The 55,690-nt window shown below is 70.7% G+C and carries 54 protein-coding genes (2 of these 54 running past the window's edge); 30 read left to right on the forward strand and 24 right to left on the reverse strand.

Annotated elements, in window-relative coordinates; translation table 11 throughout:
- Nucleotides 1-722, reverse strand: partial view of a sirohydrochlorin chelatase gene (locus tag ACWFRU_RS02875; RefSeq protein ID WP_453684015.1) — the 5' portion only. Its footprint begins 196 nt before the window's first position; 722 of the gene's 918 nt are visible here — the first part of the coding sequence; the start codon lies at nt 720-722; its stop codon lies beyond the left edge, outside the window.
- 200 nt (nt 723-922) lie between these two features.
- On the opposite strand from ACWFRU_RS02875, the gene ACWFRU_RS02880 reads away from it, so the two are divergent.
- Together ACWFRU_RS02880 and ACWFRU_RS02885 are read left to right on the forward strand one after the other, a co-directional pair.
- Complete coding sequence (locus tag ACWFRU_RS02880) at nt 923-1,615, forward strand: SanA/YdcF family protein (protein WP_453684016.1); 693 nt, start codon at nt 923-925, stop codon at nt 1,613-1,615.
- A 267-nt stretch (nt 1,616-1,882) separates the two neighbouring features.
- Nucleotides 1,883-4,024: a molybdopterin oxidoreductase family protein gene (locus ACWFRU_RS02885; protein ID WP_453684018.1), complete on the forward strand. Its 2,142-nt coding sequence runs from the start codon at nt 1,883-1,885 to the stop codon at nt 4,022-4,024.
- A gap of 46 nt (nt 4,025-4,070) precedes the next feature.
- Here ACWFRU_RS02885 and ACWFRU_RS02890 read toward each other — a convergent pair whose 3' ends face one another.
- The 3 genes from ACWFRU_RS02890 to cutA all read right to left on the reverse strand — a co-directional run bounded on the left by ACWFRU_RS02890 (nt 4,071) and on the right by cutA (nt 5,396).
- The gene (locus tag ACWFRU_RS02890) at nt 4,071-4,367 is read right to left on the reverse strand and encodes a DUF6355 family natural product biosynthesis protein (protein WP_453684020.1); all 297 of its coding nucleotides are present in this window, start codon (nt 4,365-4,367) and stop codon (nt 4,071-4,073) included.
- Between the two features lie 187 nt (nt 4,368-4,554).
- The gene (locus ACWFRU_RS02895) at nt 4,555-5,001 is read right to left on the reverse strand and encodes a gamma-glutamylcyclotransferase family protein (RefSeq protein ID WP_453684022.1); all 447 of its coding nucleotides are present in this window, start codon (nt 4,999-5,001) and stop codon (nt 4,555-4,557) included.
- Nucleotides 4,998-5,396 (reverse strand): divalent-cation tolerance protein CutA, encoded by a 399-nt coding sequence (gene cutA, locus ACWFRU_RS02900; protein ID WP_453684024.1) that lies wholly within the window; start codon nt 5,394-5,396, stop codon nt 4,998-5,000. Before cutA ends, ACWFRU_RS02895 begins: the two co-directional genes overlap by 4 nt.
- A gap of 155 nt (nt 5,397-5,551) precedes the next feature.
- On the opposite strand from cutA, the gene ACWFRU_RS02905 reads away from it, so the two are divergent.
- On the forward strand, nt 5,552-6,241 hold the full coding sequence (locus ACWFRU_RS02905) for a hypothetical protein (RefSeq protein ID WP_453684026.1): 690 nt from the start codon (nt 5,552-5,554) through the stop codon (nt 6,239-6,241).
- The gene (locus ACWFRU_RS02910) at nt 6,238-7,617 is read left to right on the forward strand and encodes an ATP-binding protein (RefSeq protein WP_453684028.1); all 1,380 of its coding nucleotides are present in this window, start codon (nt 6,238-6,240) and stop codon (nt 7,615-7,617) included. The genes ACWFRU_RS02905 and ACWFRU_RS02910 overlap by 4 nt, the downstream gene beginning before the upstream one ends.
- Nucleotides 7,618-7,638: 21 nt before the next feature.
- Here the strand turns inward: ACWFRU_RS02910 and ACWFRU_RS02915 are convergent, their stop codons facing one another.
- Nucleotides 7,639-8,301: an NADPH-dependent FMN reductase gene (locus ACWFRU_RS02915; RefSeq protein ID WP_453684030.1), complete on the reverse strand. Its 663-nt coding sequence runs from the start codon at nt 8,299-8,301 to the stop codon at nt 7,639-7,641.
- A gap of 406 nt (nt 8,302-8,707) precedes the next feature.
- Here ACWFRU_RS02915 and ACWFRU_RS02920 point away from each other — a divergent pair, with 406 nt between their 5' ends.
- A complete protein-coding gene (locus ACWFRU_RS02920; protein WP_453684031.1) occupies nt 8,708-9,259 on the forward strand; it encodes a hypothetical protein in 552 nt (183 codons plus the stop codon).
- A 123-nt stretch (nt 9,260-9,382) separates the two neighbouring features.
- Entirely contained in the window at nt 9,383-10,045 is a 663-nt protein-coding gene (locus ACWFRU_RS02925) for a class F sortase (RefSeq protein WP_453684033.1), read from the forward strand.
- A gap of 45 nt (nt 10,046-10,090) precedes the next feature.
- On the opposite strand, the gene ACWFRU_RS02930 is transcribed toward ACWFRU_RS02925, so the two are convergent.
- The 3 genes from ACWFRU_RS02930 to ACWFRU_RS02940 form a co-directional block, all read right to left on the reverse strand.
- The gene (locus tag ACWFRU_RS02930; RefSeq protein ID WP_453684035.1) at nt 10,091-10,873 is read right to left on the reverse strand and encodes a sulfite exporter TauE/SafE family protein; all 783 of its coding nucleotides are present in this window, start codon (nt 10,871-10,873) and stop codon (nt 10,091-10,093) included.
- Between the two features lie 95 nt (nt 10,874-10,968).
- Nucleotides 10,969-11,160, reverse strand: a complete 192-nt coding sequence (locus tag ACWFRU_RS02935; protein WP_453684036.1) for a hypothetical protein — start codon at nt 11,158-11,160, stop codon at nt 10,969-10,971.
- Between the two features lie 37 nt (nt 11,161-11,197).
- Entirely contained in the window at nt 11,198-12,556 is a 1,359-nt protein-coding gene (locus ACWFRU_RS02940) for a ferredoxin reductase family protein (protein WP_453684513.1), read from the reverse strand.
- A 386-nt stretch (nt 12,557-12,942) separates the two neighbouring features.
- On the opposite strand from ACWFRU_RS02940, the gene ACWFRU_RS02945 reads away from it, so the two are divergent.
- From ACWFRU_RS02945 to ACWFRU_RS02985, 9 genes are all read left to right on the forward strand, one after another.
- On the forward strand, nt 12,943-14,202 hold the full coding sequence (locus ACWFRU_RS02945; protein ID WP_453684038.1) for an NAD(P)/FAD-dependent oxidoreductase: 1,260 nt from the start codon (nt 12,943-12,945) through the stop codon (nt 14,200-14,202).
- 1 nt (nt 14,203) lies between these two features.
- Nucleotides 14,204-16,822, forward strand: coding sequence for a nitrite reductase large subunit NirB (nirB, locus tag ACWFRU_RS02950; RefSeq protein WP_453684040.1), 2,619 nt, complete (start codon nt 14,204-14,206; stop codon nt 16,820-16,822).
- A complete protein-coding gene (nirD, locus tag ACWFRU_RS02955) occupies nt 16,822-17,145 on the forward strand; it encodes a nitrite reductase small subunit NirD (protein ID WP_453684042.1) in 324 nt (107 codons plus the stop codon). Before nirB ends, nirD begins: the two co-directional genes overlap by 1 nt.
- A 45-nt stretch (nt 17,146-17,190) precedes the next feature.
- Nucleotides 17,191-17,775, forward strand: coding sequence for a TetR/AcrR family transcriptional regulator (locus ACWFRU_RS02960; protein ID WP_453684043.1), 585 nt, complete (start codon nt 17,191-17,193; stop codon nt 17,773-17,775).
- Between the two features lie 92 nt (nt 17,776-17,867).
- Nucleotides 17,868-18,644 (forward strand): SDR family NAD(P)-dependent oxidoreductase, encoded by a 777-nt coding sequence (locus tag ACWFRU_RS02965; RefSeq protein ID WP_453684045.1) that lies wholly within the window; start codon nt 17,868-17,870, stop codon nt 18,642-18,644.
- An 89-nt stretch (nt 18,645-18,733) separates the two neighbouring features.
- Nucleotides 18,734-19,675, forward strand: coding sequence for an oxidoreductase (locus tag ACWFRU_RS02970; protein WP_453684047.1), 942 nt, complete (start codon nt 18,734-18,736; stop codon nt 19,673-19,675).
- Between the two features lie 192 nt (nt 19,676-19,867).
- Entirely contained in the window at nt 19,868-20,041 is a 174-nt protein-coding gene (locus ACWFRU_RS02975) for a hypothetical protein (RefSeq protein WP_453684049.1), read from the forward strand.
- Between the two features lie 129 nt (nt 20,042-20,170).
- The gene (locus tag ACWFRU_RS02980) at nt 20,171-24,688 is read left to right on the forward strand and encodes an RHS repeat-associated core domain-containing protein (protein ID WP_453684050.1); all 4,518 of its coding nucleotides are present in this window, start codon (nt 20,171-20,173) and stop codon (nt 24,686-24,688) included.
- 10 nt (nt 24,689-24,698) lie between these two features.
- Complete coding sequence (locus ACWFRU_RS02985; protein WP_453684052.1) at nt 24,699-25,253, forward strand: hypothetical protein; 555 nt, start codon at nt 24,699-24,701, stop codon at nt 25,251-25,253.
- Nucleotides 25,254-25,409: 156 nt separating this feature from the next.
- On the opposite strand, the gene ppdK is transcribed toward ACWFRU_RS02985, so the two are convergent.
- Both ppdK and dusB read right to left on the reverse strand, forming a co-directional pair.
- Nucleotides 25,410-28,175, reverse strand: a complete 2,766-nt coding sequence (gene ppdK, locus ACWFRU_RS02990; protein ID WP_453684053.1) for a pyruvate, phosphate dikinase — start codon at nt 28,173-28,175, stop codon at nt 25,410-25,412.
- Between the two features lie 553 nt (nt 28,176-28,728).
- The gene (gene dusB / locus ACWFRU_RS02995; RefSeq protein ID WP_453684054.1) at nt 28,729-29,859 is read right to left on the reverse strand and encodes a tRNA dihydrouridine synthase DusB; all 1,131 of its coding nucleotides are present in this window, start codon (nt 29,857-29,859) and stop codon (nt 28,729-28,731) included.
- Nucleotides 29,860-30,188: 329 nt separating this feature from the next.
- On the opposite strand from dusB, the gene ACWFRU_RS03000 reads away from it, so the two are divergent.
- Nucleotides 30,189-31,664 carry an MFS transporter gene (locus ACWFRU_RS03000; protein ID WP_453684056.1) on the forward strand — a complete coding sequence of 492 codons (1,476 nt, stop codon included), beginning with the start codon at nt 30,189-30,191 and terminating at the stop codon, nt 31,662-31,664.
- Nucleotides 31,661-32,089 carry a protein-tyrosine phosphatase family protein gene (locus ACWFRU_RS03005; RefSeq protein WP_453684058.1) on the forward strand — a complete coding sequence of 143 codons (429 nt, stop codon included), beginning with the start codon at nt 31,661-31,663 and terminating at the stop codon, nt 32,087-32,089. Before ACWFRU_RS03000 ends, ACWFRU_RS03005 begins: the two co-directional genes overlap by 4 nt.
- 24 nt (nt 32,090-32,113) lie before the next feature.
- On the opposite strand, the gene ACWFRU_RS03010 is transcribed toward ACWFRU_RS03005, so the two are convergent.
- Together ACWFRU_RS03010 and ACWFRU_RS03015 are read right to left on the reverse strand one after the other, a co-directional pair.
- The gene (locus tag ACWFRU_RS03010; RefSeq protein ID WP_453684060.1) at nt 32,114-32,320 is read right to left on the reverse strand and encodes a hypothetical protein; all 207 of its coding nucleotides are present in this window, start codon (nt 32,318-32,320) and stop codon (nt 32,114-32,116) included.
- A 108-nt stretch (nt 32,321-32,428) separates the two neighbouring features.
- Complete coding sequence (locus tag ACWFRU_RS03015) at nt 32,429-33,808, reverse strand: glycine--tRNA ligase (RefSeq protein WP_363208595.1); 1,380 nt, start codon at nt 33,806-33,808, stop codon at nt 32,429-32,431.
- 197 nt (nt 33,809-34,005) lie between these two features.
- Between ACWFRU_RS03015 and ACWFRU_RS03020 the strand changes: the two genes are divergently transcribed.
- From ACWFRU_RS03020 to ACWFRU_RS03035, 4 genes are read left to right on the forward strand one after another with little or no spacing between them, the layout of a single operon-like run.
- Nucleotides 34,006-34,998, forward strand: a complete 993-nt coding sequence (locus tag ACWFRU_RS03020; protein ID WP_453684062.1) for a metal ABC transporter substrate-binding protein — start codon at nt 34,006-34,008, stop codon at nt 34,996-34,998.
- Nucleotides 34,999-35,033: 35 nt separating this feature from the next.
- Nucleotides 35,034-35,843 carry a metal ABC transporter ATP-binding protein gene (locus ACWFRU_RS03025; RefSeq protein WP_453684064.1) on the forward strand — a complete coding sequence of 270 codons (810 nt, stop codon included), beginning with the start codon at nt 35,034-35,036 and terminating at the stop codon, nt 35,841-35,843.
- Nucleotides 35,844-35,845: 2 nt separating this feature from the next.
- A complete protein-coding gene (locus ACWFRU_RS03030; protein WP_453684515.1) occupies nt 35,846-36,739 on the forward strand; it encodes a metal ABC transporter permease in 894 nt (297 codons plus the stop codon).
- A gap of 37 nt (nt 36,740-36,776) precedes the next feature.
- The gene (locus tag ACWFRU_RS03035; RefSeq protein ID WP_249590014.1) at nt 36,777-37,241 is read left to right on the forward strand and encodes a Fur family transcriptional regulator; all 465 of its coding nucleotides are present in this window, start codon (nt 36,777-36,779) and stop codon (nt 37,239-37,241) included.
- 70 nt (nt 37,242-37,311) lie between these two features.
- On the opposite strand, the gene ACWFRU_RS03040 is transcribed toward ACWFRU_RS03035, so the two are convergent.
- Both ACWFRU_RS03040 and recO read right to left on the reverse strand, forming a co-directional pair.
- Entirely contained in the window at nt 37,312-38,133 is an 822-nt protein-coding gene (locus tag ACWFRU_RS03040) for an isoprenyl transferase (RefSeq protein ID WP_365817162.1), read from the reverse strand.
- Between the two features lie 31 nt (nt 38,134-38,164).
- The gene (gene recO, locus ACWFRU_RS03045) at nt 38,165-38,917 is read right to left on the reverse strand and encodes a DNA repair protein RecO (protein WP_453684066.1); all 753 of its coding nucleotides are present in this window, start codon (nt 38,915-38,917) and stop codon (nt 38,165-38,167) included.
- A 159-nt stretch (nt 38,918-39,076) separates the two neighbouring features.
- On the opposite strand from recO, the gene ACWFRU_RS03050 reads away from it, so the two are divergent.
- A complete protein-coding gene (locus tag ACWFRU_RS03050) occupies nt 39,077-39,754 on the forward strand; it encodes an AIM24 family protein (protein ID WP_453684068.1) in 678 nt (225 codons plus the stop codon).
- A gap of 89 nt (nt 39,755-39,843) precedes the next feature.
- Here ACWFRU_RS03050 and ACWFRU_RS03055 read toward each other — a convergent pair whose 3' ends face one another.
- The 3 genes from ACWFRU_RS03055 to ACWFRU_RS03065 are packed head-to-tail and all read right to left on the reverse strand — an operon-like array spanning nt 39,844 to nt 40,923.
- Entirely contained in the window at nt 39,844-40,467 is a 624-nt protein-coding gene (locus ACWFRU_RS03055) for a DUF1266 domain-containing protein (protein WP_453684070.1), read from the reverse strand.
- A 16-nt stretch (nt 40,468-40,483) separates the two neighbouring features.
- Entirely contained in the window at nt 40,484-40,705 is a 222-nt protein-coding gene (locus ACWFRU_RS03060) for a hypothetical protein (RefSeq protein ID WP_365817154.1), read from the reverse strand.
- On the reverse strand, nt 40,702-40,923 hold the full coding sequence (locus ACWFRU_RS03065; protein ID WP_365817152.1) for a hypothetical protein: 222 nt from the start codon (nt 40,921-40,923) through the stop codon (nt 40,702-40,704). Before ACWFRU_RS03065 ends, ACWFRU_RS03060 begins: the two co-directional genes overlap by 4 nt.
- A 118-nt stretch (nt 40,924-41,041) precedes the next feature.
- Here ACWFRU_RS03065 and ACWFRU_RS03070 point away from each other — a divergent pair, with 118 nt between their 5' ends.
- Nucleotides 41,042-41,875, forward strand: coding sequence for a helix-turn-helix domain-containing protein (locus ACWFRU_RS03070; protein ID WP_453684073.1), 834 nt, complete (start codon nt 41,042-41,044; stop codon nt 41,873-41,875).
- A complete protein-coding gene (locus ACWFRU_RS03075) occupies nt 41,857-42,063 on the forward strand; it encodes a DUF397 domain-containing protein (protein ID WP_453684075.1) in 207 nt (68 codons plus the stop codon). Before ACWFRU_RS03070 ends, ACWFRU_RS03075 begins: the two co-directional genes overlap by 19 nt.
- Before the next feature lie 64 nt (nt 42,064-42,127).
- On the opposite strand, the gene ACWFRU_RS03080 is transcribed toward ACWFRU_RS03075, so the two are convergent.
- Nucleotides 42,128-43,603: a membrane-associated oxidoreductase gene (locus ACWFRU_RS03080; RefSeq protein WP_453684076.1), complete on the reverse strand. Its 1,476-nt coding sequence runs from the start codon at nt 43,601-43,603 to the stop codon at nt 42,128-42,130.
- Between the two features lie 32 nt (nt 43,604-43,635).
- Complete coding sequence (locus tag ACWFRU_RS03085; RefSeq protein WP_453684077.1) at nt 43,636-44,160, reverse strand: GNAT family N-acetyltransferase; 525 nt, start codon at nt 44,158-44,160, stop codon at nt 43,636-43,638.
- On the opposite strand from ACWFRU_RS03085, the gene ACWFRU_RS03090 reads away from it, so the two are divergent.
- A complete protein-coding gene (locus ACWFRU_RS03090) occupies nt 44,128-44,613 on the forward strand; it encodes a hypothetical protein (RefSeq protein ID WP_453684079.1) in 486 nt (161 codons plus the stop codon). The genes ACWFRU_RS03085 and ACWFRU_RS03090 overlap by 33 nt on opposite strands.
- Here ACWFRU_RS03090 and ACWFRU_RS03095 read toward each other — a convergent pair.
- From ACWFRU_RS03095 to ACWFRU_RS03105, 3 genes are all read right to left on the reverse strand, one after another.
- Nucleotides 44,589-45,068 (reverse strand): hypothetical protein, encoded by a 480-nt coding sequence (locus ACWFRU_RS03095; RefSeq protein WP_453684081.1) that lies wholly within the window; start codon nt 45,066-45,068, stop codon nt 44,589-44,591. The genes ACWFRU_RS03090 and ACWFRU_RS03095 overlap by 25 nt on opposite strands.
- A 133-nt stretch (nt 45,069-45,201) precedes the next feature.
- Nucleotides 45,202-47,118, reverse strand: a complete 1,917-nt coding sequence (locus ACWFRU_RS03100) for a beta-galactosidase (RefSeq protein ID WP_453684083.1) — start codon at nt 47,116-47,118, stop codon at nt 45,202-45,204.
- The gene (locus ACWFRU_RS03105) at nt 47,115-47,843 is read right to left on the reverse strand and encodes a FadR/GntR family transcriptional regulator (protein ID WP_453684516.1); all 729 of its coding nucleotides are present in this window, start codon (nt 47,841-47,843) and stop codon (nt 47,115-47,117) included. The genes ACWFRU_RS03100 and ACWFRU_RS03105 overlap by 4 nt, the downstream gene beginning before the upstream one ends.
- A 271-nt stretch (nt 47,844-48,114) precedes the next feature.
- Between ACWFRU_RS03105 and ACWFRU_RS03110 the strand changes: the two genes are divergently transcribed.
- The 5 genes from ACWFRU_RS03110 to ACWFRU_RS03130 are packed head-to-tail and all read left to right on the forward strand — an operon-like array spanning nt 48,115 to nt 54,629.
- Nucleotides 48,115-49,683 (forward strand): ABC transporter substrate-binding protein, encoded by a 1,569-nt coding sequence (locus tag ACWFRU_RS03110; protein ID WP_453684518.1) that lies wholly within the window; start codon nt 48,115-48,117, stop codon nt 49,681-49,683.
- Nucleotides 49,680-50,639 carry an ABC transporter permease gene (locus tag ACWFRU_RS03115; RefSeq protein WP_453684084.1) on the forward strand — a complete coding sequence of 320 codons (960 nt, stop codon included), beginning with the start codon at nt 49,680-49,682 and terminating at the stop codon, nt 50,637-50,639. Before ACWFRU_RS03110 ends, ACWFRU_RS03115 begins: the two co-directional genes overlap by 4 nt.
- Nucleotides 50,639-52,630 carry a dipeptide/oligopeptide/nickel ABC transporter permease/ATP-binding protein gene (locus tag ACWFRU_RS03120; RefSeq protein WP_453684086.1) on the forward strand — a complete coding sequence of 664 codons (1,992 nt, stop codon included), beginning with the start codon at nt 50,639-50,641 and terminating at the stop codon, nt 52,628-52,630. The genes ACWFRU_RS03115 and ACWFRU_RS03120 overlap by 1 nt, the downstream gene beginning before the upstream one ends.
- A complete protein-coding gene (locus ACWFRU_RS03125; RefSeq protein ID WP_453684088.1) occupies nt 52,627-53,694 on the forward strand; it encodes an oligopeptide/dipeptide ABC transporter ATP-binding protein in 1,068 nt (355 codons plus the stop codon). The genes ACWFRU_RS03120 and ACWFRU_RS03125 overlap by 4 nt, the downstream gene beginning before the upstream one ends.
- The gene (locus ACWFRU_RS03130; RefSeq protein ID WP_453684090.1) at nt 53,691-54,629 is read left to right on the forward strand and encodes a dihydrodipicolinate synthase family protein; all 939 of its coding nucleotides are present in this window, start codon (nt 53,691-53,693) and stop codon (nt 54,627-54,629) included. Before ACWFRU_RS03125 ends, ACWFRU_RS03130 begins: the two co-directional genes overlap by 4 nt.
- A 182-nt stretch (nt 54,630-54,811) precedes the next feature.
- Here ACWFRU_RS03130 and ACWFRU_RS03135 read toward each other — a convergent pair whose 3' ends face one another.
- Nucleotides 54,812-55,483: a response regulator gene (locus ACWFRU_RS03135; protein WP_453684092.1), complete on the reverse strand. Its 672-nt coding sequence runs from the start codon at nt 55,481-55,483 to the stop codon at nt 54,812-54,814.
- Nucleotides 55,480-55,690, reverse strand: partial view of a sensor histidine kinase gene (locus tag ACWFRU_RS03140; RefSeq protein ID WP_453684520.1) — the final stretch only. Its footprint extends 1,001 nt past the window's final position; 211 of the gene's 1,212 nt are visible here — the last part of the coding sequence; the start codon falls outside the window, past its right edge; the stop codon is at nt 55,480-55,482. Before ACWFRU_RS03140 ends, ACWFRU_RS03135 begins: the two co-directional genes overlap by 4 nt.

Genomic DNA, 55,690 nt, shown 5'->3' on the forward strand with positions numbered 1-55,690 from the left:
GCGGTGCGGTGACGGCCGCGGGCGGCGAGGGTACGCACCGCGGCGGGCACGCTGAGCGGGGCGGCCGCGGTCGGCGTGGCGTACGCGGGAACCACCGGTACGCCGAGCCGCTGGGCGAGGAGGTCCGCCGTGCGCCGGGTGTCCGTGGCGGAGTCGGGGTCGCGGGAGCCGGCCGCCGCGAGGACCACGCCGCCGGTGCGCCGGCCCGCCCGGCCGGGCTCGGCCGGCCAGCCCGCCTCGACGAGCCGCTCGTGCAGCGCGTCGACCAGCAGTGAGTGCGGGCCGAGCGGGGCGGCGAGGTGCGTGTCGAGGTGCGGCGCCAGGGCCGCGGCCTCGGGGATGTCGTGCTTGACGTGGTAACCGCGGCTGAGCAGCAGCGGCACGAGGACGGCGGAGCCGTCGGCCTCAGCGAGGGTGTCGCCGAGCAGCGGCTCGTTCAGCTCGATGTGGCCGAGACGCACGGTGAGGCCGGGCCGCAGCGCACGGACCCGCGCCAGGAGCGCCGTGACGGTGGCGAGGGCGCGGGGGTCACGGCTGCCGTGGGCGACCACGACGAGGTCGGGCGCCGGTGCGGGGCGGCGCGGGGCGGGGCGGCGCCTGCCGTCGAGCGAGACGAGGGCGAGCTGGCTGCCGAGCTGGCTGGTGATCCGGTTCATGATGTGCGCCGTACTTTCGAGAGGGGTGCTGCCGGACTCGTCGCGAAGAGGGTTCGACGGCGTCATGCACCGAGGATGGCCGCGGCGCATTTCGGTCGCGTTGCGTGCCGGTGACGGGTCCTTTCGGCCTGGCTCACCGAGGGCGCCGCCGCGTTGTCAGTGCGGTCGCCTACCGTTGGGGGCAGTGATCGGGTCGGGGGGATCCGGCCAGGGGGGCACGGGGGAACGGGATGAAGCGTCCTGAGTGGGTGAGGCGTCCGGGGTGGATGAGGCTGCCGCGGGTGCGGATGCCGTGGATGCGGCTGCCGCGGACGCGGCGGGGCCAGCGGCGGGCCGTGCAGACTCTCATGGCCCTCTGCGTGGTGGCGCTGCTGCCCGCGACCTGGCTGTTCGTGACGGCGGAGGGGCGGTTGCGCACGACCGCCGACGTGCCGCGCACGCGGGTCGCGGTCGTCTTCGGCGCCGGGCTGTGGAAGGGCGAGCCCTCGCCGTATCTCGCGCACCGCCTCGACGCGGCGGCCGAGTTGTACGCGGCGGGGCGGATAGAGGTCGTCCTCGTCACCGGGGACAACAGCCGCGAGGAGTACGACGAGCCGGACGCCATGCGCGCGTATCTGACCGAGCGCGGGGTGCCGGGGCGGCGGATCGTCAGCGATTACGCGGGCTTCGACACCTGGGACTCGTGCGTGCGCGCCAAGAAGGTGTTCGGCGTGGACCGGGCGGTGCTGATCAGCCAAGGCTTCCACATACGCAGGGCCGTCGCGCTCTGCCGCGCGGCGGGCGTCTCGTCGTACGGGGTCGGGGTCGACGCCAAGCATGACGCGACCTGGTACTACGGGGGCGCGCGGGAGCTGTTCGCGGCCGGCAAGGCGGCGGTGGACTCGGCGTTTCGACCGGATCCGCGGTTCCTGGGCCCGCGGGAGCCCGGCGTGGACCGAGCCCTGGCCGCGCCTCGCTAGGCGCCGGCCTTGGGCGGGGAGCGGGGTGCGTCTGCCTTGTTTCGCTCGTTCGCCGGGTGCGGGTCGTGGTCCGTCCTCGCGCAGTTCCCCGCGCCCCTGAAGGGGCACGACCGTCCTCGCGCCGTTCCCCGCGCCCCTTGACCCGCGCCCCTGTAGGGGCATACGGACTGGCTCACAGTGGGGTGGGGGGCCTGCTGAGGTCGGCTTACCGCGTGTGTAACGCGATTGCGTCGGGGCGCGTAACAAGCCCGGCGGACGCTGGACCGTATGCACACCAAGGCGACACCCACCCACTGTCCGTACTGCGCGCTGCAATGCGGGATGGGCCTGACCACCGGCCCCGGCGGTACGGAGGTCGTGGAGCGTCCCGAGTTCCCCGTGAACGGGGGCGCGCTGTGCGGCAAGGGCCGCACGGCGCCCGCTGTGCTCTCCTCCCGGGTGCGCCTGACCGAGCCACTCATCCGATCCCACGCCACGGGCCGGCTCGAACCGGCCACCTGGGAGGAGGCCGTCGCCCGCGTCGCCGAGGGCCTTTCCCGCACCCGTACGGAACATGGCGCGGACGCGTGCGGGGTGTTCGGCGGCGGGGGTCTGACCAACGAGAAGGCGTACGCCCTGGGGAAATTCGCGCGGGTGGCGCTCGGCACGTCGCAGATCGACTACAACGGCCGGTTCTGCATGTCGTCGGCGGCAGCGGCGGGGCAGCGGGCCTTCGGGCTCGACCGCGGTCTGCCGTTCCCCCTGGAGGACATCCCGCGCACCGGCTGCGTGATCCTCGTCGGCTCGAACCTCGCCGAGACGATGCCGCCCGCGCTGCGGTATCTGACGGAGCTGAAGGAGAACGGCGGCAAGCTGATCGTCGTCGACCCGCGCAGGACCCGCACCGCCGAGCAGGCCGACCTGCATCTGGCGCCGCGCCCCGGCACCGACCTCGCCCTCGCCCTCGGCCTGCTGCATCTGGTGGTGGCCGAGGGCCGGACGGACGAGGCGTTCATCGCGGAGCGGACGACCGGCTGGGAGGACGCGCGGGCGGCGGCGATGGCGCACTGGCCGGAGTACGTGGAGCGGATCAGCGGCGTCCCCGTGCCCCAACTGCGGGACGCGGCTGCGATGTTCTGCGACGCCGAGACCGCGATGGTGCTCACCGCGCGCGGCCCCGAGCAGCAGTCCAAGGGGACGGACACGGTGGGCGCGTGGATCAACCTCTGCCTGGCGACCGGCAACGCGGGCCGCCCCCTCTCCGGATACGGCTGCCTGACCGGGCAGGGCAACGGCCAGGGCGGTCGGGAGCACGGCCAGAAGGCCGACCAGTTGCCCGGCTACCGCAAGCTGACCGACCCGGCGGCGCGGGCGCATGTGGCGGGGGTGTGGGGCGTCGACCCGGACTCGCTCCCGGGCCCCGGCCGGTCCGCGTACGAGCTGCTCGACGCGCTCGGCGGGGACATCAGGGCGCTGCTCCTGATGGGTTCCAACCCGGTCGTCTCGGCGCCGCGTGCCGCGCATGTGGAGGAGCGGCTGCGGTCGCTCGACTTCCTGGCAGTGGCCGACGTGGTGCTGTCGGAGACGGCCCAACTCGCCGATGTCGTCCTGCCGGTGACGCAGTGGGCCGAGGAGACGGGCACGGTGACGAACCTGGAGGGGCGGGTACTGCTGCGCCGCAAGGCGGTGAGCGCTCCCGACGGCGTGCGGAGCGACCTGGACGTGCTGCACGGTCTCGCCGCGCACCTCGGCCACGAGAAGGGTTTCCCGACGGACCCGGAGGAGGTCTTCGAGGAGCTGCGCCGGGCGAGCGCGGGCGGCGTTGCGGACTACTCGGGGATCTCGTACGCACGCCTGAAGGCGGGCAACGGGGAGGGGGTCTTCTGGCCCTGCCCCGCGAGCGAAGGCCCCGGGAATGAGGCGAGCGACGACGGGGACGAGGCTGGGGCGGAGGCCGAACACCCCGGCACCCCGCGCCTGTTCCTCGACGGGTTCGCCACCGAGGACGGGCGGGCGCGTTTCGTGCCGGTGGCCCATCGCGGCGCCGCCGAGGAGCCGGACACGGAGTATCCCGTGCTCCTGACCACCGGGCGGGTCCTCGCGCAATACCAGTCCGGGGCCCAGACGCGCCGTGTCGACGAGCTCAACTCCGCCGCCCCCGGGCCCTTCGTGGAGCTGCATCCGCGGCTGGCCGCGCGCCTTGAGGTCGAGGAGGGCGAGCAGGTCACCGTCGTCTCGCGGCGGGGGCGGGCCGTCGCCCCGGCGCGGATCACCACCGCGATCCGCGCCGACACGGTGTTCATGCCGTTCCACTGGCCGGGCGAGGGCCGGGCCAACTCCCTGACCAATCCGGCGCTCGACCCGGTCTCGCGGATGCCGGAGTTCAAGGTGTGCGCGGTGCGGCTCGAACGGGCCGGCGGCCGGGCATGACCGCGGGCCGGGGGAAACCACCCGGCCCGCGGTCAGACAGTGGGGGTCAGCAGGTGCGTCCCACGTAGTGCGCGCCCTGGATCTTGCTCGCCGAACCCAGCCAGAGCTTGCCCGGACCCACACAGCGTTCGTAGTCGGGGGCCATGGCCACCTCCACCTTGATGACGACGTTCGAGCCGTCGCCCGTGCAGTGGTTGTAGAACGCGTCGCTGCCCGTCTCGTAGAAGCCGCAGGGGTTCATGACGGCGGCCGGGGCGTGAGCGGACGCGGCGGCCGCCACGGGGAGGCCGAGGGTGAGGGCTACGGCGCCGACGAGGGCCGGCAGCGAACGGCGAAGGCTCATGGGGCAACTCCTGCTGAGGACGTGGTGCTCACGCACCGACTCGCGCACCGACTGGTGCACACGGAGAGTCCCACAACGGCGACGCTCGGTGATCATGCGGTTCGCATGGGTCGCTCGCACGGGTGATTGAGTCCACCAGATCGAGTTGCGGGCGTTTGAGCTGCGCAAAGCGCGTCAAAGCCGCGCGTCACAGCGCCGGTCGGCCGCCCAGGAACGACACCCAGTCCCCTCCCCCGATCACCGCCCCCGAGTCCCGCAGCCGCGCCGCCACCCGCGGTGCCGCCACGTACACCCAGGCGCTCGCCGGGCCCCCGCCCAGGAGGATCACCTCGCGCTCCACGCGCTCGTACAGGTTGCGGGGGTCACCTGGCGCGTACCCCTCCAGCACATCGAGATCGGCGAGGAGCCGGTCGTACACGGAAGGGGCCGCCGTGATCAACTCGCCGTACACGGGGCCGCCTTCGGGGCTCTCCACCAGGTACGGATAGCCGGGCCCCTCGTAGAGAACCGCCCCCGGGAGCCGGGCGGGCCGCTCCGTCTCGACGCTGCCGCGCAGATGGACGTCGTGGTACCGCTCCCCCGGCCGCAGCGTCCCGTAGACGAAGAACGGCAGCCGGCCCCCCGCCCGCGTCATCCGGCGGTCTCCTGCTCCACCCACTCCAGATAGGCCGCGCTCCCCCGCACGACCGGCGTCGCGATGATCTCGGGGGTGTCGTAGTCGTGGGCCTCGGTCAGCCAGGCCTCCAGGGCCTCGTACCGCGCGGCGGCCGTCTTGAACAGGATCTGCCACTCGCGGGCGGTCTCGACGGCGCCCTCCCACCGGTAGACGGAGGTGACGGGCCCGACGATCTGCGCGCAGGCGGCGACCCGGGCGGCCACCGCGCCGCTCGCGAGGTCCTCCGCCTTGCGCGCGGTGTCGGTCGTGGTCAGCACGGTGAGCACGGCTGCCTGGCCGGACCCGGCCCCGGACGCGGATTCGGAGCCAGATTCGGAGACAGAGCCAGAGCCGGTTTCGTACGTCGACGTCATGCGCCGATTCTCTCCGAAGCGGCCTCCGGCCATGACCGACGGGGGCCACCGGCCAGGCCGAAGGTCCCGAAACCCGCGCTTCCGCCCCACATACCCCTGTCTGTTACAAAACGTCCGGATATTCGTGACGCGCGCTTCCTACCGTCGAGGGAGCCATGAACCTTTCCCGCCCCCACCGCCGCCGCCTCCTGCGCCGTGCCGCCGCCCTCTCCGCCACGGCGGCCGTCGTGCTGGCCGGATGCGGCAGCGTGGACGGGCTCGACGCCGGTGAGCCCGCGCCCTCCGTGTCCGTGCAGCCGCGCCCCCAGCCCCTCTGGCCCGCCTGGTCCAGCACGTCGCCCGAGGCGCCCGGCGCCGACACCGCCACCCACCAACCGCCGCCCGAAGCCCTGGAGGGGCTGCCGAAGCTGGGCAAGGGCGGGCTCCGTACGGAGGACTTCCGCGAGGTCCTGCGGGCCGACCCGCGGATGAAACCGCTCGCCGACCGCGGCGAGATCGACCACCCCGGGCAGGCCGGACTGCGGCCGCCGCTCCTGACGGACCTGACCGGCGACGGGCGCCCCGAGCTGCTCGTGGCCGCCGACACGGAGAGCGGCCGCAGCGTCCTGTCCGTCTACGCGGAGCGCAACGGGCGCGTCTACCCGGTCCTGTTCACCTCCGGGAAGCGCGTGAGCGTCGAGACGCTCGGCAAGGACCTGCTGGTGCGCAGCTCGTGCGCGGACGGCGGCCAGCAGGCCGTGCGGTTTCACTGGGACGGCGTGCGGATGTCGACGGTGAGCGACACCAAGAACTACCGGAACGACACCTCTCCGGAGCCTTCGCGCGGCACGGACGGGCCGCGGTGAGAGGCGTCGGGCGGCGCGCCCGCGCCGCGCTCAACGCCCTCGGTCTGCGCTGGAAGATCGCCGCGCTGCTCGCGCTCGGCTGCGCGGTCGTGGCCGTCGCCATCGGGGTCCTCGTCCACCAGGCGCGGCTCGAACAGGTCTCCGAGAACGCCAGGTCGGGGGCGACCGCGCAGCTCGTGCGGGTGCGTCAGCTGTACGAGCTGACGGGGCAGGTCGACACCGCCGGAGACGCCCGTACGGACGCCGCCCTCGACGCGCCCGACCTGCCGGCGTCGCTGCGGGCCGCCGCTCTGGACGGGCGCCGGACCACGTATCTCGACATGGGCGCCGAGCACCCCGTCGTGTGGGCGGCGCGGCCGGTGGGCGGTCATGTGCTCTCGGTCCGCGAGGCGCTGACCGAACAGGCGGCGGAGATGGCGGAGTTCGACCGGCAGCTGCTGGCTTCGGGGGCCGTCGTCGTCATCCTCGCGGCGCTGGGCGGCGCGGCGCTCGCCAGCCGTCTCAGCCGCGAGCTGCGGACCGCGGCGGCCACCGCGCGCCGCATCAGCCAGGGCGATCTGGACGCCCGTATCGACCATCCGCGCGTGCCGGGCAGCCGGCCCGGCAAGGACGAGGTGGCCGAACTGGCCGCCGCCGTCGACACGATGGCGGCGTCGCTTCAGGAGCGGCTGGAGGCCGAGCAGCGCTTCACTGCCGACGTCGCCCATGAGCTGCGCACCCCGCTGACGGGTCTGCACACCGCGGCCGAACTGCTGCCGCAGAGCCGCCCCACGGAACTGGTGCGCGACCGGGTGCTCGCCCTGCGCACCCTCACCGAGGACCTGCTCGAAGTGGCACGGCTCGACGCGGAGATGGAACGCCCCGACCTGGGCACGCATCCACTGCGCGCGCTCACGGAGGGGATCGTGCGGCGGTCGGGGTGCGCGGTGCGGTTCGCGGCGGCGACGCCGGCAGAGAGCCGGGCGGACGGCTCAGACCCGGGCCCGGGCTCGGACTCCGGCTCCGGCTCCGGCTCCAGCTCCAGCTCCGGCTCCGGCTCCGGCTCCGGCGACATGCTCGTACGTACCGACGCGCGCCGTCTGGAGCGGATCATCGCCAACCTCGTCGCCAACGCCCGCAGGCACGGGGCCGGCCCGGTCGACGTGCGGGTGGCCGGGCCCGTGGTCACGGTCAGCGACCACGGTCCCGGCTTCCCCGAGCATCTCCTCAAGGACGGCCCACGGCGCTTCCAGACCGGCGCCCGTGAGCGCGGCCAGGGCACGGGCCTGGGCCTGACCATCGCGTTCGGCCAGGCCCAGGCGATCGGCGCGCGGGTGGAGCTGCGGAACGCGGAGAGCGGCGGCGCGGTGGCGACGGTGCGCCTGCCGGAGGCCTGACCCCGCGCGCCCCCGTCCATCTCAACTCCCGTAAGGGCGGGCCTCCTTGGCGCTGCGCAGGGCCCACGCCCACCAGTGGAGCTGGTCGAGCATGGATTTGGCGGCGGCGTTCGCGGCCGTCGGGTCCTTGTGGGTGCCGTCGTCGGCGAAGAGGCCGCCCGCGTTGTGGAAGGAGACGGTGTCGCGAATCGTCATGGTGTGCAGTTCGGCGAAGACCGGGCGCAGGTGCTCGACCGCGCGCAGGCCGCCGGAGAGCCCGCCGTACGAGACGAAGGCGAGGGGCTTGGCCTGCCACTCGGCGTTGTGCCAGTCGATGAGGCTCTTGAGGGAGGCGGGGTAGGAGTGGTTGTACTCGGGGGTGAGGACGACGAAGGCGTCGGCGGCGGCCAGCTTCGGCGTGACCTTGCCGAGCTCGGCGAGGGTCTCGGGCGACGGGTTGAAGGAGAGCGCGGTCGGCAGGTGGGAATCGGCCAGGTCGATGACATCCACCTCGAAGTCCTCCCGCTCCCCGATCCGCGCGAGCAGCCAGTCGGCGACGATCGGCCCGAAGCGGCCCTCGCGGTTGCTCCCGATGATGACGGCGACGCGCAGGGGCGCGGCGGACTCGGTGGAGAACGCGGCGTTGGACGCGGTGGAAGGCGTGGCGGTGGACGTGGAATCAGCGGCATTCGTGTTCTGGGTCATGAGAGGACCCTCGTTGCTCAACCTAGGTTGAGGTCAAGCGGAACGTGCGGGGAGTTTCACGGAGACGTCGGATCGAGCCTGAGGCGGCATCAGGTCGGCCGCGGTGAGACCACACGGAGGCCGAGCCGAGGGGCCGCGGAGAGACATCCGGTCGGCCCAGGGGTCACCCATTCACAGGCGCCCCGCGCCCCCTTCGGACACCGCGCGGCGACACGCCGAATGACCTGCTGGAATGTTCCCGCCGAAGCGTCAGAAGCCGCTCCTGCGCAGGGTTTCTGACAGCTCTTCAGGAGGCGTACGCCGCCGAGTGCCACTTACCTCGGTACAGCGGGGTTCGACCGACGCAGCGGCACTTGGAGGTGTCGCGGGCCGTGCCCTCTGATGGCCCCTCGGAGGAGCAAGCACGATGCGCAAAGCCCGCCTGCTGACCACTGCCGCGCTCGCCGTCGCATCGGCGGCCCTGCTGGCACCCCCCGCCACGGCCGCCGCACGTGACGCGGGCGGCGGCCTCGAGGTCCGCCCGTCCACCGTCATGCCGGGCTCCGAGGTCACCGTGGACACCACCGCCTGCGGCAGCGACGGAACCGCGACGGGCGACGCGAGCGCGGTCGGCGCCGGCACCTTCACGCTCGCCCCGGACACGCACAAGGAGCACGCGACCGGCACGTTCAAGGTGCCGCCGTCGGCCCAGCCCGGCACCTACGAGATCGCCGCGCAGTGCTCCGGCTCCGGCGCGGACGGCAAGCAGGTGGCGGGCGACCTGGTCGTGACGATCACCTCCACCGCCGCCGCCCGCGAGGAGCAGCAGGTGACCCCGAAGGGCCATGTGAAGACGGGGGTCGGCGGCGCTCTCGGCCCCGACCCCGTGCAGACCGCGGCGGGAGTGGCGGCGCTCGCCGTCGCCGCCGCGGGCGGTACCTGGCTCCTGCATCGCCGGGCGAGAGGCGACAGGATCTGACGGACACCCTCCGCTGTCCACCGGTACCGCCAGCCCCCTCCCTCTCCGGGTCCACCGGTCCCTCGTGGATCCGGAGGGGGATGCGGGGACCGGCCTCCCCGAACCCTGAGGGGGACGAGTCGATTGACGCGCAGGAAGAATTCCGGCAGGAAGCGCCCCGGCGGGAAAGCGGTCAACTCCGCCATAGGCGCGGTCACCGTGCTTGCCCTGTGCTCCGGCGCGTGGCTGCTGCACAACGGCACGGCGTCCCATCCCCCGCCGCAGCCGTCCGCCGAGCAGGCCGCGTCGGCCCACCCCCGGTCCGGCGACGCCCCGGGCGCCGCGGCGCTGCCCCCGTCCCCGCCCGACCGGATCCGGATTCCCTCGATCCGGATCGACGCGCCTCTCATGGGGCTCGGTCTGACGCGGCAGGGCAGCCTCGACGTACCGCCGCCGAAGAAGACGAATCTCGCGGGCTGGTACGAGTCGGGGACCACGCCGGGCGAGACCGGCACCGCCGTCGTGGCGGGGCACGTCGACAACGCGGACGGCCCGTCCGTCTTCTACGACCTGGGCGGTCTGACCCGGGGCCGCACCATCGAGATCGAGCGCAGGGACGGCAGCATCGCGGTGTTCACCGTCGACGCGAACGAGGTCTACGACGCGAAGAGGTTCCCGGACGCCAAGGTGTACGGGGCTGCCGACCGGCCGGAGCTGCGGGTGATCACGTGCGGCGGCGGCTACTCGAAGAAGACGGGGTACCAGGGCAATGTCGTGGTGTTCGCGCACCTGACGGGCGTGCGCTGATCCGCGACCGGTCGCGGGGTGCCGCCGGCCCCGCCCCACGCGTCGCTACGCGAGCCACTGCTCGTACGCCATCTTCGCCACGAGCCCGAACACGGTGGTGAGCAGCACGATCCGTACGAAGCCACTGCCCTTCTTCAGGGCGGTGTGCGCCCCGAACATGCCGCCCGCGAGGTTGAAGGCGGCCATCAGCGCGGCCAGTTGCCACAGGACCGCGCCCTGCCAGGCGAACATCGCGAGGGCGCCCGCGTTGGTGCAGCAGTTGACGATCTTGGCGGTGGCGGAGGCGGACACCAGGTCGAGGTGGAGCACGGCGGTCAGCGCGAGCACCAGGAAGGTACCGGTGCCGGGCCCGATGAGGCCGTCGTAGAACCCGATGCCGAGGCCCGCGAGGCCGATGGCGGCGAGGATGCGCTTGGGCGACGCGGGGCGCGCGGAGGGCGCGGTGCCGAAGGCGGGCCGGAAGATGACGAAGGCCCCGACGCCGAGCAGCACCACCATGATCACGGGCTTGAGCACCTCGGTGCTCATGCCGGCGGCGAAGAAGGCGCCGCCCATCGACCCGGCGAGCGCGGCCAGGCCGATGCGGACGGCGGTGGGCACGTCGACCGGCGTCTTCCTGACGTAGGTCACCGCGGCGCCGGTCGTCCCGACGATGGCCACGGCCTTGTTCGTCCCGAGGGCGTGCGCGGCCGGGGTCCCGGACGGCAGGCCCAGGAGCAGGGCGGGCAGCAGGAGGAGCCCGCCGCCGCCCACCACCGCGTCGATCCAGCCGGCCGCGAGTGCGGCGACGCAGAGGACGACGACGGTGGTCAGAGATATGTCGGGCATGATCGCGACCTTATGGAGGGCTGATCACGCCGTCCATGAATCCAGGGAGAGTTGAGGGACTTCAGAGGTTTCGTTCTCGCCCGTCCTCGCCACCACTACGGCGCCGCCTGAGGTGCGGGAACTCCCGCCGGGGCGCGGTCGGGGGCCGGTGGCGCCGCCGGGTCGACCGTGAGGGCGAGCACGGTGGCGACGAGCGCGCTCGCGCCCGCGAGGCCCGCCGCCAGTCTGCGGCGCGCTTGCAGGGTGGGGCCCAGGACCGGGCCCACGGGTTTGCGGTGACGTCCCACGTCAGCCCCTCTCCAGGGTTCAAAAGACCTATGACTCTCAGAAGGTGAAGCACTCGGCATGGATGCGCTCCTGGGGCACCCCGGCCCGTACCAGCGACACGGTGGCCGACGCGGCCATCCCGGGCGGCCCGCACAGATAGACGTCGTGCTCGGCGAGGTCCGGGATCAGATTGCGCAGGGCCTGCGGGGCGAGCGGGTCGAACGAGGCGTCGGACCGGCCGAGCAGATAGTGCAGCCCCGCTGCCCTGCTCCGGGCGATCTCCTCCAGCTCCTCCCGCAGCACGAGCTGCTCCGCGCTGCCCGCCCGGTAGAGCAGGGTGATGTCCCCCGGCCCGCCGGGCAGCGTCTCGAACAGCGCCCGCATCGGGGTGATCCCCACCCCGCCCGCGAGCAGCAGCACCTTGCGCCGCGTACGCCGGTGGGCGGTCAGCGCCCCGAAGGGCCCGGTGGCGAGGACCCGCGTCCCCGGCTTCAGGCGCCGTATCCGCCGCGTGTGGTCGCCGATGGCCTTGACGGTGATCCGGAGGGTGTCGTCGCGCACGGGCGCGGACAGCGAGAACGGCAGCGCGGTGCGCCAGAGCCTGCGCCGCAGGAAGCGCCAGCGGAAGAACTGTCCGGGTTCGGCACGCAGTTCGTCGAGCCCGATGCCCTGCATCACGACCGACACGACACCGGGTCCTTCGTCGCGTACGTCGATGACGCGCAGGCTGTGCCGCAGCGCCTGCCGCACGGGTACGACGACGCGGTACCAGACGAGCAGCACGGCCACCGTGGCGTGCAGCATCGACCACAGCCACACCGTCAGGACGCTGCCCGCCACGTCGGGCCCCGCGAGCTGGTGCACGAAGCCGAGCGCCGCACCCAGGTAGGTCAGCAGGTGCACGGCCCGCCAGGTCTCGTGCGGGACGCGGCGCCGCATCGCGCGGGCCGATGTGACCCCGACGGCGAACAGCAGGGCGGTGCCCGCGCAGGCCAGGGCGAGGCCCGGGTAGCCGAGCAGGTCGAGACCGGCGCTGAGGAGGTCGGTGCCGGCGTGGGCGGCGTATCCGCACAGGGCGAGCAGGGCGTGGGCCAGGCACAGGGTGAGGACGTGGCGCCCGCCCCGGGCGTGCAGCCGGGCGAGCCGGTCGGCGCCGACCCCGTGCTCGACCGCGGGCACGCGGGCCATCAGGAAGAGCATGACGAGGACGCCGTACCCGGCGAGGAGGCCGGTGAGGTGGGCGCCGGTCGCGAAGAGCACGTCGAGCCGGGCCGAGGGTTCGGCCTGCACGGCCCAGAGCGCGGTGACGGCGAGCGCCATGCCGAGGATTCCGTTGCGCAGGGCGGCGGGGGTGACGCGAATCGGCGGAACGGGCGGCGCGGGGTGCGCGGCGGGTCGGGTTTCGGTCACGTCGATGGTCACGGCCGCAGACTAGGCGCGGGACCACCGTAAAAACGCCTGGTCAGCCGCACAGGCCTGATCCTTAAGACACCCTTGAGGATCGCCTCAACAAGGGTTAAGCCCAGTTCACCAAAAGGCCACTACGGGGCAATCGGACAGGTGGACGGGAAGGTCTGTTCGCCCAGGACCCGATGCAGGGTAATCGGGCGGGTGGGCGGGAAAGGCCTGTTCGTCCAGAGTCGGATGCGGGGCAAACGGGCGGGTGGGCGGGAAGGCCTGTTCAGCCAGAGCAGGACGCGGGGGGCCCTCACAATCGGCCCCGGCCCCCGCTGAGCGCAGCGTTCCCCCAGGGAAACAGTCAGGATGCCGCCGGGTAACACCGCCCCCGCACGCTGCCGTACATGACCTCATCGACCCCGACTCCCGCGACCCCCGTGGTGGTGATCGGCGGCGGCCTCGCCGGCGTCCGCCTCGCCCAGCGGCTCGGGGGCTCCGGCGACGAAACCCGCCCCGTCACCCTCATCGGGGAGGAGCCGCACGCACCGTACAACCGCGTGCTCCTCGCCGACGTCCTCTCCGGGCGCCTCGGCCCCGAGGTCATCGGCCTTCCACCCGTCCCCGGCGAGTTCCTCCGCACCCGCGCCGTCCGTGTCGACCGCGAGGACCGGGTCGTGCACTGCGCGGACGGCAGCGTCGTCCCGTACGGCACGCTCGTCCTCGCGACCGGCTCGAACCCGGTGCTCCCGCCGCTGCGGGGCCTCTTCGAGCCCGGCGCGGTGGAGCTGCCACGCGGCGTGCACGCCTTCCGGACGATGGACGACTGCCTGGCCCTGACCAAGGCCGTCGTACCCGGAACCCGCGTCGTCGTCATCGGCGGCGGCCTCCTCGGCGTATCGGCCGCCCGCGCGCTGGCCGTGCGCGGCGCCCAGGTCGTCCTCACCCAGCAGGGCGACCGCCTCATGGAGCGCCAGCTCGACCCCGCCGCGAGCGCACTCGTGCACCAGCACCTCACCGAACTCGGGGTGGAGGTGCACACGGAGTGCCGCGTGCGCGGGGTGCGGCAGGCCGACGGGGCCGTACGGTCGGTGGAGCTCGCCGACGGCTACGTACTCGGCACCGACCTCACCGTCCTCGCCTGCGGTGTCCGCCCCCGCACGGGGCTCGCGCAGGCCGCGGGCCTGGACGTGCGCCGCGGGATCGTCGTCGACGACGAGTTGCGCACCTCCGACCCGCACATCCGCGCCATCGGCGACTGCGCCGAGCACTCCGGCGAGGCCCGCTGCCTGGCGGCGCCCGCGCTGGAACAGGCCGACGCCCTGGCGGACGCCCTGCTCTCACCGCGGGACGCGCGCCCCTACTCCGGCACCCGCGCCCTCACCCGCCTCACCCTGCACAACGGACGCCCCGGCTCCGCTCCCCTGGACCTGGCCGCCTTCGGCGACCCCGAGCACCGGCCCGACGACGACGTCGTCCAGCTCGCGGACGCCACCCGTGGCACGTACCGCAAGGTCGTCGTGCGCGGTGACCGGCTCGTCGGCGGCGTACTGCTCGGCGAGCTGACCGCCGTGGGCGCGCTCGCCCGCGCCTGGGAGGCCGACGACCAGCTGCCCGACGACGGCAGCCCCCTGCTCCACCTGCTCACCAACGACGGAGGCCTCTGAGATGCCCACGGACACGGACACCCCCCGCCCCCGCCACAGCGCGCACGACAACACCATCGTGCTTGTCGGGCACGGCATGGTCGGTCAGCGCTTCCTGGAGGCCATCGCCGCCCGCGGCCTGACCGACACGCACCGCGTGGTCGTCCTGTGCGAGGAGCCCCGTCCCGCGTACGACCGCGTGCAGCTCACCTCGTACTTCGCGGGCCGCACGCCCGACGAGCTCTCCCTCACCGACCCGGAGTTCATCGAGAAGCACGGCATCGAGCTGTACGTCGGCGACCCGGCCGAGACCGTCGACCGCGACGCGAAGACCGTCACGGCGCGCTCCGGGCAGACCTTCGCCTACGACACCCTCGTCCTCGCGACCGGCTCCTTCCCCTTCGTGCCGCCGGTACCGGGCAAGGACACCACGGGCTGCTTCGTCTACCGCACCATCGAGGACCTGCTCGCCATCGAGGAGTACGCGAAGACGTACGCCAAGACCGGCGCCGTCGTCGGCGGCGGGCTGCTCGGCCTGGAGGCTGCGGGCGCGCTGCGCGGCCTCGGACTCGACACGCACGTCGTGGAGTTCGCGCCGCGCCTGATGCCGGTGCAGGTCGACGAGGGCGGCGGCGCCGCGCTCCTGCGCACCATCACCGGCATGGGTCTGACCGTGCACACGGGCGTCGGCACGCAGGAGATCGTGGGCACGGACGGCGCCGTCAGCGGCATGAAGCTGTCGGACGGCAGTGAACTCGCCACCGATCTCGTCGTGTTCTCGGCCGGTGTCCGGCCCCGCGACCAACTCGCCCGTGACTGCGGCCTTCCGGTGGGCGAGCGCGGAGGCATCACCGTCGACGAGCAGTGCCGCACCAGCGACCCGTCTGTGTACGCGATCGGCGAGTGCGCCCTGGCGTCGGACGGCCGGGTCTACGGCCTGGTCGCCCCCGGGTACGAGATGGCCGAGACCGTCGCCGCCTCGATCGCCTCGGAGGAGTCGAGCTTCACCGGCTCCGACCTCTCCACCAAGCTGAAGCTGCTCGGCGTGGACGTGGCCTCCTTCGGCGACGCGCACGGCGCGACCCCGGACTGCCTGGACGTCGTCTACTCCGACTCGCGCTCGGGCACGTACAAGAAGCTGGTCATCGGCGCGGGCGGCGAGCTGCTCGGCGGCGTCCTGGTCGGCGACGCGGAGGCGTACGGCGTGCTGCGGCCGATGACCGGCAGCGTACCGCCGGTCTCGCCGGAACAGCTGGTGCTCCCCGCGGGCGCGGGCGGCCCGGTGGCGCTCGGCCCGTCCGCGCTGCCGGACTCGGCGGTCATCTGTTCCTGTCACAACGTCACCAAGGGCTCCATCCGCGGCGCCGTCACCGAGCACAACTGCACCACCGTGCCCGAGGTGAAGAAGTGCACCAAGGCCGGTACGGGCTGCGGCAGTTGCGTGAAGGTGCTCGGCCAGCTGGTCAACGACGAGCTGGAGGCGTCGGGCGTCGAGGTCGACAAGGGTCTGTGCGGCTGCTTCGGCCAGACGCGCCAGGAGCTGTACGAGATCGTCCACACGCTGGGGATCACCTCCTACCGCCAACTCCTCGACTCCCACGGCCGGGAGGCGGCGCGCGGCACCGAGGGCTGCGAGACCTGCAAGCCGACGGTCGGCTCGATCATCGCCTCGCTCGCCCCGACGATCGGCGCCGACGGTTATGTCCTCGAAGGCGAGCAGGCCTCCCTCCAGGACACGAACGACCACTTCCTCGCCAACCTCCAGAAGAACGGCTCCTATTCGGTCGTGCCGCGCATCCCCGGCGGCGAGATCACCCCGGAGAAGCTGATCGTGATCGGCGAGGTGGCGAAGGACTTCGGTCTCTACACGAAGATCACCGGTGGCCAGCGCATCGACATGTTCGGCGCACGCGTCGAGCAACTGCCGCTGATCTGGACGCGGTTGGTGGACGCCGGATTCGAGTCGGGCCACGCATACGGCAAGTCCCTTCGGACGGTGAAGTCCTGCGTCGGGCAGACCTGGTGCCGCTACGGCGTGCAGGACTCGGTCCGCATGGCGATCGACCTGGAGCTGCGCTACCGGGGTCTGCGCTCCCCGCACAAGCTGAAGTCGGCCGTCTCGGGCTGCGCCCGCGAGTGCGCGGAGGCCCAGTCCAAGGACTTCGGCGTGATCGCCACGTCGAGCGGCTGGAACCTGTACGTGGGCGGCAACGGCGGCGCCACGCCGCGCCACGCGGACCTGCTCGCGCAGGACCTGTCCGACGCCGAACTGGTGCGCCTCATCGACCGGTTCCTGATGTTCTACATCCGTACGGCGGACCGTCTGGAGCGCACATCGACCTGGCTGGAGCGGATCGAGGGCGGCCTCGACCACGTACGGGACGTGGTCGTCCATGACTCGCTCGGCCTCTGCGACGAGCTGGAGGCCCTGATGGCCGACCATGTCGCGCACTACCGCGACGAGTGGTCCGAGACCATCAACGACCCCGAGCGGCTCGCGCGGTTCGTGTCGTTCGTGAACGCGCCGGACGTCCCGGACCCGACCGTGAGCTTCGTCCCGGAACGGGGCCAGATCAAGCCCGACCTGCCGCTGCTCTCCATCGGCTCCCGCCCCCGCGACCTGGAAGGTGCTGCATCCTGATGAGCATTCAACTCCGTTTGGAAGACGACTGGTTCGAGGTCTGCGACCGCGCGCACCTCCAGCCGGGCCGCGGCATCGCCGCGCTGCTCCCCGACGGCCGCCAGGCCGCGCTCTTCATCGACCGCACGGGCCGCGCGTACGCGATCGACAACCGTGACCCGTTCACGGGCGCCGCGGTGCTCTCGCGCGGCCTGCTCGGCGCGGCGGCGGGCCGGCCGTTCGTCGCGTCGCCGCTCCTGAAGCAGCGGTTCGACCTGGAGACGGGGCGGTGCCTGGACGACGACTCGGTGACGGTCCAGACGCACCGGGTCCGGCTGGCCTAGCAGATTTACTTGACCGATCGTTCCAGATAGCCCTAGTCTCCCCTCGTGGCCAGGACCAAGGAATTCGATCCGGACGCCGCGCTCCAGTCGGCCCTAGAGCTGTTCTGGCGGCGCGGCTACGAGGCGACGTCGATGGCCGACCTCGTCGAGGAGCTGGGCATCGGCCGCGCCAGCCTCTACGCGACCTTCGGCAACAAGCACGACCTGTACCTGAAGGCGCTGGAGCGGTACGCCGAGTCCCAGGACCCCCGGCTGCTCGCGGAGCTCTCGCAGCCCGGTCCCGCACTGCCCGCCGTCCGCTCGGTGGTCCGCCGCTTCGGGGCCGAGGCGGCGTCCGAGGCAGGGCGCCTGAACGGCTGTTTCATCACCAACACGGCGGCCGAGCTGGGCCCGCACGACGAGGCGGCGACCCGCTTCGTCGAGCGCAGCTGGGAGCACATAGAGACGCTGCTGCACTCCGCGCTCGTCCGCGCCCAGGCGCAGGGCGAACTCCCCGAGGGCCGCGATCCGCTCGCCCTCGCGCGCATGCTGCTGACCCTGATGCAGGGGCTGCGCGTGGTCGGCAAGGCGTCGAAGGACCCGGCGCGGGTGCGGGACGCGACGGAGCAGGCCCTGACCCTGCTCGACTGAGCGTTCTTCCCGAAGCCTCCCTGGCCGCTTTTTTTTCATGCCCAAATACTGAACCGATCGTTCAAGAAATAACTCACGAAAAGAGTTCCGTCATGTCCTCAGCACCGCGCACCCGCTTCGCCGGCCGCACGGCCCTCGTCACCGGCGGCGGCTCCGGCCTCGGCCGATCCATGGCGCTCGCCTTCGCCGCCGAGGGCGCGAACGTCGTCGTCGCCGGGCGCACCGAAGGCCCCCTCAAGGAGACCGTGGGCCTCATAGAGGACGCGGGCGGCACGGCGCTCGCCGTCCCGGCCGACGTCTCTCGCTCCGCGGACCTCGCTGCACTCGTTGATGCCACCGTCGAGCGGTTCGGCTCGCTGGACGTGGCCGTCAACAACGCGGGCGTCCTGCGTGCCGGGCAGCCGGTCGCGGAACTGTCCGAGGAGGACTGGCGGACGATGCTCGACATCAACGTCACCGGCGTACTGCTCGCGCTCCAGGCCGAGGTGCGGCAGATGCGTGCCCAGCCGGGCGGCGGGGCGATCGTCAACATCTCCTCCAACCTCGGTGCCCACACCAGCCTGCCGGGCACCATCGGCTACGGCGTCACCAAGGCCGCCGTCTCCGCGCTGACCAAGGGCGCCGCGGTCGAGTACATCCGCGACGGGGTGCGGATCAACGCGGTGAGCCCCGGCTCGTCCGACACCACCATGTCGCTGCTCCCGGGCGAGAGCGACGCCGAGCGGGCGGAGCGGATGAAGGGCGCGACGCCGCTCGGCCGCGTCTCGTCGACCGCGGAGGTCGCGGCCGCCGTGCTCTACCTCGCCTCGGACGAATCGGCGTCGGTGGTGGGCGCGGACCTGGTGATCGACGGGGGCGCAGCGGCCTGACGCCCTGGTCTCCCTGCGCCGGGCCCGCACCCTCTACTCTCGGGCAGGCAGAGCCGTGCGCCCAAGCAGAGAGCCGAGGGAGCTGTGTCATGACGGGCTGGAACGCGAGCGACATCCCCGACCAGAGCGGCCGCAGCGCCGTGGTCACCGGCGCCAACAGCGGCATCGGCTACGTCACCGCGCGCGAACTCGCCCGTCGTGGCGCGCGCGTGGTGCTCGCCTGCCGCAGCGAGGAGCGGGGGACGCGGGCATTGGTACGGCTGCGCTCCGAAGTGCCGTCCGCGCAGGCGGAGTTCAGGCGCCTCGACCTGGGCGACCTCGGTTCGGTGCGGGAGTTCACGGAGTCGTACGACCGTGACGAGGAAGACGGCGGCGGCCTCGACCTCCTCGTCAACAACGCGGGCGTGATGGCGCTGCCCTACCGGCAGACGGTGGACGGCTTCGAAACGCAGTTCGGCGTCAACCACCTGGGCCACTTCGCGCTCACCGGCTTCCTCCTGCCCCGTCTCCTGCGTACACCGGGGGCCCGGATCATCACCGTGTCCAGCGCCTTCCACGCGCTGGCGAACGTCGACATGGGTGACCTCAACAGCGAGCGCAACTACCGGCGTTGGGTCGCTTACGGCCGCTCGAAGTCGGCGAACCTCCTCTTCGTCCACGAGCTGGCACGACGCCTCGCGGCAGCGGGCTGCGACACCGTGGCCGCGGCGGCACACCCCGGATACGCGGAGACGAACCTCCAGGCGGCGGCGCCCAAGCTGGAGGGCCGCAAGGTCGTGGAGCGCGTGATGTGGCTGGGCAACCGCGTCGTGGCCCAGTCCGCCGCGAAGGGCGCGCTCCCGTCCCTGTACGCGGCCACCGCACCGGGCGTCCGCCCCGACTCGTTCACCGGCCCCCGGGTGCTGGGCTGGCAGGGCGCACCGGCACGGTCCTGGCGAGCGAAATGGACACTGAACGACACGGCGTCGGAGCGGCTCTGGGAGGCGTCGGAGGGGCTCACGGGGGTGCGGTACGCGGCACTGAAAGGGTGAGACGGCGCGCCCGAGCAGCCCCTCCGCTCACCCGGCGCGCACAGAGGGGGCGCACTCCGTGTCGCGCACACCCAGAGCTCGGCCGCATATGCCTCCGCGCTGCGTCCATCGGCCCCGGTTCCGCGGAAGTCATGCGGTAAGGCCCCGGCAACCGCGAGCGGCCCGGGTCACGGGAGACTGGATGGAGTCGACATGGTGGAGCAGGGCGGGCGCAGGAGCGCCGCCGGGCTGGCGCAGGACCCGGCGGATCTGGCGTACCGCGCGATGCTGGCCCACGCGTTGAACTGCCCCCGCTGCCAGTGCAACTGGCGCGAGTGCCCCACCCGACGGGCCCTGGCGGCCATGCTGCGCGAGGCACGCCGCTGAGGCCCGGAGGGACGGCATCCGCGCACTCCAGATGGCCTGCGGGACCGGATACCGTTGCGCAAGCACTGCCAGATGGGTTTCTGGTGCGTCTCAGGACGTAAGTGTGTGACGTAACGGGGGAATGTTTCAGTGTCGAACCGTCCAGCGGATTGGCATGTCCTTGACTTGGACAAGGACCCGACGCCCGGTGATCCGGACCGGGTCCGGAACCTGGCGAAGAACTTGCACGACTTCGCCGACGACGTGTCGAAAGTGCTGCGGGACATCAAGGGGATGGCGGGCGAGGACGCGATCCTCACCTGGGCGGGCAAGACGGCGGAGTCCTTCACGGCGGAGTTCGAGGACGCCCCGGGCAAGCTGAAGAAGCTCAAGAAGAGCTACGAGATGGCGGGCGACGCCCTCTCCGCCTACTGGCCGGAGCTGGAACGCTCCCAGGCCCTGGCCGACAAGGCCCTCGCCCAAGGCCGCGAGGCCCAGACCAGCCTCTCCGCCGCCCAATCGCGCCTGACCTCAGCCGACTCCTGGATGGAACGCGCGGGCAAGGAAGCCGAAAAGTACAAGGACGACAAGGACTCCGGGAAGGACGTCCCGAAGCCCGACCCGGACAAGGTCAAGGCCGCCACCCGCAACGCCGACTCCGCCGAGAAGGCCCAGAAAGCCGCCAAGTCGGATGTCTCCGCCGCCCAGAGCAACCTCGACGCCGCCAAGAAGATGGCCGAGGACGCCCGCAAGATGCGCGAGAGCGCGGCCGGGACGGCGAAGAAGAAACTCGAAGAGGCCTCCGACGCGGGCATCCAGAACCGCAAGTGGTGGGAGGAAGTCGGCGACTGGGTCACCGACAACTGGGACACCATCGTCGCCGTCTGCAAGGTCGTCGTCGCCGTCCTCGGCGTCATCGCCCTGATCGTCGGCGGACCCATCCTCGCCGCGATCGTCCTCGTCGCCGCACTCGTCGTACTCGCCGACACCCTCCATAAATACGCCAACGGGGAAGCAGGGCTGCTCGACGTCGCCTTCGCCGCCCTGGACTGCATCCCCGGCATGAAGGCCCTCACCAGCCTCCGCGGCCTCGCCGGAGCGGCCAAGGGCCTCAAGTCCGCCGCCCGCGGACTGCGTTCCGGGGCCGGGGGGCTCCGCAAGGCCCTGTCGGGCGGCATGAAGAAACTGGCGGGCAAGGGCAAGCCGGCCAAGGGCCGTTGCAAGAACGGCGACCCCATCGACATGGTCTCCGGCGAGATGCTCATGGAGCAGACCGACGTCGAACTGCCGGGCCTGCTCCCGCTCGCCCTGCACCGCACGCACCTGTCCACCTACCGCTGGGGCCACTGGTACGGCCACTCGTGGGCCTCAACACTGGACGAGCGGGTCGAGGCCGACGACGAAGGCCTGATCTACGTCACCGAGGACGGCCAGCTGCTGTCCTACCCCCACCCCGCCCCCGGCGGTGAACCCGTGCTGCCCGCCCACGGCCCCCGGTGGCCGCTGTCCGTCGACGACGCGGGCACGGTCACGGTCGCGGACCCGCAGACCGGCCGCGTCCGCCACTTCCCGACGGTCACGCCCGACGCCGCGACGGAGGCGACTGACGCGGCGGACACGACGCCCTCGCCCCTGCCGCTGCGCGCCATCACCGACCGCAACGGCAACCGCATCGACATCGACCGCGACCCCACCGGCGCCCCCACGGCGATCCGCCACACCGGCGGCTACCACCTGGCGGTGGACACCGACGACCACCGCATCACCGCACTGCGCCTGCTCATCCCCGACACAGGCACCAGCACCGGCACAGGCACAGGCACCAACGCCGCCGGCACGCTGGTCGCCACGTACGGCTACGACGAGGTCGGCAACCTGGCCGAGGTCCACGACTCGGCCGTGCTGCGGCTGCGCCTCGACTACGACGACCGGGCCCGCATCACGTCCTGGACCGACAGCAACCACACCTGGTACCGCTTCACCTACGACGACGAAGACCGCTGCGTCCGCGGCGAGAGCACCGCGGGCCACCTGTCCTGCGCCATCGAGTACCGCGCCGCCGAGCAGGAGACCCGCTACACCGACGCCCTCGGCCAGACCACCGTCTACCGCTACAACGACCTCAGCCAGCTCCTGTCCGAGACCGACCCGCTGGGCGGCACCGTCCACACCGAGTGGAACAGCTGGAACGAGCTGCTCGCCCGCACCGACGCGCTGGGGCACCGCACCGAGAACACCTGGGACGAGCACGGCAATCTGATCGCGACACGGGGCCCGGACGGCACGTACGCCAGCGCGGAGTACAACGAGCTCAACCTGCTGACCGAGATCGTCGGCCCGGACGGCGCCGTCCAGCGCCAGGCCTGGGACGAGCGCGGCAACCGCCTCGGCGTGACCGCCCCCGACGGCACGACGCATCACTTCACCCACGACACCACCGGAGCCGTGGCCACCGTCACGGACCCCCTCGGCCACACCACAGAGCTGCGCTGCAACGCCGCGGGCCTGCCGCTGGAAGTCACCGACCCGCTGGGCGCGGTGACCCGCTACACCCTCGACGCCTTCGGCCGCCCGACCACGATCACGGACCCGACGGGCGCGACCACGCGCCTTGAGTGGACGGTGGAGGGCAGGCTGGCGCGGCGCATTGAGGCGGACGGTTCGTCGGAGTCGTGGACGTACGACGGCGAGGGCAACTGCACCTCGCACACGGACGCGATGGGCGCGATCTCGACGCACGAGTACACGCACTTCGACCTGGTCGCGGCCCGCACGGGCCCCGACGGCGCCCGCATCGAGTTCGAGCACGACACCCAGCTCCAGCTCCGCAGGGTCACCGACCCGCAGGGCCTGACATGGACTTACGAGTACGACCCGGCTGGCCGCCTGGTGGCGGAGACGGACTTCGACGACCGCACGCTGACGTACACCCATGACGCGGCGGGCCAGTTGGCGGCCCGTACGACGGCCGCGGGCGACGAGATCACCTACGAAAGGGACGCGCTGGGCCGGACGATCACGCAGCGCGTGGCGGGCGGCGCGATCACGCGCTTCGCCTACGACGCGACGGGCGCCCTCATCGGGGCGGCGAGCCCGGACGTGACCCTGACCCTGACGAGGGACGCGTCAGGCCGTCTGCTCGCGGAGACGGTCAACGGCCGCACCCTGACCCACACCTACGACACCCTGGGCCGCCGCACCAGCCGCACCACACCGTCCGGCGCGACGAGCACCTGGACGTACGACGCGGCCGGCCGCTGCACCGAGCTGACCGCGTCCGGCGGACGGCTGGCGTTCACGCACGACGGGGCGGGCCGGGAACTCACCCGCACGGTGGGCGAGGCCCTGACGCTGACGAACGCGTACGACGTCGTGGGCCGCCTGACGAAGCAGGAACTGACGGGTCCGGGCCGCAGGCACATCCAGCAGCGTGCGTACACCTACCGGGCGGACGACCATCTGACCGGCGTGGAGGACCAGCTGGGCGGCGCGCGGCGTTTCGACCTGGACGCGGCGGGCCGCGTCACGGCGGTCCGGGCGGCAGGCTGGACGGAGACCTACGCCTACGACGCGGCGGGCAACCAGACCGACGCCTCCTGGCCGGCCCCCATGCCGGGCCAGGAGGCCACAGGCGCACGCACCTACACCGGCACCCGGATCACCGCGGCGGGCAACGTCCGCTACGAACACGACGCGGCGGGCCGCACCGTCCTGCGCCAGAAGACCCGGCTGTCCCGCAAGCCCGACACCTGGCACTACACCTGGGACGCGGAGGACCGCCTCACCTCCGTGGTGACCCCCGACGGCACACGGTGGCGCTACCTCTACGACCCGCTGGGCCGCCGCGTGTCCAAGCAGCGCATGACGGAACAGGGGTTGGCGGAACAGGTCGTGGCGGAACAGACCGACTTCACCTGGGACGACATGACCCTCTGCGAACAGACGAGCCACGCCCCGGGCACACCGGAATCGGTGACCCTCACATGGGACCATGACGGACTGTGTCCCCTGGCCCAGACCGAGCGCAAGCACCTCACCGACGAAGAGGTGGACGCCCGCTTCTACGCCATCGTCACCGACCTCGTCGGCACCCCGACCGAACTCCTCGACGAGCAGGGCGACATCGCCTGGCGCACCAGGACCACTCTCTGGGGCACCACGGTCTGGAACCGGGGCGCCACCGCCTACACACCGCTGCGATTCCCCGGCCAGTACTACGACCCCGAGACGGGGCTGCACTACAACTACTTCCGGCACTACGACCCCGAGACCGCCCGCTATCTCACCTCGGACCCGATCGGTCTGGCCGGTGGCTTCGCGCCGCACAGTTACGTCCCGAACCCGTTCATGTGGATCGACCCGCTGGGTCTGTCCCTGCTCGACGTCAGCAAGAACGGCGTGAAGATCGTCGTGCACGAGTACGACGTCGACAAGCCGGCGCACGCTCACGTCACGGGCGGCGGAGGCCGCGAGGTCAGGATCGGGGCGAACGGCAAGCCCCTCCACAACCAACCGGAGCTTTCGAGCAAGCAGCGGCAGGCGGTGGAGCACTTCAAGCCGCAGATCAGGACCGCCGTCAGGAAGCTCGGCAAGCGGAGTCAGGCGGAGGAGCGGGCCGCGAAGGAGCAGCGCGAGGCCGCAGAGGCCGCCAAGAAACCCTGCAAGTAGGGAAGTAGCGATGACATTGCATTCCGATGTGGCCGAACTCCTCGCGGAGGCCGGGATCGACGACGTGGACGTCGACGAGGCCATCGCCGACGACCACGCCCGAACGTCCGCGTATCTCCGCGTCGTCTCGGTGATCGCTGACTCGCCGAGCCGCGACCGGGACCGGGCGGTCGTGGCCACGATCCTGCGCGACCCCAACGCGAGCGGGGCCAAGACGGCGGTGGTCGCCCTCGTGGACAGGATCGCGTGGCAGGTGAGCGGTCCCGCCGAGTTCCGGCAGTGGTCGGACGAACTGCTGCCGGAGATCGACCGGCTCCCCGTGGAGGGCTTCCGCGACTTCATCCGCCACCGCATCCAGGACTGGCTGTTCTACCTGTCCGTCAAGGACGGCCACGTGCCGACGGCGGCCGAGCTGGCGGAGGTCACGGACTGGATGCAGCGCTACCTGGCGGAGGGGTCGACGTCGCCCGCGGTACTCGCCGTGGTCGCCGATTCGGCCCGCACCAAGAAGACGCGGAACATCGCGAAGAACCGGGCCAACAGCCGCGAGCTGAGAGCGGAATGAGCCGCCAGTAGGCAGCGGCCCTGCCGGAGAACGACCGAAGGGGCAGCTCCCCCGCACAGGGAGCTGCCCCTTCGTGGTGAACCGGGACCGACGCCGCATCGGTGAGGGTCGGGGACACGGCGTCAGTCCCGGAGTTCTGCCGGTGGTCCGTCAGGACTACCGGTGGTCGCTGCCCGCCGACTCGGAGGCGGCGCGGCCGGCCTCCAGGCGGGCCACCGGGATGCGGAACGGGGAGCAGGAGACGTAGTCCAGGCCCACCTCGTGGAAGAAGTGGACGGACTCCGGGTCGCCGCCGTGCTCGCCGCAGACGCCGAGCTTCAGGTCGGGGCGGGTGGCCCGGCCGGCCTTCACCGCGTCCTTGACCAGCTTGCCGACGCCGTCCTTGTCGATGGTCTCGAAGGGCGAGACCCCGAAGATGCCCTTCTCCAGGTACGCCGTGAAGAAGCTCGCCTCCACGTCGTCGCGGGAGAAGCCCCATACGGTCTGAGTGAGGTCGTTCGTGCCGAAGGAGAAGAACTCGGCGGCCTCGGCGATCTGGTCCGCCGTGAGCGCGGCGCGCGGCAGCTCGATCATGGTGCCGAGCGCCAGCTTCAGGGCCACGCCGGTCGTCGCCTCGACCTCCGCGATGACCTGCTCGGCCTCCTCGCGGACGATCTCCAGCTCCTGGACGGTGCCGACGAGCGGAATCATGATCTCCGCGCGCGGGTCGCCCTTGGCGTTCTTGCGCTCGGCGGCGGCCTCGGCGATGGCCCGTACCTGCATGGTGAACAGGCCGGGGATCACGAGACCCAGGCGTACGCCGCGCAGGCCCAGCATCGGGTTCTGCTCGTGCAGGCGGTGCACGGCCTGGAGGAGGCGCAGGTCGTTCTCGTTGGAGTCCTTGCGGGACTCGGCGAGGGCGACGCGGACGGACAGCTCGGTGATGTCCGGCAGGAACTCGTGCAGCGGCGGGTCCAGGAGGCGGACGGTGACCGGAAGGCCGTCCATCGCCTCGAAGAGCTCCACGAAGTCGCGCTTCTGGAGCGGCAGGAGCTCCTTGAGGGCTTCCTCGCGCTCGCCGTCCGCGTCGGCGAGGATGAGGCGCTCGACCATCTCGCGGCGCTCGCCGAGGAACATGTGCTCGGTGCGGCACAGGCCGATGCCCTGGGCGCCGAAGCGGCGGGCACGCAGCGCGTCCTCGGCGTTGTCGGCGTTGGCACGGACACGGAGGCGGCGTACTCGGTCCGCGTACGCCATGATCCGGTGCACGGCGCCGACCAGCTCGTCCGCGTCGTCGGCGCCGGCGTGCATGCGGCCCTCGAAGTACTCGACGACCGGCGACGGCACGACGGGCACCTCACCGGCGTAGACCTTGCCGGTGGAGCCGTCGATGGAGACGACGTCGCCCTCTTCGATGACCACACCGCCGGGGGCCGTCAGGCGGCGCCGCTTGGTGTCGACCTCGATCTCCTCGGCGCCGCAGACACAGGTCTTGCCCATGCCGCGGGCAACGACGGCGGCGTGCGAGGTCTTGCCGCCGCGCGAGGTCAGGATGCCCTCGGCGGCGATCATGCCGTCGAGGTCGTCGGGGTTGGTCTCACGGCGGATGAGGATGACCTTCTCGCCCGAACGCGACCACTTGATGGCCGTGTACGAGTCGAAGACCGCCTTGCCGACCGCGGCACCGGGTGACGCGGCGATGCCCCGGCCGAGCTGCTCGACCTTCGCGGTGTCGTCGAAGCGCGGGAACATGAGCTGGGCGAGCTGGGCGCCGTTGACGCGCTGCAGCGCCTCGGCCTCGTCGATCAGGCCCTGGTCGACGAGCTGCGTCGCGATGCGGAAGGCGGCACCGGCGGTGCGCTTGCCGACGCGGGTCTGCAGCATCCAGAGCTGGCCGCGCTCGATGGTGAACTCGATGTCACAGAGGTCCTTGTAGTGCGTCTCAAGGGTCTCCATGATCTGCATGAGCTGGTCGTACGACTTCTTGTCGATCTGCTCAAGCTCCGCGAGCGGGACGGTGTTGCGGATGCCCGCCACCACGTCCTCGCCCTGCGCGTTCTGCAGGTAGTCGCCGTACACGCCCTGGTGGCCGCTGGCCGGGTCGCGGGTGAAGGCGACGCCCGTGCCGGAGTCCGGGCCGAGGTTGCCGAAGACCATCGAGCAGATGTTGACCGCGGTGCCCAGGTCGCCGGGGATGCGCTCCTGGCGGCGGTAGAGCTTGGCGCGGTCGGTGTTCCACGACTCGAAGACCGAGCGGATGGCGAGGTCCATCTGCTCGCGCGGGTCCTGCGGGAAGTCGCGCCCGGCCTCGGTCTTGACGATCTTCTTGAACTTCGTGACCAGCTTCTTCAGGTCCGCGGCCTCCAGGTCGGTGTCGACCGTGACCTTCTTGGCGGCCTTGGCGGCCTCCAGGGCGTCCTCGAAGAGCTCGCCGTCCACGTCCATGACGGTCTTGCCGAACATCTGGATGAGGCGGCGGTAGGAGTCCCACGCGAAGCGGTCGTCGCCGGACTGCTTGGCGAGACCGGTCACCGACTTGTCGGAGAGCCCGATGTTCAGGACGGTGTCCATCATCCCGGGCATCGAGAACTTGGCGCCCGAGCGGACCGAGACGAGCAGCGGGTCGTTGGCCTGACCGAGCTTCTTGCCCATCTTCTTCTCGAGGGCGTCGAGGTGCGCACTCACCTCGTCGCGCAGCTCGACCGGCTCCTCGCCGCTGGCGAGGTAGGTCTTGCAGGCCTCAGTGGTGATCGTGAAGCCCGGAGGGACGGGCAGCCCGAGGTTGGTCATCTCGGCGAGGTTCGCGCCCTTCCCGCCGAGAAGGTCCTTGAGGTTCCTGTTGCCCTCGGTGAAGTCGTAGACGAACTTCACCGCCGCATCGCTCGCGTCGCTCGCGTCGTTCGCGTCGTTCTGCGCTACGTGGGGATCTTTGTTTTCCGACACGGGTCTCGACTCCTCGAGGACTCGGTGGCTGCCCTGACGGCGAGGAACATACCCAGATCGAAGGCGCATGGGTACGTCCACTTGTGCGTCATGCGGCCGTAACCACCCGTCCGCCAGTAGATCGAAAGTGACTCAGCGGTAGCTAGATGCCGGATCATTCGTTCAACTCTTGAAGACGCAACCCCCGTAGACCAGGGGTTTTGCTCATGTGAGCGCCGTAATCTCATATGTGAGTTCACCTCATGAATGATCGAGCAGTGGCACTGAGTGCCACCCCTTGGAGAAGTGCAGTCACCCTGAATCCGCTCATGTGAGCGCAACACCTATCAGGGGTGGCGAGAATCACGCCGTTTGAGGCGGCCCGATGTCAGTATCCGGACGCGTGACGAGACGATTCGCGCGCCGGTCAGAGGCCGCTCCCGCCCGGAGCAGGGCAGGGGGCATCGACGGGGTGGCTGTGGCGCACCCCGGCGGGGAAAGGTGTTCAGGCCAAATCGCGCGCGGGCGGCGCGGGCGGCTCGGACGAGCCTCAGACAGGGGCTCAGGCGGCGGCTCAGCCCCCCGACGTGTCCAGTTCCGCGTCCTCGCTGATGCCCGCGCAGTCGTAGGGGTCCTTCAGCCAGCCGTCCGGCAGGACGACACGGTTGTTGCCCGACGTGCGGCCACGCGGGCCGTCCGCTCCCGTCGGCCAGGCCTGGTCGAGGTCCAACTCGCCGAGCCCGTCCTCCAGTTCGGCCAGGGACGAGGTGATCGCGAGACGCTTGCGCATCTCCGAGCCGACCGCGAAGCCCTTCAGGTACCAGGCCACGTGCTTGCGGAAGTCGATGACACCGCGCGCCTCGTCGCCGATCCACTCGCCGAGCAGGGTCGCGTGGCGAAGCATGACCTTCGAGACCTCGCGCAGGTCAGGGGCCTTGGGCGCGCCCGTGCCCTCGAAGGCGGCGACCAGGTCGGCGAAGAGCCAGGGGCGGCCGAGGCAGCCGCGGCCCACGACGACTCCGTCGCAGCCGGTCTCCTTCATCATCCGCACCGCGTCGTCGGCGGACCAGATGTCGCCGTTGCCGAGCACCGGGATCTCGGGGACGTGCTCCTTGAGGCGGGCGATGGCGTCCCAGTCGGCGGTGCCGCCGTAGTGCTGGGCGGCGGTGCGGCCGTGCAGGGCGATCGCCGTGACGCCCTCCTCGACGGCGATGCGGCCCGCGTCCAGGAAGGTGATGTGCTCGTCGTTGATGCCCTTGCGCATCTTCATCGTGACGGGCAGGTCCCCGGCGCCGCTGACGGCCTCACGGAGGATCGCCCGCAGCAGGGGCCTCTTGTACGGGAGCGCGGAGCCGCCGCCCTTGCGGGTGACCTTGGGGACGGGGCAGCCGAAGTTCAGGTCGATGTGGTCGGCGAGGTTCTCCTCGGCGATCATGCGGACCGCCTTGCCCACCGTCGCCGGGTCGACGCCGTACAGCTGGATGGACCGGGGCTTCTCGGTCTCGTCGAAGTGGATCAGCTGCATGGTCTTCTCGTTGCGCTCGACCAGCGCCCGAGTGGTGATCATCTCGCTGACGAAGAGGCCCTTGCCGCCGCTGAACTCCCGGCACAGCGTCCGGAACGGCGCGTTCGTGATGCCCGCCATGGGGGCGAGCACGACGGGCGGGCGCACGGCGTGCGGGCCGATCTGAAGCTGGGGCTCCATGGTGCGGGGTCCTCCGGGGCGAGCGGTTCTGAAGCGGGGGCAGACCTCCCATTGTCCCCCATCCGCGCGCGTGCCTTTGCGCCTGCCTTCGCATGGCGACGCAGCGACTCCTGGCCGCCTGGGCCTTGCGGGGTGCCGGCCGCACTTCCCGTGCGGGTCCGTCGTTCTTGCCCGCGCCGTTCCCCGCGCCCCTGACGGGGCCCCCGCCCGCCGCACTTCCCGTGCGGGCCCGCCGTGCTTGCTCGCGCCGTTCCTCGCGCCCCTGACGGGGCGCCCCCCGGCGGCCCTGGCGAGAGCGGTCGCCGTCGCTGCGGGATACCGTCGAACTCATGCCCCAGCAAGAACTCACGCACCGCCGCCGCATGCTCGTTCTCGCGATCTGTTGCATGAGTCTGCTCATCGTCAGCCTCGACAACACCGTTCTGAACGTCGCGCTGCCCTCGATGGCGCGGGAGTTCGGGACCAGCATCTCGGGCATGCAGTGGACGATCGACGCCTACACCCTCGTGCTCGCCGCGCTCCTCATGCTCGCGGGGTCGACGGCGGACCGCGTGGGGCGGCGGAAGATCTTCAAGGTGGGGCTCGTGGTCTTCACGGCCGCCTCCGTCGCCTGCTCCCTCGCGCCCAACCTGGAGTCCCTGGTCGCCTTCCGGATGGCCCAGGCGGTCGGCGGGTCCATGCTCAACCCGGTCGCGATGTCGATCATCACCAACACCTTCACCGAGCCGCGCGAACGCGCCCGCGCCATCGGCGTCTGGGGCGGCGTCGTCGGCATCTCCATGGCGGCGGGCCCGCTCGTGGGCGGTCTCCTGGTGGACTCCGTCGGCTGGCGCTCCATCTTCTGGATCAACCTGCCGGTCGGCCTCGCGGCGCTCCTCCTCACCATCCGCTACGTCCCCGAGTCCCGCGCCCCCAGGCCGCGCCGCCCCGACCCCGTGGGCCAGCTCCTGGTCATGGCGCTGCTCGGCGCCCTGACGTACGCGATCATCGAGGCGCCGACGGCGGGCTGGACCTCGCCGCTGATCATCGCCTTCGCGGGAGCCGCGCTCCTCGCCCTCATCGGCCTGCTCGCCTACGAGCCGCGCCGCGACGACCCCCTCATCGACCTCCGCTTCTTCGGCTCCGCCCCCTTCAGCGGGGCCACCGTGATCGCGGTCAGCGCCTTCGCGGCGCTCGGCGGCTTCCTCTTCCTCTCCACGCTCTACCTCCAGAACGTACGCGGCCTGAACGCCCTGCACGCGGGCGTGTGGATGCTGCCGATGGCCGCGATGACCTTCGTCTGCGCTCCCCTGTCGGGCCGCCTGGTCGGCAGCCGGGGCCCGCGTCTGCCGCTCCTAATCGCCGGTGTCGCGATGACGTCGTCCGGCGTCCTGTTCGCCGCCTTCGACGCGGAGACCACGAACGCGACGCTCTTCCTCGGCTACGTCCTCTTCGGCCTCGGCTTCGGCTTCGTGAACGCCCCCATCACCAACACCGCCGTCTCCGGAATGCCCCGCTCCCAGGCGGGCGTCGCCGCCGCCGTCGCCTCCACCAGCCGCCAGATCGGCCAGACCCTCGGCGTCGCCGTCATCGGCGCGGTCCTCGCCTCCGGAGTGGGGTCCTCGTCGTACGCCGCCACCTTCACGGAGGCGAGCCGCCCCGCCTGGTGGATCATCGCGGGCTGCGGCCTCGCGGTCCTCCTCCTCGGCGCCCTGACCAGCGGCCCCTGGGCGAGGGAGACCGCCCGGCGCACCGCCGAACGCCTGGAGGGCGTGCCCGAAAAGCCCGGCACCGGCACCGGCTCCCGCACTACGCTCGCGCCGTGACCGCTACTTGGGACCCCACGGCACCAGGCGTACTGCGCCTCCCCTCGGGCCGGCTCATCCGCGGCCGGGGCCTGCGCCACCCTCTCCCGGACGGCCCGGCGCCCGACTTCGCGCTGTATCTCCTCGGCAAGGAGCCGCCCACCGTCCCCTGGGAGTCCCGCTGGCTGCGCTGGCCCGACTTCCGCCTGCCCACCGACCGCGCGGCGACGGCCACCGCCCTGCGCGAGGCCCTGAAGCGATCGGAGACCGAGCGGGTCGAGGTCGCGTGCGGCGGCGGACAGGGCCGTACGGGAACGGCGTTGGCGTGCCTGGCGGTACTGGACGGCGTACCGGCCGACGAGGCGGTGGCCTACGTGCGGGAGCACTACGCGCCACGGGCGGTGGAGACACCGTGGCAACGCAAGTTCGTGCGGCGCTTCAGCTGACACCGCTGGACGAAAAACCGAAGGTCACGGCACCGAAGGGTCCACCGTCGCCTGATGCTCCTCCGCCAGGTGTTCCTCGGCCTTGAGCCACGGCAGGAACTGCACCCGCTTCTTCCAGGCGCACGTGTCGCAGGTCAACTGCCGCTGCACACCCGCCTTTCGCACGTGCACCACATGGGCGCGCCCGTGCTGGTCCCATCTGCTGACCTTGCTCGTGGTCATCGAAGGCATGGCGAACAGTGTGCAGCAGAAGGCCCCGGTTCCGTGTGCGGAACCGGGGCCTTCCTTCAACCTTCACTCAGCCGACCTCACTCAGCCGACGGCCGAGCGGCGGCAGCGTCAGCAGCCCACCAGGCGCGAGGCGAGGTAGCCCTCGATCTGGTCGAGGGAGACGCGCTCCTGCTTCATCGAGTCACGCTCGCGGACCGTGACCGCGTTGTCGTCCAGGGTGTCGAAGTCGACCGTCACGCAGTACGGCGTGCCGATCTCGTCCTGGCGGCGGTAGCGGCGGCCGATGGCGCCCGCGTCGTCGAACTCGATGTTCCAGTTCTGGCGGAGGGCGGTCGCCAGGCCCTTGGCCTTCGGCGACAGCTCCGGGTTCCTCGACAGGGGAAGCACCGCGACCTTCACCGGGGCGATGCGGTGGTCGAAGCGCATGACCGTCCGCTTCTCCAGCTTGCCCTTGGCGTTCGGGGCCTCGTCCTCGATGTAGGAGTCGAGGAGGAACGCGAGCATCGTGCGGCCGACACCGGCCGCGGGCTCGATGACGTACGGAGTCCAGCGCTCGCCGGCCTCCTGGTCGAAGTAGGACAGGTCCTGGCCCGACGCCTTGGAGTGCGCGGAGAGGTCGTAGTCCGTGCGGTTGGCGACGCCCTCGAGCTCGCCCCACTCGCTGCCGCCGAACTGGAAGCGGTACTCGATGTCAGCGGTGCGCTTCGAGTAGTGGGAGAGCTTCTCCTTCGGGTGCTCGAACCACCGCATGTTCTCCTCGCGCAGGCCCAGGCCGGTGTACCAGTTCCAGCGCTGCTCCATCCAGTACTCCTGCCACTTCTCGTCCTCGCCCGGCTTGACGAAGAACTCCATCTCCATCTGCTCGAACTCGCGGGTCCGGAAGATGAAGTTGCCGGGCGTGATCTCGTTGCGGAAGGACTTGCCCATCTGCGCGATGCCGAACGGCGGCTTCTTGCGCGAGGTCTGCTGGACCTGGCCGAAGTTGGTGAAAATGCCCTGCGCGGTCTCGGGGCGCAGGTAGGCGACGGAGCCGCTGTCCTGCGTCGGGCCGAGGTGCGTGGAGAGCATGCCGGAGAACTGCTTGGGCTCGGTGAACTGGCCCTTGGTGCCACAGTGCGGGCAGTTGACCTCGGCCAGGCTCTCGGGCGGACGGCCGTGCTTGGCCTCGAACGCCTCTTCAAGGTGGTCGGCGCGGTGCCGCTTGTGGCAGGACAGGCACTCGGTCAGCGGGTCGGAGAACGTCGCGACGTGACCCGAGGCCTGCCAGACCTCCGTGGCCAGGATCACCGACGAGTCGATGCCGACTACGTCCTCGCGCGAAGTGACCATGTAGCGCCACCACTGGCGCTTGAGGTTCTCCTTGAGCTCGACGCCGAGCGGCCCGTAATCCCAGGCGGCACGCTGGCCGCCGTAGATCTCACTGCACGGGTAAACAAAGCCACGGCGCTTGCTCAGGCTGACGATGCTGTCGATCTTGTCGGCGGCCACGGTGCTCTCTTCATTACGACGGTGGAATGTGGATGTGCGGCGCGAAGCGCCTCGTTGAGGGGCGGAGGTCGGGAGACGGGCGGGCGAATGCTTCAGGTTACCGGCGGCCTTACCCCCCTAATCAAATCGGATACCGGTCCATCCCGGTCCCAACCGCTAGTTGACAATCGTTTCCAGATTTGTTGAAAATGAGTGTCATGAACGTACGTCGCCTGATACCCACCGCCGCCCTCGCGTCCGCCACGGTCCTCGGCCTCACCGCCCTGACCGCCTGCTCCTCCTCCAGCGCCGCGGACAAGAACGGCGACGGCAAGCTGAACGTGACGGCGTCGTTCTACCCCATGCAGTACCTCGCCCAGGAGATCGGCGGCAAGCACGTCTCCGTGGACACCCTGACCAAGCCGGGTGTCGAGCCGCACGACCTGGAGCTCAGCCCGAGGCAGACCGCCACCCTCGGCGAATCGGACGTCATCCTCTACCTCAAGGGCATCCAGCCCGCCGTCGACGACGCCATCGGCCAGTCCGGCGTGAAGAACACCGTGGATGCCGCGACCCTCACCAAGCTGGAGAAGCACGGCACGGGCGTCGGCCACGACCACGACCACGAGGGCGAAGAGCACGCCGATGAGCACGCCGAGGAAGAGCACGGCCACGAAGAAGGCGAAGCCGGTGCCGACCCGCACGTCTGGCTCGACCCGGTGAAGTACGCCGAGGTCGCCGAGGGTGTCGGCAAGGCGCTGGAGAAGGCCGACCCGGACCACGCGTCGGCGTACAAGAAGAACACGAAGGCCCTGGTCGAGAAGCTGGACGCGCTGAACACGAAATTCGAGGGCGGCCTGAAGGACACCAAGACCAAGACCTTCATCACCACGCACTCCGCCTTCGGCTACCTCGCCGAGCGCTACGGCCTGGACCAGGAGGGCATCTCCGGCATCGACCCCGAGTCGGACCCGAGCCCCGCCCGCATCAAGGAGCTCCAGGACATCGCCAAGGAGGACAAGGTCTCCACGGTGTTCTTCGAGACCCTCGCCAGCGACAAGACCGCCAAGACCCTCGCGAACGACGCGGGCCTCAAGACGGACGTCCTGGACCCCCTCGAGGGAATTACGGGCAAGTCCAAGGGCGATGACTACATCGAGGTCATGGAGTCGAACCTCGGCGCCCTGGAGAAGGCACTCGGCGCGAAGTGAAAGAACCGCTAGCGGCAGCATCGGAGGCGCACGCCATGGAAGCCACGGAAGCCACGGAGGGAGCGGGGTCCGCCCCGCCCGTCATATCCGTGCGGGCGGCCACGGCCACCCTCGGCGCGCGCCCGGTGCTGCGCGGCATCGACCTCACCGTCAGGCGCGGCGAGGTCGTCGCCCTGCTCGGCGCGAACGGCTCCGGCAAGTCCACCGCCGTCCGCTCGGTCATCGGCCAAGTCCCCCTGACCGGCGGCGGCATAAGCCTCTTCGGCACCCCCCTCAAGCGCTTCAGGCAGTGGGCCCGCATCGGCTACGTACCGCAGCGCACCACGGCCGCGAGCGGTGTCCCCGCGACGATCCGCGAGGTCGTCTCGGCGGGCCGCCTCTCGCGTACGAAGCTCACGAGGCTCGGCCTGACGACCAAGGCGGACCGCGCGGCGGTCGACCGGGCCATCGGGCTCGTCGGCCTCGGCGACCGCGCCAAGGACTCCGTGAGCGCCCTCTCCGGCGGCCAGCACCAGCGCGTGCTCATCGCCCGCGCGCTGGCCTCCGAGCCCGAGCTGCTGATCATGGACGAGCCGATGGCGGGCGTCGACCTGGCGAGCCAGGAGATCCTCGCCCAGACCCTGCGCGAGCAGGTCGCGGCCGGCACGACGGTCCTGCTCGTCCTGCACGAGCTCGGCGCCCTGGAGCCGCTGATCGACCGCGCCATCGTCCTGCGCGACGGCTGCGTGACCCATGACGGCCCGCCGCCCAAGGCCACGGGACAGCACGCGCTGCCCGGCCACGACCACGTACATCCGCACTCGGCCGACGAGCACGAGCCGATCCGCACGGGACTGCTGACCTGATGATGGAAATCTTCCAGACCGAATTCATGCAGCGGGCGCTGATCGCCGCCGTCCTCGTCGGCATCACGGCCCCCGCCATCGGCATCTACCTCGTCCAGCGCCGCCAGGCCCTGATGGGTGACGGCATCGGTCACATCGCCATGACGGGCGTCGGCCTCGGCTTCCTGCTCAATTCGAGCCCCGTGTGGATGGCGACGCTGATCGCCGTCGTGGGCGCGGTGACGATGGAGCTGATCCGGGCGTACGGCAAGACGCGCGGTGACATCGCCCTCGCGATGCTCTTCTACGGCGGCATGGCGGGCGGTGTCCTGCTGATCAACCTCTCGGACACCGGCTCCAACGCGAACCTCTCCTCGTACCTCTTCGGCTCGCTCTCGACGGTCTCGGACTCCGATGTCACGGCGATCTGCCTGCTCGCGGCCTTTGTGGTGCTCGTCACCGTCGGCCTGCGCAAGCAGTTGTTCGCGGTGAGCCAGGACGAGGAGTTCGCGCGGGTCACGGGGCTTCCGGTGCGGGCGCTGAACCTGCTGATCGCGGTCACCGCCGCCGTCACGGTCACCGTCGCGATGCGCGTCGTGGGCCTGCTCCTGGTGAGCGCGCTCATGGTGGTGCCGGTCGCCGCGGCCCAGCAGATCACCCGCTCGTTCAAGGTGACGTTCATCCTGTCGGTGGTCATCGGCACCGCCGTGACGCTGTCCGGCACGGTCACGTCGTACTACCAGGACGTGCCGCCCGGGGCGACCATCGTCCTCATGGCGATCGGCGTCTTCGTGGTCCTGACGGCGCTCGCGACTCCGCTGGCCAGGCGCCGGGCGCGGGCGGCGACCGCCGCGGAGGCGACCTGCACGGCGGACGTCCCGAGCGCACGGCGCCCGGCGGACGAGGTCACCGTCTGAGAGCGAGCTGGCACAATGGCCCGACGGGATATGACAGATGTGCGGGCGATCGTGCGAGTTTTCAGTCGAGTCAGTTGAGGAGGCACCTGTGACAACAGCTGCGGGACCCCCGGTACGAGGCCGATCCACCCGGCAGCGCGCCGCTGTGGCGGCGGCCCTGGGCGAGGTGGACGAGTTCCGCAGTGCGCAGGACCTGCACGACATGCTCAAGCACAAGGGCGATTCGGTGGGCCTGACCACGGTCTACCGCACGCTCCAGTCTCTCGCCGACGCCGGCGAGGTCGACGTGCTCCGCACGGACGAGGGCGAGTCGGTCTACCGCCGCTGCTCGACCGGCGACCACCACCATCACCTGGTCTGCCGGGTGTGCGGCAAGGCGGTCGAGGTCGAGGGCCCGGCGGTCGAGAAGTGGGCCGAGGCCATCGCCTCCGAGCACGGGTATGTGAACGTGGCGCACACGGTCGAGATCTTCGGCACGTGCGCGGAGTGCGCGCAGAAGTAGCCTGAACGCCTTGTGGGCCCGCACCGGCTTCGGTGCGGGCCCACAGTGCGTCTGCGTCAGCTGCTGGCTGTCAGCTGTTCGCGATCTCTTCCTCGTTCGGGATCGCCCCGCCGAAGCGGCGGTCGCGCCCGGCGTATTCGAGGCAGGCCCGCCACAGGTCGCGCCGGTCGAAGTCCGGCCACAGCACGTCCTGGAAGACCATCTCGGCGTAACTGGACTGCCAGATCAGGTAGTTGGAGGTGCGCTGCTCGCCGCTGGGGCGCAGGAACACGTCCACGTCCGGCATGTCCGGGTAGTACATGTACTTGGCGAAGGTCTTCTCGTTCACCTTCGACGGGTCGAGCTTGCCCGCCGCGACATCGCGCGCGATGGCCTGCGCGGCGTCCGCGATCTCGGCGCGCCCTCCGTAGTTGACGCAGAAGTACAGGGTCATCGCGTCGTTGTCGACGGTCTGCTCCTGGGCGATCTGGAGCTCCTGGACGACGGACTTCCACATCTTGGGCATGCGACCCACCCAGCGGATGCGGATGCCCAGCTCGTTCATCTCGTCCCGCCGGCGCCGGATGACGTCGCGGTTGAAGTTCATGAGGAAGCGGACCTCGTCGGGCGAGCGCTTCCAGTTCTCGGTGGAGAAGGCGTACAGCGAGAGGTTCTTGACGCCCATCTCCAGGCAGCCCTTGAGCACGTCGAGGACGACGCCCTCGCCGACCTTGTGGCCCTCCGTGCGCGGCAGCCCCCGCTCCTTGGCCCAGCGGCCGTTGCCGTCCATGACGATCGCCACATGCTGCGGCACCAGCTCGCCGGGGATCTTCGGCGGCGTGGCGCCCGAGGGGTGCGGCTCGGGGACCTTGTACTCACGGCGGGACCGTCCGAGGATTCCGCGTCGTGCCATGGGGGGCTCTCTCCTACCTAGCTGATCTCTGTTACGTGGTTTTCTCTACGTACCGCAATGAGCGGAGCCCGCGCTCCAAGTGCCAGTGCAGATAGGCGGAAACAAGCCCGCTGCCCTCCCTGACATGCCGCGCCTCGCACGCGTCCGCCGTCTCCCAGTCTCCGGTGAGCAGCGCGCCGAGCAGGCCGAGGGCTTCCATCGAGGGTACGACGCTGCCGGGCACCCGGCAGTCGACGCACACGGAGCCGCCCGCGGCGACGGAGAAGAACCGGTTCGGCCCGGGCAGCCCGCACTTCGCGCAGGAGTCGAAGCTGGGCGCGTACCCGTTCACGGCGAGGGAGCGGAGCAGGAACGCGTCGAGGATGAGGTGCGGCTCGTGCTCGCCGTTGGCGAGGGTCCGCAGGCCGCCCACGAGCAGCAGATACTGCTGCACGGCGGGCTCGCCCTCATGATCGGTGAACCGCTCCGCCGTCTCCAGCATGGCCGTGCCGGCGGTGTAGCGCGCGTAATCCGTGACGATCCCACCACCGTACGGAGCGATGGTCTCACTCTGCGTGCACAACGGCAGCCCGCGTCCGATGAGTTCGCTGCCGCGCGCGAAGAACTGCACGTCCACATGGGAGAAAGGCTCGAGCCGTGCCCCGAACTTGGACTTCGTGCGCCGCACGCCGCGCGCTACGGCGCGGACCCGGCCGTGGCCGCGGGTGAGCAGCGTGATGATGCGGTCCGCCTCACCCAGCTTCTGGGTGCGCAGCACGATGCCGTCATCACGGAACAGACTCATGGCCCCATTCTCGCGTACGGGTCCGACAGCCGTGGCCGGGGTCGCACCGGAGCCAGGACCGGACCGGAACCGGACCGGGACCGGACCGGACCGGGACCAGGGTCGCACCGACCCGTCCTGCCCCCTGGTCATTTCAGTCACGCCTGCCAAAATGCCCGCATGAAGAGTGAGCTGTTCTCCACGGAGCACATGGCGCAGCAGTCCGTCGTCCCCGGGATGACCCTGCAGAACGCCAAGTCCATCAAGTACGCGGTCAACGGCGAGATGCACGCACGGCAGGGCGCGATGATCGCCTACCGCGGCGACCTCCAGTTCGAGCGCAAGGGCCAGGGCGTGGGCGGCATGCTGAAGCGGGCCATGACCGGTGAGGGTCTCCCGCTGATGGCGGTGCGCGGCCAGGGAGAGGCGTGGTTCGCGCACGAGGCGCAGAACTGCTTCGTCGTCGACATCGAGCCGGGCGACGTCCTCACCGTCAACGGCCGCAACGTCCTGTGCTTCGACGCGACGCTCTCGTACGAGATAAAGACGGTGAAGGGCGCGGGCGTCACCGGCGGCGGCCTCTTCAACAGCGTCTTCACCGGAGCCGGCCAGCTCGGCCTGGTCTGCGACGGCAACCCGCTGGTGATCCCGGTGTCACCGCAGCAGCCGGTGTACGTGGACACGGACGCGGTGGTCGGCTGGACCGCGAACCTGGACACCTCGCTGCACCGCTCGCAGTCCGTCGGCTCCATGATCAGGGGCGGTTCCGGCGAGGCGGTGCAGCTGATGCTGCGCGGCGAGGGATACGTCATCGTGCGCCCGAGCGAGCTGACCCAGTCGAAGCCGACGCAACACTAGACGCTCCGCTGAGGAGTGCGGTGATCAGCCCGCGGCCCGGTGGGGGCTGGTCGCGCAGTTCCCCGCGCCCCTTCGGGCGTCGGGTCCGCTCAGCGGGCAGGGCGCGCCTGGTCGGGGCGGCTGATCGCTTCCCAGGGGGCGAGGTTCCACGCGCTTGACCGGTTCGCCGGGTCCAGGAGGTTGCGCAGGTGGGCGTCGGAGGCGGCCTGCGGCGCGGGAAAGTCCGCGTCCTGCGTGCCCTGCAGACTGTCCCGCCAGACCTTCCTCCCCAGGAGGTAGTGGCCGGCGTACTCCTCCCAGGAGGAGTACGTCCCCACCACCGTCGGCACGACGTTCTTGAGCCGGTTCCAGGTATCGGCCTCACTCAGCATCCCGCAGGCGAAGCCGCGCCGTGAGATGTCCACATAGAGCGCGATGTCCCACGCCAGCGGCGCGACGCCGATGGACCTCTGCGCCATGGCGCGATAACCGGTGCTCGCCAGCCCGCTCAGGCGCCCGAGCAACTGCTCGGGCGCGGTGATCTCCCACTGCTCGGCCAGCCACTTCCGCGCCTTGCCGTCGTCGATGCGGGTGAACGGATACAGGGTCGTCCGGGACGCGTCCTTGTCCCGGCTGACCGGCGCGCTCAACGAAACCATCCAGAGCTGATGCATGGTGAGCGGTCTCGGGTACTTCGACTCGACCCTCGGCTTGCTCCACTTCCATATGGCCATGGCGCCGCACCCTACGTCACGGCACTTCCCCCCGGCTCCGGGCATTCGCATAGGCCGTTGCCGCCCTCAGCCGCTCGGACGTCGTGGCGGTCCGCAACGCGTCCGGCGCGCAGTCCCACTCCCGCCCGCCGCCGAAGGGGCGGAGCTGCACGTACGGCCCCTCGTGCCCCATGACCCTGCCGACCTGTCCGGTACGGGTGTCCACGGCGTACGCGCCGACGGGAAGGTACAGATTCATGGCGCGACCCCCAGCGCGGCGACCAGCCGGGCCGCCGTCTCGACCCGGCATCCCCCCAATTCGATGATCGGGCAGGGCGCCTCCCGAGCCAAAGATGTGGGGTCGATCCGCAATGACGGCAAAGTAATTCCCGCCCGCGCGAGTGCGGTGCGCAATTCTTTCATGGTCTCCTCCGCGTCCTCGACGCATACCGGCGCGTGCGCCTTCTTCTCACCCATCGGGTGGCTCCCCTTTGCCGTCGGATCTCACTCTTCGCATCCCTACGGTGACGGAATCCACCTAGACTCGTCAGGAGTCTGTCTCCTACAACTGCGGGGCAGCGAAGGGCGGTTGGCCATGGCCAATGGTTCACGTCAGGCGGCCTGGGAGTTCTTCGGCGCGGAGCTGAAGAGACGGCGCGAGGATGCGGGGCTCACGCAGTCGGCGCTGGGGGTGCGGGTTTTCGTTTCCGGTGGATACGTCGGCCAATTCGAACAGGCCATTCGGAAACCGCAGTTGGATGTGGCGGAGAGGATCGATGAGGTCCTACAAACCGATGGCTTTTTCGAGCGGATGTGGCGCACGCTCATCAAGGATCAGCCGTATTCCGAGTACTTCGCCCACGCCGTGGAGTTGGAACGGCTGGCCACGAAGCTCTGCGAGTTCGAACCCGCGCTGATCCCCGGACTTCTCCAGACCCGCGACTACACCCGAGCACTCTGTGTGGCGAGCAACCCTCTCGCCTCGAACGAGTACCTGGAGGAACTGATCAGGGCTCGCATGGACCGAGCCAAGATCCTCAATGACGCTACAAGGCCCGTGTATTGGGTGATCGTGCACGAGACGGTGCTGCGCATACTGGTCGGCGACCCCGCCATCATGGCCGCACAGCTGACCCACCTCGCTTCAATGGCGGAGGAGCGCAAGGTGCTTGTGCAAGTGATCCCATACGACGCCGGGGCTCACCCGAGGATGGGCAAGATGATGAAGCTCATGGAGTTCGAGGACGCGCCGCCAACTGTCTATACAGAGGGAGTGGCTTCGGGAAACTTGCTGGACGAACCAGCAGTGGTGGCGCAGGTTAAGGCGTCCTACGATCTGCTCAGGGCCGTCGCGCTGTCGCCGAAGGCGTCCCTGGCCCTGATCAAATCGGCGGTGGAGGACTACAAGCGATGCGCGAGTACGACCTGAGCGACATGCGCTGGCGCAAGAGCAGCTACAGCAGCGGCGACGAAGCCGACAACTGCGTCGAGGTGGCCGAAGGAGTCCCCGGCGTCGTTCCCGTCCGCGACAGCAAGAACCCCCAGGGCCCCGCCCTACTGATCCGCGCCGAAGCGTGGGCGGCGTTTGTGGGGAACGTGGGAGACCACCCGAGGTGAGCGTCCCGTAGGGGCGCGGGGAACTGCGCGACCAGCCCCCACCGGCCCGCAGCGAAACCCCACCTCACTGCCGACTGATCGCCCTCGTGATGCCGGCGGCAATCGTCGTGGCGAGGGTCCAGCCCATGATGACCAGGGCGTACCCGAACCACTGCCACGCCCCCCGCGCGGCATACGCATGCTCCTGGCCGAAGTCGATGATCGGCAGCAGCAGGTCCAACGTGTAGAACACGGCACTGAACTCCGGCGCTTCCTTCGGCTTCAGCGCCACCGGCTCCCGCACCGCGTACGCGACGGAGCCGACCAGCAGCAGCGAGAGCAGCCAGACCGCGGCACGCGTAGGCCGGAAGCCGTAGCCGACGGTGAGGTCCTGGAGATACCCCCAGGCCTTGGCGTACCAGGGCAGGGTGGTGCGGTGGCGCCGCTGCTTGGCGAGCTGAACGGTACGAGCGGCCGCGTCGTCGCCGACACGGCGGTACGCGGCGGTGAGTTGCTCGTACGCGAAGGGGACGTAGCCCTCGGTGTCCCGCTCCAGGACCTGGAGCCTTCGCTCGGCGGGTTCGTGCGGGCTGAGTCTGTTGTACGTCAGGCCATCGAGGCGGACCTTGTCCGGCCAGGTCTCCGGGGTTATGTGCAGGAGATCGAACTGGCAGCCCCGCAGTGTCACCGTGCCCTCGATGGGCGCGGCCCCGTCCAGCCACAACGTGCCCCCGGTGACGCTGGCGCGCAGGGCCATGCCACCCGGGTTGGAGAGCCGGGCGCCCTCCAGGTTGAACTGACCGGGGATACGGGCACCCGGCAGATTGAGGCGCCCGGAAGCCGTGAGCCGTATCGCATGCAGATCATCCCCGACGCTGAGGTTCGCCGCCTGCAAGGCTGTGCCGCCCGGGTTACTGAGAACCGTATCGTTGAGGGTGATGGTCCCGGCGACCACGGCGCCCGCGAGGCGGACCAACCCGTGGGCGGTGAAGCCGTCGTCGGCGTGGAGATCACCGTCGATGGTGGCGCGATTGAGCGCGAGGACGGGCTCGTCGAAGGCGTCCGACAGGCCGCCCTCGCCCAGCCGCGCCCCGTCGAGGAATACCGCCCCGGCGATCCGCGCACCCCCGAGCCGGATGGCTCTCCGGACGCGGACTCCGGTCATCCGCAGCGAGCCGTCGACCCGTAAGCCCGTGCCGTACAGGTCGGGGAAGACGGACCAGCCCAGATTCAGCTGGCGCAACTGCGCCCCGTACAGGTCCAGTTCTCCGTCGAAGTAGCAGGACCACAGGTGAATCGCCCCGGCGACTTCCGCGTACTCAAGGTCGAGCTTGCCCGTGATACGCGCACCATGCAGCCGCAGGACAGGCGTCTCCCCCTCCTGGCGAGGCCCGTCGATCAGCAGAGCGCGCAACACCTCGGCCCGTACGGTCCGCTCGGGGCCCCAGTCCGCGCCGGAATCGGCGGGTTCCCTGTGCCGCTCCCGGAAGTCGACGCCCCGCCCCAGCGGGAACGCCTCCCACACCTGACGCTCGGCCTCGCTCAGATCCCTGATCTCCACCGACGCGACTCTGACGGGGGCGGGATCATGTGTCAACCAGCGTCCAGGGCACGGCGATAGCGCACCTCGGCCCGCCGCTCCCGCCCCCGCCCTCGCCCCCGCCCGTCGACATCCACTTCCCCCACGACAACAAACCCCGCCCGCACGAGCACCGCCCGCGACCCGGCGTTGTCCACGTCCGTCGCCGCCCGCAGCGAACGCAGCCCGTAGTCGCCGGCGGCGAGCCCGCACACCTGCCGTACGGCATCCGTGGCAAGCCCACGCCCCGTCGCGCTCTCGGCGATGCGATACCCGAGTTCGGCCTCACCGTCCGCGACGTCAACGAGATTGACGCGCCCGACCACTTTGCTCCCCTCCCCCTCCACCTCCACCAGCACGTGGAAGTGACAGGTCCCGGCGGCCTGTTCGGCCAGCAGGGAGGCCTGCCGCGCATCGAACTCGGCGAAGTAGCTGTCACCACGGTCGGGTACGTGCTTCGCGAAGTAGCCACGGTTCTCGCGCTCGAAGGCGAGCAGGGCGGGAGCGTGATCGGGACGCAGGCGCTGAAGTACGGGCATGGCGGCAACGTAGCCGCATCCCACCACTCACCGCCTCGCCTTTTCGCCCCGCACGGTGTGGTCCCGCACTGTCAGTGGGGGCCAGTAGCGTCCGTCCTCCAGTGGCTGGGCCTGCCCGACTCCCCGGAGCTGCGGGCCCGCCTCGACCGGCTCGTGCCCTTCGCGCAGGCCACCGGGTCCGGGTCGTTCTACGCCCTGTGGCGCTGCGACGACTGCGCCGATCTCGCGACGCTGCCGGTCATCCTCTTCGGTGACGAAGGCGATCTCGATGTCGTGGCCTCCGGCCTGCGGGAGCTGCTCCGTCTGCTCGCCATCGACCACGAGTGGTACCTCTCGCAGGAGGAGCGGGACGTCGACGAGGAGCACAGCCCGGCACACGGGGAGTATCTCGTCTGGCTGGAGGAGCGGTTCGGTCTCTCCGCGCTCTACTACTTCTTGACCGGCGGGCAGTAGCCGGTGTCCGCGCCGATGCTGTTGATCTCCGCGTTCGAGCGGGAGTCACCGGCGTAGTCGATCTGGTCGGTGCAGCTGACGCCCGGCTTGTTGGGCGTGCCCGAGGGCTTGTCGCCCTTCTCCGGGGTGGGGCAGGTGCCCGTGTCCGCGCCGATGCTGTTGATCTCGGCGTTCGAGCGCGGGTCACCCGCGTAGTTGATCTGGTCGGTGCAGCTCTTGCCGGACTTGGCCGGCGTGCCCGACGACTTGTTGGCGGCGGAGTCCGCACCCGTCTTGTCCGTCTCGCCGGTCTCGGCGGAACCGCCGGACTTCCCGGCCTCGGAGGCGGAGGAGGGGGCGGACGAGGACGAGGTGTCGTTTCCGCTGCTCTGGCAGGCGGTGAGTCCGAACGCGGCGACGGTGATGACCACGGCGGCTGCGGCCTTGCGGACGTGGAGGAGGGTGGAGTGCGACATGGTCTTCCCGATCTGTGCGGTGTTGCGGGCTCGTGAGAACAAGACTGTCCGCCGCCGCTGGTGATCTATCGCCGTCTCACTAACGCCTCGCTAACGTCCCCCGCAGGTCGCTCATCTGCAGCGAAATCCCACGTCAACGTGCACCCGGGCGGGATTTACTTGCAGCTGCCCTGCCCCCCTCCCACACCTCCACGCCCAACCCGCGCTCATCCATCACCACGCACACCCGCTCGCCGCCCCTCGTGACCCGCGCCCGCGCCTGCGCCCCCTCCGGGAGGCCCGGCAGGACCGGCTCCACCCCGCACTCCGCGCGCACCCGGTCGAGGAGTTCCCGCATCTCCCTCGGGGTGGGGCGCGTGCTCAGGTACCAGGCCACGCCCTCGCCGTAGGGGTGCCGGGTCACCGTCGGGGCGCCCGCGGAGGAGGTACTCACGGCTTCCGCGCCCTCCAGGTGGATCTCCTCCGCCCACGTGCCGTCCGGGCCCGGGTCGAACTCCTCCACCCGGAGGCCGAGCAGCTCACGGAACGGGGCCGGGTAGCCGCCGAGGTGGACGCGGTCGTGTTCGTCCACGATTCCGGAGAAGTAGGACATGAGCAGGGTGCCGCCGCCGTGGACGTACGCGCGGATTCGTTCCGCGGTCTCCTTCGTGACCGAGTAAAGATTGGGGATCAGGAGCAAGCGGTACCGGGTCAAGTCCCCGTCCACCGGGACCACGTCGCACGCCACCGACGCGTCGTACAGCGGCTTGTGGTGCGCCAGGGCCGCGTCCAGGAACGTGACGTCCGCGCTCGGGTGCGCGTCCAGTTCCAGGGCCCACCAGCTCGGCCAGTCCATGAGCAGCGCCGCGTCCGCCCGCTCGGGCGCCGCGCCGAGCAGCCCGGGGTGCGCCGCCAGTTCCGCGCCCAGCTCCCGCACCTCCCGGAAGATCCGCGTCTGACGGCCCCCGTGCGGCACCATCGCCGAGTGGAACTTCTCCGCTCCCCCGCGCGACTGCCGCCACTGGAAGAACAGCACCGAGTCCGCCCCGTGCGCCACCGCCTGCCAGCTGTCCAGGCGCATCCGGCCCGGCGGCTTCCTGCCGTTGCGCTCGCGCCAGTTCACCGCGCCCGGCGCCTGTTCCAGGAGCAGCCACGGCTGCCCGCCCTGAAGGCCGCGCATGACGTCGTACGAGAAGGCCGTGCGGTGGAGTGAGTCCGGGTCGTGCGGGTCGGGGTACGAGTCGTACGACACCACGTCCAGGTGCGGGGCCCACGCGAACAGGTCCAGTGTCTTCGCCACCGGGACGAAGTTCGTCGTGACGGGGATGTGCGGGGTGACGCGGGTGAGGACCCTCTTCTCCGCCAGGTAGCACGCGAGGAGTTCGTCCGAGGAGAAGCGCCAGTAGTCGAGCTGCTGGGCCGGATTACGGAAGGACGGGGCCTTGCGCGGGGTGTGGATCTCCTCGAAGGTGCCGTAGCGCTGCGACCAGAAATCCGTCGACCAGGCGTCGTTGAGCGCCGCCACCGTCCCGTACCGCTCCCGCAGCCACCTGCGGAACGCCGCCGTCGACACCTCGCAGTGGCAGTGGCGTGAGATGTGGCAGCCGTATTCGTTGCCGATGTGCCAGAGCGCGAGCGCGGGGTGCTCGCCGTAGCGCGTGGCCAGGCGTTCCGCGAGGCGTACGGCGTGCGTGCGGTAGACGGGGCTCGACGGGCACCAGTGCTGGCGCGAGCCGGGGTGCAGGCGCACCCCGTCCTCCGTCACCGGGAGGGTGGCGGGGTGCAGGCGCGTCAGCCACGGCGGCGGGGACGCCGTCATCGTCGCCAGGCTGACCGCGACGCCCGCCTCCGCCAGGCGGTCCATGTGGCCGTCGAGCCACGTGAAGTCGTACGCGCCCGGGGCCGGCTCCGTCTTCGCCCAGGAGAAGATCCCGAGCGTGACGAGGTTGACCCCCGCCTCGCGCATCAGCTCGGTGTCCTCGGCGTGCACTTCTGGACCCCACTGCTCGGGGTTGTAGTCGCCGCCGTACCCCAGCGACGCAACCCGGTCATAGAAGTGACTTAGTCTCACCCCACACCCCTCGACTCCTGCCCCGCCCGCGCCTCGATCCCCCGGAAGTGATCCGCCATCGCCCGCTGGGCCCGCTCCACGTCCCGCGCCCGCAGCGCCGTCACGATGTCCCGGTGTCTGCTCACCGTCACGTCGGGCGCGGGGTCACGTGCCCACCCCCGCACACCCGCCACCCGGTTGAAGACGTTCCAGAACGCGCCGAGCAGCTGCGGCACCAGTTCGTTGCCGAGTGAGCGGTAGAGCGTCTCGTGGAACTCGCGGTCCAGCTCGGGGAAGGCGGCGCCCGAGCCCGCCGACTCCTCCATCTTGCGGACCAGCGCCTCCAGTTGGCTCAGTTCCTCGTCCGTGAGCAGCACCGCCACCCGCCGCACCAGGCCCTCCTCGAGGACCTCCCGCAGCTGGAGGATCTCCGCCAGCGCATGGGTGTCGTCCGCCAGTTGCACCAACGTACGGAACGTGAGCCCGTCGGCCAGCGGTGTCAGGGAGGCCTGGCCCACGTAGGTCCCGTAGCCGTGTCGTATCTCCACGATGTCCAGGGCCTGGAGTGCCTTCAGCGCCTCACGCACCGAGTTCCTGCTGACCCCCAGCTCTTCCATCAGCTCGGCCTCGGTGGGCAGCAGCGCGCCCGGCCGAAGTCTTCTGTCGAGGATCAACTGCATGACGGCGCGCTGGACTTGGCTGCCCGCACGCCGTTCGCGGACTGGCTCCTGAGGCATGCGGCACATCGTAGGCACGGATGACATCCCACGTCCCACCTCCGGGCCAACATCGTTCGGGACGGGCCGGATTCGGATCCGTGCGCGATCTCTTGACCGGCCCTCGCGGCGCTCCTATGGTCGCCACGCCACCACGACGTAGGACGTGGGATCTCTCAAGGGAGCAAGGGGAGACACAGTGAGCGACCAGAAGACCAGCAGCGGCTCCACCGAGCCGAACGGCTCCACCGCACACACCGGACCCGCACCGGACCGTCGGACCTTCCTCAAGTACACCGGTGTGCTGGGCGCCGCCGCCATCACGACCACGCTCTCCGCCTGCTCGGGACCCGAGTCCACGAACGAGGCCGGGGACGGGGGCGGCAAGGGCGGCGACTCCACGCTCACCGCCGTCATCGGCTATGGCAACGACGGCAGTTGGGACCCGACGCAGACCGCGTCCGCCTTCGCGATGGCCGGCAACGAGCACATCTACGAGGGTCTGCTGAACACCGATCCCATCACCCGCGAGCCGTATGCCGCGCTCGCCACGGAGATCCCCACCGACGCCAAGGCGACCACCTGGAAGTTCACGCTGCGGCCCGGCGCCAAGTGGCACGACGGGAAGCCCGTGACCGCCGACGACGTGGTGTTCGTCTTCGACCGCATCCTGGACCCCAAGACGCAGACCCTGGCCAAGGGCTTCTTCGAGAGCTGGCTGAAGGAGGTCAAGAAGGTCGACGCGACCTCCGTCGAGCTGATCCTGAAGTTCCCCTTCCCGGACGGGCTCGCACGCCTCTCCCTCGCCAAGATCATGCCGAAGCACGTCTTCTCCAAGCCCGGCGCCTGGGACGAGGCGACCAAGGGCAAGGCGGTGGGCTCGGGCCCGTACAAGCAGGCGTCGCACGCCCCGAAGTCCAACACCACCTTCGAGGCCTTCGACGACTACAACGGCCCCCGCAAGGCCGCCTTCAAGAAGATGAACTGGCTGACCATCGTGGACGCGGCACCCCGCGTCGCGAAGATCTCCGGTGGCAGCGCGGACTCGGAGATCTCGGACAACATCCCCTACGCCAACATCGAGCAGCTCAAGAAGGGCGGGCTCACCGTCGAGGGCGGGGCGGGGATGAACAACCTGTTCCTGATGTTCAACACCGCGCACAAGCCCTTCGACGACGTACGCGTGCGGCAGGCGCTCCACTACGCCATCGACACCGAGAAGATGATCCAGGTCGCCCTGAAGGGGCACGGGAAGGCCTCCACCTCCTTTCTCAACGAGTCCAACCCCGCCTACCGGCCGGCCAAGACGGTCTACGCGTACGACCCGAAGAAGGCGAAGAAGCTCCTGAAGGAGGCCGGGGTCAAGGATCTGTCGATCAATCTCATGGCGGTGAACGTGAGTTGGATCGTCGACTGCCTGCCGACCATCAAGGCCTCGTGGGACGCGATCGGCGTCAAGACGACCCTCGACCCGCAGGAGACCACGGCCGTCTTCACCAAGATGGATCAGAAGAAGGACTATCAGGTCGTCGCTGCCGCATCGAATCCCAACCAGTTCGGCATCGACCCCGACCTGATCATGCACTACAACTACGGGCCCGAGAACCTGTGGATGGGCTACGCGCGCTGGGCGGACAACGCCGTGGCCAAGAAGCTCTTCAAGGACATGGACCAGGCGACGCGCGAGCCGGACGCGGCCAAGAAGAAGGCCATGGTCCAGGACTACATCGACACCGTCGCCGAGCAGGCGGTGATCTATCCGGTCGTCCACAACGAGCTGATGACCGCCTGGGACCCGAAGAAGCTCACCGGCGTCAAGGCCCAGCCCTACCCGGGGATCAACCTGCTCCAGGCGAAGTGGGCGACGTGATCGCGGTCCTCCGAATCCTGGTCCGCCGCTTGGTCCTGCTCGTCCCGCTGCTGCTCGGCATCGTCCTGTTCGTCTTCCTCGTGATGCGGTTCTCGGACGTCGACCCGGCGTCGGCGTTCTTCCAGGGCGCCAATCCGACCGAGGAGCAACTGCAGGAGTTCCGCGAGGAGAACGGCCTGCTCGATCCGCTGCCGGTGCGCTATGCGGCGTTCGTCGGCGATCTGGTCCAGGGCGACATGGGCATCAGCGTGCTCACCCGCTCGCCGGTGATGGAACAGGTCACCACCGCGCTGCCGCTCACCCTCCAGCTGACGTTCCTGGGGCTCGGCATCGCGGTGGTCATCTCGCTGCTGCTCGGTGTGACCGCCGCGATCTACCGCGACCGGCTGCCGGACCAGCTGATCCGCGTCATCTCGCTGACCGGTGTGGCGGCGCCCGGCTTCTGGCTGGCGCTGCTCATGATCCAGTACCTGGCGGTGGAGGCGGGCTGGTTCCCGACCGGCGGGTACGTCAACCCCGGTGACTCCTTCACCGGCTGGCTGAAGACGATGACCCTCCCAGCCCTCGCGCTCTCCCTGCCGGTGGCGGCCGGGCTCACCCGCATCATCCGCACGGCGGTGGTCGAGGAACTCGACAAGGACTACGTGCGGACGGCGATCGGCAGCGGTCTGCCACCGGTCGTGGTGGTCGGCCGCAACGTCCTGCGCAACGCCCTCATCAACCCGCTGACCGTGCTCGGCCTGCGCGTGGGCTATTTGCTCGGCGGCGCCGTCGTCATCGAGACGATCTTCTCGCTGCCCGGCATGGGCAAGCTGATGATCGACGCCGTGAAGAACGGCGACCCGGCCGTCGTACAAGGGGTCGTCATCACGACGGCCGTCGGATTCGTGGTCGTGAACCTGGTCCTCGACATCCTCTATCTGCTGGTCAATCCGCGTCTGAGGGGGACCGCCTGATGATCACGTCGCGCAAGGCCCTGGCCGAGCGCCTCTCGCGGCCCGGCATCCGGCTGCGCTCCCTGCGCCGCCTGCCCGTGCTCTCGCGCGTCGCGGTGGGCGTGATCGGCGTGGTCGTCCTCGTGGCGCTCTTCGCGCCGCTGCTCGCCCCGCACGACCCGCTCGACCAGCAGCCGCAGGCCGACGGCACGGGCCACCCGACGGCCGACCACTGGATGGGGCAGGACAGCCTCGGCCGGGACATCCTCAGCAGGCTGATGTACGGGGCGCGCTGGTCGCTCGCGATCGGGCTCGGGGCGACGCTGCTCGCCCTGATCGTCGGGGCCGCGCTCGGGGCGATCGCGGCGACTTCGCGCAAGGCGGTCGACGAGACGCTGATGCGGTGCCTGGACGTCGTCATGGCGTTCCCCGGGATCGCGCTCGCGGCGGTCCTCGTGGCGGTCTTCGGCGGCGGCATCCTCGTACTGATCTGCGCCATCGCGTTCCTGTTCACCCCACCGATCGCACGGGTCGTGCGCGCGAACGTGATGGATCAGTACGGCGAGGACTACGTCGTCGCCGAACGCATCGTCGGGGCCCGCACCCCGCACATCCTGATCAAGCACGTGGCCATCAACTGCGCGGCGCCGATCCTGGTGTTCTGCACGGTGCAGGTCGCCGAGGCGATCGTCTTCGAGGCCTCGCTGTCGTTCATCGGCGCGGGCGTGCGGCCACCGGACCCGTCCTGGGGCAGCGTCATCGCCGACGGCAAGAACATGGTGCTGCTCGGCGGCTGGTGGGCGACGGTCTTCCCCGGACTGCTCATGCTGATCACGGTCCTCGCCCTGAACATCCTCTCCGAGGGCGTGTCGGACGCGTGGGCGGCGCCCGCGACGCGCGACGTGCCGGGAGAGGCCCGCAAGGAGGACCGCCTCGAAGCGCCCGAGCCGGGCAGCGGCAAGGTCCTCGAACTGCCGGGCCTGACGGAGGCGGCCGAGCGCCTGCGCTCACGCGCGCGCCCGCTGCCGGAGGGCGCTCCGGTGCTCACGGTCTCCGACCTCACCATCGGCTTCGACGCCCGCCACGGCGGCGTGGACATCGTCGACGGCATCAGCTTCCACGTCCGGCCCGGCGAAGTCCTCGGCCTGGTGGGCGAGTCGGGCTGCGGCAAGTCGCTCACCGCGCTGACCGTGATGGGCCTGGAACCCAAGGGCGCCCGCATCGGCGGCCGGGTCACCTTCGACGGCGAGCAGCTGCTCGGCATGCCGATGCGCGTCCGCAGACGGCTCCTCGGCCACGACATGGCGATGATCTACCAGGACGCCCTGTCGTCCCTCAACCCCGCGATGACGGTCCGCTCCCAGCTCAAACAGGTCGTACGAAGGGGAGGGCGCCGCACGGCGGTCGAACTCCTCGAACTGGTCGGCCTGGACCCGGAACGCACCCTGCGCAGCTACCCGCACGAACTCTCCGGCGGCCAGCGCCAGCGCGTCCTGATCGCGATGGCCCTCTCCCGCGACCCGAAACTGATCGTCGCCGACGAGCCGACGACGGCCCTGGACGTCACGGTCCAGGCCCAGGTCATCCAACTCCTCCTGCGCCTGCGCGAGGAACTGGGCTTCGCGCTGATCCTCGTCTCGCACGACCTGGCCCTGGTCGCGGACGTCACCGACCGGGTGGTGGTGATGTACGGCGGCCAGATCGTCGAGACGGGCGTGACGGCGGACCTCGTCGAGGCACCGTCGCACCACTACACGCGCGGCCTGCTCGGCTCGGTCCTCTCGCTCGAATCGGCGGCGCAGCGCCTGACCCAGATCAAGGGCGTCGTCCCCTCACCGGCCGACTTCCCCGCGGGCTGCCGGTTCGCGGACCGGTGCCCCCTGGCGAGCGAGGTGTGCCGCACGACGGCGCCCGAACTCGTGGGCGGGGCACGGCATTCCATCGCCTGCCACCACCCGGCGCAGCAGCCGCCACGGGTGCCGCGGCCCAGGGGAAACGAGGCCCTCAAATGACCACGGAGAGCACCGCCACCACCGAGAACCTGATCACCCTCTCCGACGCGCACGTCGTGCACCGCGCACGCTCGGGCGGCCTCTTCTCGCGCGAGCGGGTGTACGCGCTGACCGGCGCCGACCTGACCATCGCGCCCGGCGAGACGGTGGGCGTCGTGGGCGAGTCGGGCTGCGGCAAGTCGACGCTCGCGAAGGTGCTCGTGGGGGTGCAGCAGCCCACGGCGGGGACGGTGTCCTTCCGGGGACGCGACCTGTGGACGATGAAACCGGCCGAGCGCCGGACGGCGATCGGCCGCAACACCGGCATGATCTTCCAGGACCCGTCCACGGCCCTGAACCGCAGGCTGACCGTACGCCAGATACTCCGCGACCCCCTGGACGTGCACAGGACGGGGACGGCGGCCCAACGCAACGATCGCGTCCGCGAGTTGATGTCGCTGGTCGGCCTCCCCAAGGTCCTGGCCGACGGCCTGCCCGGACAGCTGTCGGGCGGCCAGCGCCAGCGCGTGGCGATCGCGCGCGCCCTGGCCCTCGAACCGGAGCTGGTGGTGGCGGACGAGCCGACGAGCGCGCTCGACGTCTCCGTGCGGGCCCAGATCCTCAACCTCCTCCTTGACCTGAAGGAGCGGCTCGGCCTCGCCCTGGTCTTCGTGTCGCACGACATCCAGACGGTGCGGCGGATGAGCGACCGCGTCATCACCATGTATCTGGGCAGGATCGTGGAGGAGTCACCGGCACAGGAGATCCTGGACAGAGCGCGCCATCCGTACACCCGGGCCCTCTTCTCCGCGACGCCCGGCCTACTTGACCCCATCGACCCGATCCCGCTGGTCGGCCCGGTGCCGTCGGCCACACGACCGCCGAGCGGCTGCCCGTTCCGTACGCGGTGCTGGAAGGCGGACGACGCCTGCGCGGCCACCATGCCGGACGTCGAGTCGACGCCGGGGTCCGGGCGGTCCGGGCACCGCTACCGCTGCCACCACCCCGTGCCGGACGGCCAGTCCACGCACGAGCTAGTGATCCAGTCCGCCGCCACGGACGCGAGCCCCAGGGAGACCCCATGACACTGCCCACCCCGCTGAACGGTGTCGTTCCGCCCGTCTGCACGCCCCTGACACCGGACCGCGAGGTGGACACGGCGTCGCTCGTCAGGCTGGTCGACCACCTGGTCGCGGGCGGGGTCGACGGCCTGTTCGTCCTCGGTTCGTCGTCGGAGGCGGCGTACCTGACGGACGCCCAGCGGAGGCTGGTGATCGAGACGGTGGCGGGCCATGTGGGGGGACAGCTCCCGGTCCTGGCCGGGGCGATCGACATGGCGACGCCGAGGGTCCTTGACCACGTCCACTCCGTCACGGACGCGGGGGCGGACGGCGTGGTGGTGACGGCCCCCTTCTACACGCGCACGCACCCGGCGGAGATGGCCCGCCACTTCCGCCTCGTCGCGACGCGTTCACCGGTCCCGGTCTTCGCGTACGACCTCCCGGCCTCGGTCCACTCCAAACTGCCCGCGGAGCTGATCCTGGAACTGGCGGCGGACGGCGTCCTGGCCGGCCTGAAGGACTCCAGCGGGGACGAGGGGAACTTCCGGGAGGTGATCCTGGGCGCGCGGGGCCGTCGTACGGACATCGCGGGCTTCAGCGTCCTGACGGGTTCGGAGACGACGGTGGACTCGGCGCTGGCGATGGGTGCGGACGGGGTGGTGCCGGGGTTGGGGAACGTGGACCCCGAGGGTTATGCGCGGCTGTACCGCTACTGCCGGGAGGGGGACTGGGTGCGGGCCCGGTCCGAGCAGGAGCGGTTGTGCGGGCTTTTCGGGATGGTGCGGGTGGGGGATGCGGGGCGGATGGGGGCCAGCTCTTCCGCACTGGGCGCGTTCAAGGCGGCGCTGCACCTACGGGGCGTGATTGCCTGCCCCGCTACTGCGGAGCCACAGGTTCCGCTGGGCCCCGGGGAGGTTGAGCGGGTGGGGAAGTTCTTGGCGGGGGCCGGGTTGTTGTAAGCCCTCCCTGCGGGGCTTTCCCCAACCCCACCCCTTGGCTTCGCCGAGTTCGTCCTCAAACGCCGGACGGGCTGAACCACTCAGCCCGGCCGGCGTTTGAGGCCATCTTTTCGGGGGCCCAGGGGGCGGAGCCCCTTGGTTTCGGGAAGGGGCGGGGTTGGGGATTGCCCCGCAGGGAACGCCTACCCCTCCACCCCCGGCCGCACCAACCCCGACTCATAAGCCACAATCACCAGCTGCGCCCGATCCCTCGCCTCCAACTTCCCCATGATCCGGCTGACGTGCGTCTTGGCCGTCAAGGGACTCAACCCCAACGACTCCGCGATCTCCGCGTTGTTCAGCCCCCGCGCGACCAGCGCGAGAACCTGACACTCCCGCTCGCTCAGCTGACCGGAAAGCGCATCCGGCAGAGCGACCTCCGCCGGCCCCCGCAACACCCGCGCAACAAGCCGAGAAGTCGGGCCCGGCGAAAGCAGGGACTCCCCCGCCGCCACCACCCGGATCGCCTCCAGCAGCTCCGCCGGCTTCGTGTCCTTCACCAGAAACCCCGAGGCCCCCGCCCGCAACGCCTCCACGACATGCTCATCCGTGTCGTAAGTGGTCAGCATCAGCACCTTCACCCCGGCCAGATCCTCGTCCCGCGCCAGCAGCCGCGTGGCCTCGATGCCGTCCAGGTCCGGCATCCGGATGTCCATGACGATGAGGTCGGCCCGCTCCGAGCGGGCCAGGTCGACCGCCGCCCGACCCGTCCCCGCCTGCCCCACCACCTCCATGTCCGGGGCGGACTCGACCAGCATCGCGAAGGCCGCCCGTACCAGCGTCTGATCGTCGGCGAGCAGCACACGGATCGTCATCGAAGCCCTCCCACAGGCGTCAGGGGCAGTACGGCCGACACCATGAAACCGCCCTCGGTCCGGGGCCCCGCCTCCAAGGTGCCGCCCACGCTGCGGGCCCGTTCCCGCATCCCCACGAGGCCGAACCCGGGGGCGTGCGAAGGGCCATCGGCGCCGGGGGTACCGGCGCCGGGGGCATCGGCGCCCCGGCCGTCGTCCGTGACCGTC

This window comes from Streptomyces sp. NPDC055099 (assembly GCF_053607685.1).

Excerpts from the sequence above, each read along its gene's own strand:
- ACWFRU_RS02880 (WP_453684016.1), top strand. The coding sequence starts at position 923 with ATGAGGCTGCCGCGGGTGCGGATGCCGTGGATGCGGCTGCCGCGGACG.
- ACWFRU_RS02885 (WP_453684018.1), top strand. The coding sequence starts at position 1,883 with ATGCACACCAAGGCGACACCCACCCACTGTCCGTACTGCGCGCTGCAA.
- ACWFRU_RS02890 (WP_453684020.1), bottom strand. The coding sequence starts at position 4,367 with ATGAGCCTTCGCCGTTCGCTGCCGGCCCTCGTCGGCGCCGTAGCCCTC.
- ACWFRU_RS02895 (WP_453684022.1), bottom strand. The coding sequence starts at position 5,001 with ATGACGCGGGCGGGGGGCCGGCTGCCGTTCTTCGTCTACGGGACGCTG.
- cutA (WP_453684024.1), bottom strand. The coding sequence starts at position 5,396 with ATGACGTCGACGTACGAAACCGGCTCTGGCTCTGTCTCCGAATCTGGC.
- ACWFRU_RS02905 (WP_453684026.1), top strand. The coding sequence starts at position 5,552 with ATGAACCTTTCCCGCCCCCACCGCCGCCGCCTCCTGCGCCGTGCCGCC.
- ACWFRU_RS02915 (WP_453684030.1), bottom strand. The coding sequence starts at position 8,301 with ATGACCCAGAACACGAATGCCGCTGATTCCACGTCCACCGCCACGCCT.
- ACWFRU_RS02920 (WP_453684031.1), top strand. The coding sequence starts at position 8,708 with ATGCGCAAAGCCCGCCTGCTGACCACTGCCGCGCTCGCCGTCGCATCG.
- ACWFRU_RS02930 (WP_453684035.1), bottom strand. The coding sequence starts at position 10,873 with ATGCCCGACATATCTCTGACCACCGTCGTCGTCCTCTGCGTCGCCGCA.
- ACWFRU_RS02945 (WP_453684038.1), top strand. The coding sequence starts at position 12,943 with ATGACCTCATCGACCCCGACTCCCGCGACCCCCGTGGTGGTGATCGGC.
- nirB (WP_453684040.1), top strand. The coding sequence starts at position 14,204 with ATGCCCACGGACACGGACACCCCCCGCCCCCGCCACAGCGCGCACGAC.
- nirD (WP_453684042.1), top strand. The coding sequence starts at position 16,822 with ATGAGCATTCAACTCCGTTTGGAAGACGACTGGTTCGAGGTCTGCGAC.
- ACWFRU_RS02965 (WP_453684045.1), top strand. The coding sequence starts at position 17,868 with ATGTCCTCAGCACCGCGCACCCGCTTCGCCGGCCGCACGGCCCTCGTC.
- ACWFRU_RS02970 (WP_453684047.1), top strand. The coding sequence starts at position 18,734 with ATGACGGGCTGGAACGCGAGCGACATCCCCGACCAGAGCGGCCGCAGC.
- ACWFRU_RS02975 (WP_453684049.1), top strand. The coding sequence starts at position 19,868 with ATGGTGGAGCAGGGCGGGCGCAGGAGCGCCGCCGGGCTGGCGCAGGAC.
- ACWFRU_RS02985 (WP_453684052.1), top strand. The coding sequence starts at position 24,699 with ATGACATTGCATTCCGATGTGGCCGAACTCCTCGCGGAGGCCGGGATC.
- dusB (WP_453684054.1), bottom strand. The coding sequence starts at position 29,859 with ATGGAGCCCCAGCTTCAGATCGGCCCGCACGCCGTGCGCCCGCCCGTC.
- ACWFRU_RS03000 (WP_453684056.1), top strand. The coding sequence starts at position 30,189 with ATGCCCCAGCAAGAACTCACGCACCGCCGCCGCATGCTCGTTCTCGCG.
- ACWFRU_RS03010 (WP_453684060.1), bottom strand. The coding sequence starts at position 32,320 with ATGCCTTCGATGACCACGAGCAAGGTCAGCAGATGGGACCAGCACGGG.
- ACWFRU_RS03020 (WP_453684062.1), top strand. The coding sequence starts at position 34,006 with ATGAACGTACGTCGCCTGATACCCACCGCCGCCCTCGCGTCCGCCACG.
- ACWFRU_RS03025 (WP_453684064.1), top strand. The coding sequence starts at position 35,034 with ATGGAAGCCACGGAAGCCACGGAGGGAGCGGGGTCCGCCCCGCCCGTC.
- ACWFRU_RS03030 (WP_453684515.1), top strand. The coding sequence starts at position 35,846 with ATGGAAATCTTCCAGACCGAATTCATGCAGCGGGCGCTGATCGCCGCC.
- ACWFRU_RS03035 (WP_249590014.1), top strand. The coding sequence starts at position 36,777 with ATGTGCGGGCGATCGTGCGAGTTTTCAGTCGAGTCAGTTGAGGAGGCA.
- ACWFRU_RS03040 (WP_365817162.1), bottom strand. The coding sequence starts at position 38,133 with ATGGCACGACGCGGAATCCTCGGACGGTCCCGCCGTGAGTACAAGGTC.
- recO (WP_453684066.1), bottom strand. The coding sequence starts at position 38,917 with ATGAGTCTGTTCCGTGATGACGGCATCGTGCTGCGCACCCAGAAGCTG.
- ACWFRU_RS03050 (WP_453684068.1), top strand. The coding sequence starts at position 39,077 with ATGAAGAGTGAGCTGTTCTCCACGGAGCACATGGCGCAGCAGTCCGTC.
- ACWFRU_RS03055 (WP_453684070.1), bottom strand. The coding sequence starts at position 40,467 with ATGGCCATATGGAAGTGGAGCAAGCCGAGGGTCGAGTCGAAGTACCCG.
- ACWFRU_RS03060 (WP_365817154.1), bottom strand. The coding sequence starts at position 40,705 with ATGAATCTGTACCTTCCCGTCGGCGCGTACGCCGTGGACACCCGTACC.
- ACWFRU_RS03065 (WP_365817152.1), bottom strand. The coding sequence starts at position 40,923 with ATGGGTGAGAAGAAGGCGCACGCGCCGGTATGCGTCGAGGACGCGGAG.
- ACWFRU_RS03070 (WP_453684073.1), top strand. The coding sequence starts at position 41,042 with ATGGCCAATGGTTCACGTCAGGCGGCCTGGGAGTTCTTCGGCGCGGAG.
- ACWFRU_RS03075 (WP_453684075.1), top strand. The coding sequence starts at position 41,857 with ATGCGCGAGTACGACCTGAGCGACATGCGCTGGCGCAAGAGCAGCTAC.
- ACWFRU_RS03085 (WP_453684077.1), bottom strand. The coding sequence starts at position 44,160 with ATGCCCGTACTTCAGCGCCTGCGTCCCGATCACGCTCCCGCCCTGCTC.
- ACWFRU_RS03095 (WP_453684081.1), bottom strand. The coding sequence starts at position 45,068 with ATGTCGCACTCCACCCTCCTCCACGTCCGCAAGGCCGCAGCCGCCGTG.
- ACWFRU_RS03105 (WP_453684516.1), bottom strand. The coding sequence starts at position 47,843 with ATGTGCCGCATGCCTCAGGAGCCAGTCCGCGAACGGCGTGCGGGCAGC.
- ACWFRU_RS03120 (WP_453684086.1), top strand. The coding sequence starts at position 50,639 with ATGATCACGTCGCGCAAGGCCCTGGCCGAGCGCCTCTCGCGGCCCGGC.
- ACWFRU_RS03125 (WP_453684088.1), top strand. The coding sequence starts at position 52,627 with ATGACCACGGAGAGCACCGCCACCACCGAGAACCTGATCACCCTCTCC.
- ACWFRU_RS03130 (WP_453684090.1), top strand. The coding sequence starts at position 53,691 with ATGACACTGCCCACCCCGCTGAACGGTGTCGTTCCGCCCGTCTGCACG.
- ACWFRU_RS03135 (WP_453684092.1), bottom strand. The coding sequence starts at position 55,483 with ATGACGATCCGTGTGCTGCTCGCCGACGATCAGACGCTGGTACGGGCG.